We start from the raw sequence: 57,468 nt of genomic DNA, 5'->3' as shown, positions 1-57,468 counted from the left end.
TTCCGCCGGCAGGTCAAACAGCAGGGTCAAATCCGGCGTCAGGCCGTCCAGAATCCGGGCGTGGAGTTGGTTGATAAAATCCAGGGAAAGCTCCCGGGCGTATCCCTGATAAGCGGTCGTGGCGTCGCAAAACCGGTCGCAAACCACGCATTTGCCGGCTTCCAGAGCAGGCTTGATCAAACGGGCCAGATGCTGGGCCCTGTCCGCCTCGTACAACAAGAGCTCAGCCAGGGGGGCCAGGGTGACATGCTCCGAATTAAGCAAAATGGCCCTGATCTTTGCGCCGATGCCTGTGCCGCCGGGCTCCCGGGTGGAAATGCATTCGTAGCCCTGGGATTCCATGAATTCCAGAATGCGCCCGACCTGGGTGGTTTTTCCGGCGCCTTCAATTCCTTCCAACGTGATGAAAACGCCCGGCCTACTCATTGCCGCCCGCCTTTCTTCCCCGATAGAAATGGCGCTCCATCAAGCGATGGTATCCGGTCCAGGCTTCTCCGTTATCCTCCTGGTCCATGAAAGTGCGGACCCCGTTTACCTTGGCGTCCAGGTCGTCAATGTTATTCAATATAATCGCCTCCAGGGTCTTGGGCGTCTCTATGGCGCCGAACTCCCTTTCTCCATGGTGGCTGACTATCATATGCCTGATCATCATGGCTGTTTCGTTAGGAAAATCCGGGATGGCGGCAATTTTCTCGTCCAGCATTCTGACGCCCAGGACCGCGTGGCCCATCAACCGGCCGGCGTCCGAGTAGTCTATGGCCGCTTTCCACTGGAATTCCTGCACCTTGCCCACATCGTGAAGCACGGCGCCCACCAGGAGCAGATCCCGGTTAACGCCTTTGTTTTTTATGTAATGCCCGGCCAGGGGATCCACAAGCAGAGCCACGGACAAGGTGTGCTCGGCCAGGCCGCCAATGTATGCATGATGCATTTTCTTTCCGGCCGGCGCCGCGGTAAAGGCTTTGACAAAGGCCTCGTCCTCCCAGAACGCATTCATGAGCTTGTTCAGGAAAGGATCTTGGATGCTTTCCGTCAACTCCTTGAGCTTGGCGAAAAGCTTTTGAGGGTCCGTGGGGCACGCGGGCAGAAAATCGCTGGGATCCACCTCATCGTCGGGCGTTCTGGCCAGGGCCTTGATGGTAAGCTGCAACTGGTCCCGGTAGGTTCCGGCCTGAGCCATGACAGCCACGTAGTCGCCGTTATCAAAAGAGGCCAGGGTGTCGGGCAGAAGATCCCACATGATGGCCCTGACCGAGCCGGTGCGGTCCACCAGGGTGAGGTTCAAAAACGGAGCGCCGTCCTTGCGATGGGAGACGGATTTGTCGGTCACGGCGAAAACAGCCTGAACTTTCTCGCCGGGCTGTATGTTTTCCACAAAAGTCGTTTTGGTCATGGGTCCCCATGAGGTTAAGGGTTAAAGGAATTAGGGCTTCTCCACTTTCCATTCTTTGAGCCGGCTCAAGAACCCGTAGTCCGTCATGTCGCACTGGACCGGGGTCACGGCGATGCAGTTTTCCCGCAGGGCCACGCCGTCTTCGTCCGGCGATTCGCCGAACAATTGGGTTTCGCTGCCCTGCCAGTAATAGGGCTGATCCCTGGGGTCCCTGCGGACATGAAAAGCCTCTTCCAGCCTGGCGATTCCCTGGCGGCAAATGCGTACGCCCGCGATTTCCTCCATGGGAGCGTCGGGCAGGTTGACGTTCAGAAAGACGCCTTTGGGCAGGCCCCGCTCGGCCACGTCGGCCACCAGATCCTGCATAAAGCGGGCGGCGTCCGAAAAGTGGGTTCCGTAGGGATTGCTGACGGACACGGCAATGGCTGGAATCCCCAACAGGGCGGCTTCTCTGGCGGCGGACACCGTGCCGGAATAATTGAGGTTGACGCCCACATTAGGGCCGGGGTTGATGCCCGACACCACCAGGTCCGGCTTTTCGCCCAGCAACTCCAGAACCCCCAGCTTGACGCAATCCGCAGGGGTGCCGTTGACGGCCCAGGAGGGAATGCCGTTTCCGTTGGTCTGGGAAAAGGCCCTGAGCGGCGTAAGCAGGGTTATGGCGTGCGCAATGGCGCTTCGCTCCCTGTCCGGGGCGACCACCTGGACCCTGTGGTCCCTGGCCAACCCGTCCCGCAAGGCGGCCAGCCCGGGGTGATGAATGCCGTCGTCGTTAGTGACTAGTATGTGCATGCTCATGTCCTCGTTAATGTTCAAAATATCAAATTCGCATCATACACCAACCGGTTCTTTTATTAAACAGTAAAGCCCTGATCCTTGACTTTTTTCTCCGGTTGTCACAAAACCCTGTTATGAGACAAATTTTCCTTAAAACCGGTTTTCTTAGGCTAGGGGCGGCATGGTGGGCGCTTACCATGCTTTTGTTCGCCCCGGCTTTTGGCCAGGGCCTGGATCTTTCCAATATGGACCCTTCGGAACCATGGAATATTACAGCCGATAAGCTGCAGTACGATAACATGACCAACACCTATCGGGGTTCCGGCAACGTGCTCATCTGGCGGTCGGGATATCGTATGGAAGCGGATGAGGCGGGCTTTGACCGGAATAATAACAGCCTGTGGGCCCACGGCAATGTCACGGTCAAGGGCGGCGGCGACGTGGTCACCGGAGACCGGGTTTATATGGATCTTGCCACGGAAACGGGTTTGGTGGAAAACGGCACCCTGTTCATCCAGGCGACCCATTTTTTCATCCGGGGCGGCCGCATCGAGAAGCTGGGCGCCCAATCCTACCGCGTGGACGACGCCAGCCTGACCACCTGCGACCCGGACGATCCGGACTGGGTTATCAAGGCCGCCAACGTCAAGGTTACGGTGGGCGGGTACGGAACCGCCAAAAATATTGTGGTGAAAGCGCGCAAGGCGCCGGTTTTCTACTCTCCGTATCTGGTCTTTCCGGCCAAAACGGAACGCCAGACCGGCTTGCTGCCGCCCCAGGTCAGCCAGTCCTCCCGGCAGGGCTGGGGGATCAACCAGCCCTTTTACATGATCATGGGCGAAAGCGCGGACATGACCCTGTACGCCCACCCCATGGAAAAGCGCGGAGTGCAGGCTGCAGCGGAAATGCGGTATGTGCTCAATCCCAAGTCCAAAGGCTACATCTTCGGCAGCTATCTCCAGGACAGGACCCGGGACGACGGCGTTGGAAACAACTCCCTGGACTGGGGCTACGATAATGACCTTTATCTTCGACCGAACCAGGATAGATACTGGGTTGCAGCCAAGCACGACCAGCAATGGAAAAACGGCTTGAAATTCAGGCTGGACGCCGATTTTGTGAGCGATCAGGATTACCTGCGGGATTTCAAGGACGGCTACACCGGATACAGCGCGGTCAACCGCGAATTCGCCCAGGAGTTTGGAAGGGATCTGGACGACTATGACGAGACGATCCGTAAAAACAGCCTGTACCTTCAAAAAGGATGGGACAGCTACAGCGCCAACGCAGAGGCCAAGTGGTTCGACAACGTGATCGCACGCCGGTTCGACGAACCGGACTCCACCTTGCAAACCCTGCCCTTTGCCGGCTTTTCCGGAACAAGGCAGTCTTTGTTCGGCTCGTTCCTTGCCTGGGAATTCGACTCGGGATACTCCCATTTTTACAGGGAGGAAGGAATCAGCGGCAACCGGTTTGACGTGAATCCGCGCTTTGTGGCGCCCATCGACTTCGGCCGTTACATGAGCATGGAAACCACGGTGGGGCTGCGGGAAACGCTATATAACGTCACCACGTGGGACCAGGAGCCCTCGCGGGACGACCGCACTTTTTCCCGGGAGATGTACGACCTGGAAACGGAATTCTCGTCCGAACTGGTCAAAGTCTTCAACCTAAAACCAGGCAAAGGGAAGATCGACAAAATCAGGCATGCTTTCACGCCCTCCCTCAGCTACAGATACCGGCCCGACGACGATCAGGAAAAATATCCTCTTTTCGACCATGTGGACCGGCTGGAAGCCCAAAATCATGTGACCCTGGCCTTGACCAACAGTTTTCTCGGAAGAAGCAGCGTCCGGCGGAAAGACAATTCCATATTCCCTTATGAATACAAAAAACTGTGCTGGTTCGAAATTTCCGCGTCCTACAACATCAACGAGGCGAACGAGGAGGACTCCTCGGAATGGACCGAGCCTCACAGGCGGCAGCCTTTTTCCCCGGTCAGCGCCCGCCTGGAGTTGAAGCCGGTTCAATGGGCGGCCCTGGAAAGCACGACCAAGTGGTCCCCCTATAGCGGAAATTTTGTATACAACGCCCATGGCCTGACGCTTTCAGGGCGCGGGAACGAGCTTTCCGCCGAGTATATCAAGGCGAGGGAATCCAGCGAAACCGTCTTGGGAAAAGCCCGGTTTCGGCTGGGAGAAAGCTGGTCCGCCTACGGAGGCCTGGAAAGAGACCTGGAAGCGGGCGAACGAGTCCGCAATTATACCGGGTTGATATACGAAGCCGCCTGCTGGGCTATTGATCTGGGGTACTCGGACGAACCCGGAGATCAAAGATACACGCTTCAATTTACTTTGACGGGGCTTGGCGCTTTGGGCCGTTCAGCAGCCGACTAATTTTTATTAGAGACCGCAAGCTTTCATGGCTTCCGTCACTTGTTCAAAGAGCTCACGGACTCTGAGAATGCCGGTGATGCGCTTCTTTTTCATGACCAGCAAGGACTGATGATGCCCCATGATCACCTGATGCAGAGCTTCAGGCAGCGTGGCGTCTTCATCCACGTATTCGCCTTCGGAAGAGGGGGAGTACATGATGTCCTTGACCTTGATGTCTGCTGCTTTTCGGCAGATTTGCTCCAAGGGATTGGCCCAAAGGTTGTAATCATCGGCTAAAAGTTTTAAAAAACGGTGGGAGAAGCCAAGACGCGCAAATCCCGGACGGGATTCCAATATTTTTTCGTAACTGGGCTCCAAGGCCTTGATTACATCCAAAAGGCTCAGTTTACCGACCACATGATTTTTTTTGTCCACAACCAGGACAGCCCGGGGATCCCGCACATCCTCCCTGGCCTGACATGCTTCCAGAGCCATAACGGCATCGTAAAGATTGGCGTTTTCCTCTACAGTTGCATATTGATCCAGAGGGATCATAATGTCTTTTACAAGTATGTCGCTCATACGTTCTCCTTTGCAGCAGAGCCTTATGTGAAATCATTAATGCCTTGTACCAGAAACCTGTTAGCCAATGCAAGGCAAACAATAGGCCCATGCTCTCCAAGCGGAAGGAAAAACAATATATTTCGGAGCGTTGCCACAGAGGAAAGCCCATGAAGCAACTATTGTCCTCCCTCCCTGGGACAGGCTGCATGTATTATACGGAAGGCCATTGCATGATAAAAATAAGCGCCGATCCCAGCTTTCATGAAGCGTGGTTGTGCACTGTATTGGCAAAATGGGAGACCGCCTTTGACGCTTATCTGGACCAGGTGGAATGCTTTGAAATCGATCAGGACACGGTCATGAAAATCTGGGCGCGAAGATTCGAATCCCTGAAAGCCGAGGCGGAGTGCCCCCACTTCGAGCCTGGCAATCTCACCATCCTCAGTTGCGTGCATTTGCACTTTGACCTATGCCGGCGAAAAATCCCCCTGTGTCCGGGGCGCTGCAAGCGCTACACACGGGAAGAGTAAGGCGTCACGCCCTGTACATTTCAACTAATGGTTAAAATCTCGATCCTGTTTCTTGCAGAATCGCCCCTATCTGTGTTAAGTCCTGGACTATCAAAAGAAACTGAAAAATTGACGGCTTCGCGCCCCATGATTTTTTGGGGAAAGGAGGCAACATGCCGAAACGGCTCAACCTGGTGACCGGGGCCTGCGGCTTTTCCGGCTCTCATTTGGTCAAGTTGCTGTTGGAGCAGGGCCAGGACGTCATAGCCGCCGACTTGCCCAAAGCCTTTGAGCACCCCAAGGTAAAGGCGGTATGCAAAGGGATCGGCCTGGATTTCAATCATCCGGCCTGCCGGGCGATTCCCTGCGATTTGCTGGATACGGCCGGGGTTAGCGCCCTGTTTCAAAATTCCATAACCCATGTGTTTCACACCGCCTCCTTGTACGACTATTCCGCGCCGTTGCATCTGCTCCGCAAAATCAACGTGGAGGGGTCGGTCAACCTGTTTGAAGCGGCGGCCGCGTGCAAAAGCCTGGAGCGGTTCGTACACTGGAGCACTTGCGGCGTGTTCGGCAAGCCCAGGCCCGCATCCCAGGGCGATCACAGCAACCTGCCGTTCACGGAGGACGACTCGTCGCCCAAAAACTCCACATTTGGGCAAAAGGAGCCGGAACACACCCACTTGGTGAACGACTATTCCATCTCCAAATGGGAGCAGGAGCAACTGGCCTGGAAATATTTTCGGGAAGGCCGCCTGCCCCTGACCGTGGTGCGTCCCGCGCCTTTGTACGGACCGGGCAGCGACTACGGCCATGGGGGGATTGTGCTGGCGATCAACAGAGGATTGCTGCCTTTTATCCCGGCGGATTCCATGAATTACTTGACGACCTCCCTGCATGTGGAGGACATGGCCGGACTGGCCGCTTTTGTCGCGGATAAGGATTTCGCTTTGGGGGAAGACTACAATGTGGTTGACGAAAGCGTCATTTCATATCATGAGTTTCTGCATTACCTGGCCTTGCTGCTGGGCAGGCGCATGTGGGACGTTCCCTTTGTGCGCCAGAAAAATTTGAGGGCCGTCGCCGTCGCCGCCGCCCATGGCTGGCTTTTTCTCGAGCAAAAGCTCCATGCGCCGCGAGTGCGGATTTTGGAAATAGGCTCGGCGACTTATATGGCGTCCAGTTATTGGATTTCGAACCGAAAAACCAAGGATGCCGGCTATGTGTACAAGCATCCGGACGTCAAAGAGGGCATGCGGTCCACCATTGAGTGGTTTCGGCGGATGGGATGGTTGAAATCCGGCTATAACCCAAAAGGAGTCTGGCAGGATAACTTAAGACATGATGACTGAGAATTCAAAAATGACGCATTCCAAAGGGGAGGCTCGGGGGGAAGCCACCCGGCAAAAAATTCTGGCGGCGGCGGACAAGGTTTTTTCCCAACATCCCTTCGGGGCGGCCAGCGTCCGGAAGATCGCCCAGAAAGGCGGATTCGAGCATCCCCTGATCCAATATCATTTCAAGACCAAAGCCCGATTGTTCGAGGAATATATCACCCGGCTTAACGAGGAGTTTATCTCCACCGTACTCAGCATGCTTCCGGGCCTGGAAAAAGTCAGCCCCGCGGAAGGCTTGTCCCTGTTCCTGGACCGCATTTTGGAGCATGGGTTCCAGTCCTCCTTCATGAAAGTGATGATGCTGAATGTGGGAGGCATGAACTTTCTGGATAAATCTTTGCCCGGCGCGGAAAACATGCGCAAAGCCCTGCAAAAGGTGGCGGGATTTTTTAAGGAGGCATACTCGCCCAAGGGCACGGGCCAGGAGCTTTACATGTGGATGTTCGCCTTCGCCCTGGTCTTGAACAACTTCCTTGGCGCCAGGCATTTCCACGCAAAGACGGAAGACCTGAACCCTGAATCGGACGAGTACCGCAAGTGGGTGAAAGAGGCCATGATGTTCTTGTTCCTGCCGCCCCTTCAAAGAGTCATGAAGGGAACCCAGGTGCAGGATTTCGGCCCCATCGCCCCCAGGGGCTACGGCCGGAAAAAGAAAAAGCCGTCAGGATTGCACAGCCATCTTCGCAAAGGCGAGGCCACTCGCCTGAAAATTCTGGATGCGGCCCGGGAGGTTTTTTCCACCAATCCATACAGCACGGCCAGCATCCGCATGATCGGCAAAAAAGGCGGGTTTGACTTCACCCTCATCCACCATTATTTTCCCACCAAAAAGGAATTGTTCGAAGCCGTGGGCGTGGACCTGCTGGAACGCTCCCTGGACGTCAACCAGGACATCATGGAAGGCCTGGAGACCATGCCCGCGCTGGCGGCGCTCACCGAAGCCTTTGGACGCATCCTGTCCAACAGCTTCGCAAACCCGGCCGCCGAAATGGTGCTTATGCAGAACATGGCCCAAATGGACCGGGGCGAGGAGATTCCCGGCTTTGAATTCGTCATGTTCTACCATAAGTGCGTCATGGACATGATCCAGGAGCGATTTTTCCCGGACGCCCCGCCCAAGGTGATCCAAATGTGGCTCCACTGCCTGGTGACCATCACCTACAGCTGCGTGGGCTCCCCCGCGTATCCGGCCAGGATTGCAGGCATGGACCCCCAATCCAAGGAATACCGCCAGTGGGTGAAAGACACCCTGGTCTTTTTGTTCTTCCCCACCTTGTACGACATGCTGTTCCCGGGGGAGGCGAAAAAGTAAAAACCGCGTCTCAATATTTTTTCGGAAAGCTCATATCCGCGGTCTGGTGCAGGTGCAAATAGAATTTGGTGGGCAAAAAGGCCGACGTAACGGAAATCGCCCCTTCCGGACAGGCCGCAGCGCAGCAGCCGCACCCGATGCAGCCGGTGATGTCCGGCACGATTTCCTCCAGGTAAGGCAGGGGCTTTTTCTTTCCTTTTGCGCCCCGATCCATGACAATGGATCGCCCCGGGCAGATGACGGTGCACAGCCGGCACCGGACGCATTTATCGTCGGAAAAGTCCAGGTTTGCGGTCACAAGCTGTTGAGGATCGAAATAATCCGGGATGTTAAACCGGTCCAGCGCGCTTAATTTATTCATCTCACCCTCCCTGCCTTTCCACCCTGGGAGGCTCGTCCATGCCCCCTTCGTACCAGGTCACCAATTGCATTTCCCGTTTGACCTCGCCGTCATAATCCCCCTTGGGCCAGCCAAGAGCAATGCACTCGTTGCACTCGTAAGGCCATTTGAGGTCGAAAAACTTTCGCCATTTGGGGTAATAGAACAGGAGTTTGACAAGCCCGATCCAGCAAGATCCCGCGCCCATGGAGTGGGCCGTCAGCACCATGTGCTCGCCGCAGACGCCCATGTCCAAAGGCGGGCAGGACACGCCCCGTTTATCCTGAAAAAGCAGCACCAGCGTAGGCGCTCCGTGGAATACGCCCGTCTTGCCGTCTGCAATGAGCTTGAGCAGGGAGAATGGAACGGGATGCAGTTCGTTGGGTTTGATGCGGATCATGAGCCGGGTGTACCACGACGTGTATTTTCTGCGGAACTCGCTCCGGGAGCTGTCCAGAAAGAACATCATGATTTTGGCCATCTTAATGGCGTCCGCCTCCATCTCGGCCAGGATTTCCGGATTCTTGACCACCGCGAACTTCCAGGGCTGCTGGTTGCCTGCGGACGGCGCGAATCTGCCCGCCTCCAGAATCCGGCGAATCATGGAGTCGGGCAAAGGCTCTTTTTTAAAAGCCCGGATGCTCCGGCGCTCGAATATGATTTTTTCCAGCGGGTTCCATTCCATCCCCTCCTTGTACACACCCAAGGGAGACAGATCCTCCATTTCCATCTTCCTGCGCGGCATGGTCCCTCCTTTTATTTCGGCCTTATGTTTTGTTGGGCGGTGATTCTTCCACTATGTGCGCTGAAAAAGATTGCATTAACAGCTTTTTCATCTCGTCAAATCCTGCGTGCATGCCCATCTCCCGATAGCTGGCGATTCGCATGTAGACAGCCATTAAAGCCAAGACGCCAGCCAGAGGCGCGATTGTCCAGACAGGCATGAAAAACAGAAATATATTGAAAAGCAGTAAAGCTCCCGCCGTTATGCCCGCCAGCATCAATATGAGATCTTTTTCACATCAAAAGAAGCATAGCGGTAAGGGGCTCTTACTGACAGGACCGCCGATAAAAGCGACCCATTTTCCGTTTCAAGCAGTTTTATTTTTCCTTGAGCGTACTTTTTGACGCGTTTCGGCCCGAGCCAAAGTACATATTCCCCGGCTGACGGTCGGTATTCGGTAGAGGTCTTTTCGTCCACCGATTCAATCGCCTGCCTCAGCAACATCGCGGCTTCATCCCTGGGCAGATCCAGGTTCCACTCCACGTTCCAGTCATTTTCCATGACGCCCCCATCAAACTTTGGCGGAGCCCGTCTTGTCCAAGGCGTCCTTGTACTCCTCCAGCATGGCTGCGGCGGCGCCGTTGCTGCTTCTGGTCTTCTTGATGGCCGCGCGATGCGCTTCCAAAACCTGGGCGTAATGGTCGGCCAGTTCCTCGGCGGTCATGGCGCCCGAAGCCCAGTCCTTAACCAAAGCCCGCTTGATCTCCACGTGCAGCCGCACGGTGTCGTCGTCCACCCTGTCGTAAAAGGCCTTGACCATGTTGCGGCGTATGGTCCGGGAGGCGTTGGAATAAAGCATGATCACCATATTGCCGGTGGCCCGGGCGATTCTCTCTTCGGCCAGCAGGTCCAGTTCCACAATTTTATCCCGGTCGTGCACATGCTCCAATTCCTCGTCCAGCAGGGTCATGAGATCCCGCATGTCCCGGGGAGACGCCTTTTTGGAGGACATCTTTAACAAGACCGGGAAATAGGCGCCCCAAAACTCCCACATTTCGTCCATCAGATAATCGTCCACCACCGAGCCCGGGGCGTTCAGATCGTCCGACTCCACCACCAGTTGCAAAAAATCCGGACCGGCGTGGTGGGTGTAATCCTTCACATAAATGCCGTCCCCCTGGCGAATGTCCAACACCCCCATGGATTCCAAATGCTTCAGGGCAATCCGCAGGGAGGTCCTGTCAATCTCCATATCCTGGGAAAGCTGCCGCTCGCTGGGCAGCTTGCCCCCTGCTTGCAAACGGCGCGTAAAAATGTCTTTTGCCAATTTATTCAAAGCTTTTTCATGCTTCTGCATCCTGATTTAGACCCCTCTTTACTTGATGCTGAAAATTTTTGCTTGACACACTTCGCCAAATTGGTTTAACCAATTAACCAGAATTGATCAGATGAGTCAAGCAAAATTCTAAAGCCAACCTCGGCGGTCATTCTTTGCCTTGGAAAAGACCGCGTTCCGGAAAGCGCTCAAGCCTACATAATCTTTCCGGGAAAATCAAAGCCATACCGGGGGGATCCGCCATGCGAGACGTTTATGTGGTGGGAGTGCACACCATACAATTCGGCAAGTATCTGGAGCACAGCGTAAAGGACCTGGCAGCCATGACCTTCAAGGGCTGCCTGGAGGACGCGGGGCTGGAAAAGGACGACATCCAGGCTTTGTGGTTCTCCAATTCAGGCTGGGGCGATAAAGGCCAGGCCTGCATCCGGGGCCAGGTGGCCTTGCGGCATATCGGGCTGGACAAAATTCCCATAACCAATGTGGAAAACGCGTGCGCCAGCGCGTCCACGGCCTTGCACAACGCCTGGATGGGCGTGGGCTCGGGCTTGTACGACGTCGCCATGGCCCTGGGCGCGGAAAAACTGTACCACTCGAACCGGGCGGCTGTTTTCGCCGGATTTCTGGGCGGCATCGACATTGAAAACTGCGCGGACATCGTGGAGGGGCTCACCGACTTTCAGTTGAACGCGGACGATCTGCGCCAGATGAAGGAGTTCCAGGAAAGATACGCCGGCCCCAACGGTTCCGACAAAAAGTCCAAACGCAAACCCAAATTGCCCGCCCGCTTAAAGGGCCGGGCCAAGGACCTTTGGGATAACCTGACCGTGGCCATCCGCCTTGGGGAGGCCATCGGGTACGACAAGGTCCGCAAATTGGCGGCGGTAAATTCCGGCGATCATTCCCCCTTTATGGACGTGTACGGATTTGCCGCCCGCCAACACATGAAGCAGTTCGGCAGCACGGTGGAGCAACTGGCCGTGATCGCCTCCAAGAACCATTTCAACTCCACATTAAACCCCAACGCGCAATACCGGTTTGAGGTTAGCGTGGATCAGGTTTTGGCCGACCGTTTGGTGACGTGGCCCCTGACCCGGTCCATGTGTGCGCCCATCGGCGACGGAGCGGCTTCCGCAATAGTTTGCTCCGGCCCCATGGTCCGCAAGTTGGGCCTGCAAAAGCAAGCGGTCAAGATTCGCGCTTCGGTGCTGGGTTCGGGCATGGATCGGCCTCACGGGTTTGACCAGCCGGAAATCGGAGAGCGGCTTTCCAAAATCGCCTACGAAAAAGCCGGAGTGGGGCCTGAGGAAATCAGCCTGGCCGAAGTTCACGACGCCACGGCTTACGGAGAAATGCGCCAGGCGGAAAACCTGGGCTTCTGCCCGATCGGGGAGGGCGGGATTTTCGCCGAGTCCGGCGCCACCAAACTGGACGGACAGATTCCCATTAACACAAGCGGCGGACTGACTTCACGCGGCCATCCCATCGGCGCATCCGGGCTTGCACAAATTCACGAACTGACGGTTCAGTTGCGCGGACAGGCCGGAGACCGGCAGATTAACAACCCCAAGCTGGGCCTTGCGGAAAACGGGGGCGGCGCTTTGGGCGCTGAAGAGGCGGCCATGTGCATCCATATATTGGAAGCGCCGTCAACCTAAGGAGCAGGATGATGAACGAACAATTGCAGGAATTGAAATTTCTGGCCCAAAAGCTTCGGCTCGCCCGCCGGGGCATAGGCTCTTTCGTCAGGTTCCTGGGGACGGAAGCCAAAAGGGGAACACTCGCCGCCAACCTGGCCGGGCTGCGCCAGGGAGGCATGGCGCACGACATGTCCTGGGCGGAGCTGCTGGAGGAAAAAGCCACAAAGCACCCGGACCGGATCATGCTTCGCTATAAGGAGGAATGTTACACCTACAGGCAAATGGACGAGAACGCCAACCGCACGGCCAATTTCCTGCTGCAGCTCGGCGCCGAGCAAAAGGCGGGGCTGGGGATTTTCATGCGCAACTCGCCCCGCTTCCTGGACCTGTTTTTTGCAGCCCAAAAACTGGGCATGTACGTGGTGCCCATCAATTGCGAATTGCGGGGCGACGGCCTGCAATATGTGATCAACCACAGCGACATCAAATTTCTGGCCTGCGACGCGGAGCTGGCCGAACCGGTCATGATGGTCCGCGATCAGTTGAAAAGCCTTAAAAGCATTATTGTGGACGACGTGGAGGAGGAGGCCGGGGATTTTGGCATCCCCGAGGGTGTGGATCTTCTTTCCAAGGCCTGGCATCCGGTGGCGTCCACCCGCGATCCCCGCATCGGATATGCGGATCGCTCGGACAAGTGCATGATTATGTACACTTCAGGCACCACCGGGCGGCCCAAAGGGGTGGTGTACAAAGTGAATACATCCCGGGTGAAGCTGCTTTCCCTCATGGCGGGGGTGCTGCTGAACAAAAACGACGTGTATTACACGTCATTCTCCCTGGCCCACGGCAACGCCATGCTTTTGACGGTCACCCTTTCCATGGCCATGGGCGGAACCATCGCCCTGGCGCGCCGGTTCTCGGCCAGCCGTTTCTGGCATGACATCCGAAGGTTCGACGTCACGGTGTTCAACACCATAGGCTCCATCATCCCCATCTTGATGAAGCAGCCCGAAAGGCCGGACGACCGGGTGAACAAGGTGCGTTTCGTCCTGTCCGCCGCCTGCCCCACGGACATGTGGAAGCCCTTTGAAAAGCGCTTTGGAGTGACCATTTACGAAGGCTACGGCGCCGTGGACAGCGGGGGAAAGGGCATCATGAATTTCGGCACCGCGCCCGTGGGCGCTTTGGGCAAGCTGTCCAAGCGCATGGGCGTCACCCGCATTATCGACGACCAGGGCCGGGACTGCCCGCCCGGCGAGCCCGGGGAATTGATTTTTCAGGTCAAGGGGGACGGCCAGGGCGTGCCCTATTACAAAAACGAAAAAGCCACCAACGAAAAGGTGCGGGACGGCTGGATGTACACGGGCGACAAGGTCCGCACGGACAAACGGGGCTACGTGTATTTTGTGGGCCGGAATACGGAGTCCATGCGCAAGGGCGGAGAGAACGTCTCCGCTTACGAAGTGGAGCACGTGATCATGAAGCATCCGGCCGTGGAAGACGTTGCCGTTTACGCCGTGCCGTCGGACCTGGCCGAGGACGAAATCATGGCGGCAGTCAAGCTGGTGAACGGCGCGCCTTTCGCCCCCGGAGATCTTCGGGATTTTCTTTCCAACAAAATCGCCAAATTCGCCGTGCCCCGGTACGTACGGGTTGTGGAGGATTTTCCCATGACCAACTCGCACCGGATCATCAAACGAGTCCTGGAACAGGAAGGCGTAACGCCCGACGCATTCGACGCACTCAATCCTTAACCAGCCGCCCGGCGGCCCGCGAGGTAAACCCATGACATACCAACCCTGTACGCCGGAATACGCGCAATGCGCGCCGGACCTGAACGACGTGGCGGCCAGCCTGGTTTCCACCCATGCCACGCCCAGGGCCTTGATAAAGGAAACCCGGGAGGTGGTGGATTTAGCCAGACGATTCAACAAGGAGGTCGTCAGGCCGTACGTCCTGGAGCTCGACCGCAAAGTGCACGAAGACCCGGATTTTCTCCCTTGGGATTTTGTAAAAAAGGCCAACGACTGGGGCTTTTACACCATGTGGGTTCCCCGCCTTTTCGGCGGCAAGGGGTACTTCATGCACTCCATGAGCGCCTTTGTGGAGGAAATCGGTTCCGCCTGCGTAGGCATGGCGAACCTTATCGGCGTGCATTACCTGGGCATGGCCACTCTGGCGGCCACCTGGAACGCGCCGTTGATGATGAAAATCTTCCGGGACGTGGCCGCCGGGGAAAAAGCGGGCGATCCCCGCATCATCTCCCTGGCTATCACCGAGCCCGGCGCCGGCACGGACGTGGAGGAGCCGGACCTGATCGACAAGGGCAATATTACCTGCCACGCTAAAAAGGTGGACGGCGGGTATGTGGTCAACGGAACCAAGATTTTTATTTCCAACGGCCATTTGTCCAAGTGGCACGTGGTCATCGCTTATTCCGACCTGGACCTTCCCTCGCAAAACACCGTGTGCATGTTGGTGCAGACCGGCCAGAAAGGCTTTTCGTTCGGACGTCATGAGAAAAAAATGGGGCAGCGGGCGTGCCCGGCCAGCGAGCTGGTTTTTAAGGACTGCTTTGTCCCGGACAACATGGTCGCCCTGGATCCTGAACAAATCAAGGACTTGAAGCGGGACGCCAAGCACACCTTTCAGCAGGTTCTGGATTATGTGCTGGGCGCCACCCGCGCGGGCGTGGCCGCGTTTGCCACGGGCGCGGCCCGGGGAGCATACGAAGAAGCCCTGGCTTTCGCCAACGAAACCGAGGTGGACGGCAAGCTGCTTGCCAACCATGAATGGGCGCAATGCATGCTGGCGGAAATGTATAAGAACGTCAACCTGGCCCGGCTGGCCTATATGGAAACCAACCATCATAACGCCAGCTCCGGCATTTACAAGTCCATGCTTTCCAAGGGCATGTTCCAGTTTTCAAAATACGCGCCCCAGTTTTTCCTGGATAAAATCGCGCCGGCGCTTGTGGGAAACGGCCTGACAACCAAATGGCTGCGCAAGCAGAGCTTCGACAGTCAGCCCGAAGAAGAGTTGCACCGCACATCGGGATGGGGCTCGTTGGCCAAGTTCTCGGGTACGGACCTGGGCATGAAAAACTGCCATATGGCCCTGGAGCTTATGGGGCAGGCGGGATTGCGCCACGACCAAAGGGCGGAGAAGCATTTTCGCGACGCCAAGCTCTTGCAGATTTACGAGGGAACCAATCAACTGAACCGGTTAAATCTTTTCAAATGTCTGATCAGCCGGGCGTGTCCGCAGTCCTGCGTTTTTCACGACGCCTAAAACCCGGACGATGTTTCGTCCGCGCGCATACAGCAAGGAGGTCCTATGCTCTGCAGGGGGGATAAAGAACTAAAACTGGTGGACGGCGCTGCCACGGATTTCGCAGCCAAGGAGCTTGCGCCCAATCGTGAGGAATACGACCAATATCCGTTCGGTCCTTTTTGGGACAAGGTGGTAAAAAAGGCTTTTGGCCTGGGCTTTTTCCACGCCTCCTTGCCGGTGGAGCTGGACGGCATGGGGCTGGGGCTTTCGGGATTAAGCGTGATTCTGAAAAGCCTGTGCAGCCAGGACGCCAGCCTGGGCGGCATGATTTTTACCAACGCCCTGGCCCAGGAAATCATGCTCATCGCCAAGGCGGAAAAATTGTTTGAGGATAAAATCGCCCAGCAAAAGGACGCATTCGGCTTTTTACTGGCCTTCCCCTCCTTCAACAATCCGTCGGAAGTCCGGCATCTGGCCCAAGTGAAAAAAACCAAGCAAAAGGCAACGCTATCCGGCGAGGTTCCCTATGTGGTTCTTGGCGGGCTTGGCTCCTACGCGCTGCTGCCCGCCTGCCAGGGAAATGAACAGGATTTTTCCTTTTATCTGGTGGACTTGAAAGGCAAGGGCGTTTCCGTGAGCGAGCCCATTTTCAGCCTGGGCCTCCACGCCTGTCCGGCCGTGGACATATCCCTGGATAAAGCCCCGGCCCTGCTTGTGGGCAAGGAGGGCAAGGGCAAGGAATATTTCGACAAAGCGGCGGACCGCATGCACGCGGCCCAGGCGGCCATGGCCTCGGGAATCATGGAAGGGTGCTTTGCTGAAGCCCTGGCTTACTGCAAAGAGCGGGAGCAGGGCGGCCGGGAGATTGTGGACTGGTCCGAGGTGAAAATGATGTTGGCCAATATCGCCATTCAGGCCAAGTCGGCGGAAATGATGCTCTCCCGGGCGTGCGAGGCTGCGGATAACAATCAGCCCAAGTGGCAGGCGGCGGCCAGGGTCGCCGCCATCCAGGCGAGCGCCTTCGCCTGCGAGGCGGCAACGGACGGCGTACAGGTTTTGGGAGGGGTGGGGTACATGAAAGATCACGGCCAGGAAAAAAGGCTCCGTGACGCCAAGCAAATCCAGGCCTTGATGGGCATAGCTCCCATGAAAAAGCTCAAATACATGGATTCCCTGCTTGGCAAAGGCTGAATTCAGCTCTTTCCAATAGGGGGAGGGCGGAGGGCCTTCCCCCTTTTTCCCTGCCAATTAACCCACGCGGAGCATTGTATATGATCGTCGCCGGTTGCGATGTGGGGTCCCTGACTGCGGAAGCCGTCATTCTCAAGGACTCGCAAGTATTGACGTCAAAAATCATGGGAGTCCGGGCCACTGCCGAAAAATCCGCCGTATGCGTCATGGATCTGGCCTTGGCCCAGGCGGGCCTGAAATACAGCGACATTGACGCCTGCTACAGCACCGGATACGGACGCCAGGCCATTCCGTTCTCCCAAAAGAACATCAGCGAGATTTCGTGCCACGGCATGGGCGCTTATTGGGCGGATAACTCCATACGCACCATTGTGGATATCGGCGGGCAGGACTGCAAAGTCATCTCCATTGACGAAAACGGCTTGGTGCAGGAGTTCATCATGAACGACAAATGCGCGGCCGGCACGGGACGATGCCTGGAGGTGCTGGCCAAGGCCCTGGACGTGGAATTGCACGAGCTTGGGCCGCTTTCCCAAAAAGCGCGCAAGCCAATCAACCTGACCAACAAATGCAGCATATTCATGGAACTGGAGGTGATGCAGCACGTTTATAAAAAGCGGAAGGCCAGGGACATCGCCGCCGGAATAAACAACGCTGTGGCAAAACGGGTTGCGTCCCTATCAAAGTCCGTTCCATTAAAGCCGAACTTCGCCATAACCGGGGGCGTTTCCAAAAACGTGGGAGTGGTAAGCCGCATGGAAAAGCTGCTGGACGTCAAGTTCACGCCGTTGACTGTGGACCCTCAAATCATCGGCGCATTGGGCGCCGCCATTTTCGCCCAAAAGGAAAACGGAAATCATGATTAGCGCGGGAATCGACGTGGGGACGAGGTTCGTTAAGGCATGCATCGTCAAGGACGGCGAAGTGATGGGATGGGCCGGCCAGGATGTTTCCCGGGACATAGACCGGGTGATCGCCGGAGTTTATAAAAAGGCCCTGGAACAGGCCGGAATCAAAAAACGGCAGGTGAAAAAGCTGGTTTCCACGGGTTACGGTGCAAAGCTGGTTAAAAAAACGTCCTTTACCATGTCGTCGGATCGTTGTGCAGCCAAAGGCGCTTTCGCCCTGGACCCGACCATACGCACCGTGCTGGATTGCGGCGGCCTGTTCCTCACAGTCACAGCCATTGACGAGAAGGGTGTTTTTGAGAGAGCATTATCCAATGACAAATGCGCGGCGGGCAGCGGTAAATTTCTGGAGATGTCGGCCCAGGCCATTGAAATTCCATTTTCATCCATATCCCAATATGCGGAGCTATCCAGAGAACCTTACGTAATATCCAGCAATTGTGCGGTTTTCGCGGAAAGCGAGGTGATCACCCAAGTCAATCACGGCCGGAACAACACGGATATCATCGCCGGAGTGCTTCATTCCATCGCAGGCCGGGCCGCCACCCTTTTTGAAAGGATTCAGGCCCAAGACAATGTGGCCTTGGGAGGAGGATTGGCGGCGGTTCCCGCTTTCGCCGACCGGTTTGAACAAATGACGGAAAGAAAAACGGTCTCATTGCCCATGCCGCCCCAGAATTTTGGGGCTTTCGGAGCCGCCTTAATGGCTCAGCAGGGCGATCCTTTCAAGGAGGGGTCTAGGCGTAAATGAAAGGGAGGACCTGTGAACAATCCATCTACGGAAAACTTTGCGATCAGCCGGGCTGCGCTTCGGGCCTCCCGGTTTGGCGCCATGCTGTCGCGCTATCCCAGGGCCCTTGGCTGGGTGCGGCGTTTGATGCTGCCTCTTGCCATTCAAGACGAGAACTCGTTTAATAAACATTTCAGATTTTTCATTCTGCTGGCCGGCTGCGCCATGTCCGATCCCAAGGATTTGAAGGCGCTGGGCATACTCTCCAGGGATCTCAACGCCTATATGGAAAATGTCATGGACGAAGCCAGCGACAAGCCCATGGTTTGGTCGGAATGGAATCTGTCCAATGAAATTCTACGGGCTTTTGACGTACGCCAGTACGTGCCGGAAACCTTTGCCATCGTCTCCCAGATGGCGGGCTCGGACGCGGCCGTGGAAATGATTGAACGGGCTGAAGAGGAAGGCATGGCGCCCGAACATTGTTCGGCCGCCAAGACGGCCGTGGGAGCGCTGCTGGCCAACGAGGCGCCCAAGCCGGACGTCATCATTTCCAGCTCCCATCCTTGTGATTCCGTGGCGTCCAGCTATCAGACCCTGCAGTACATGACCAAGGTTCCCATGTTTGTGCTTGATACGCCCTACTGGGACGATGACAAATCCTTCAAGCATTACGAAAACAATCTCTGGGACCTCATCGCCTTTCTGGAAAAACACCTGGATCAAAAACTGGATTGGGACAAGCTCCGGGAAATCTGCGCAAACGTCAACCAAACCAATCATTATCTCCAGGAACTATCCGAGATGTCCAGGGCCGTGCCCTCCCCCACCAGCGTGGAGCCCTTGCTGCTTAGCTGGCTGGGGCGGATGGCGGCGTTTGGGTCGCCCAACGGCATGGAATTCGCCGAACTGGTGCACGCCAACGCCAGGGAGCGGCTCCGGAAAAAGCGAAGTTTCATCGAAAAAGAAAAGATCAGGATGATCTGGTACGACGTGCCCCTGGTATTCGCTCCGTTGTTTCCCTGGCTGGAAAAAAAGTTTGGCGCCGTGGTGGTTTCCGACTTCATGGGCCGCATTCAGACCGTGCCCATTGATACGTCATCCCCGGAAACCATGGTCCGGGATCTGGCCAAAACCCACCTGTACTGCACCATGGTCCGCCACACACGAGGCCCTGCAGAGTTTTACCTGGAGGAGTTCAAGAAGATCATCGACGAGTATTCGGGCGACTGCTTTATCTTCATGGGCCACCAGGGATGCAAGGGAGGTTGGGCGTTGCGCAAGATGTTCAGGGACGTTTGCCGGGAGGCCGGGCTGCCCAGCTTGTTCGTCAGCTCGGATATTTTCGACAAACGGCATGTCACGGAAGAGGAAGTCAAAAGGCAATTTGAGGATTTTTTCAGGAGCAACGGACTGGCATGAGCGATACTCTGGACATCATCAAAAAACTGGCTGAAAAAGACGTCAACGAATACATAACCCAAGCCGCGGACGAAGGGAGGAAAATACTCGGCTATATGTGCTCCTTCGTCCCCGAAGAAATCATCCACGCGGCGGGCATGGTTCCTTATCGTTTGAGAGCGGTCGGAAGCAAGGAAACCCGGCTGGGGGATACGTACTATTCCGCCATCAACTGCAGCTTGGTGCGCCATATTTTCGACAAGGCCCTGAACAGCGAGTTTGCGTTTTTAAACGGCGTGGTTTTCATGAACGGTTGCGATCACGCCAGGCGAATGTATGACAACTGGCGCAACGCATTCCAAACCCAGGGCCTGGGGCCGGAATTCCTCCATATGTTCGTGGCGCCGCACACGACCTCAGAGACTTCCTTTCAGCGTTTTCTCGACGAATTAAGGGATTTTTCGGATGTCCTGGAAAAACATTTTAACGCGGCCCTGACAACGGAAGCTCTCCAAAATTCCATAGCGATCTACAACCAGCGCCGAGAACTGCTTCGAGGCTTAAACGAAATGCGCAAGCTGCCCGAGCCGCCGATTTTCGGGGCTGAAATGCTGGCGGTGCAGTCGGCCATGACTTCGATTCCCGTGGAAAACGCCGTGGATTTGCTGGAACAGTTGACAATAGAGCTTCAAAACCGAAGAATAGACGGCGAGGGTAAGCTCCGCATTGTCCTGGCCGGAGGGGCCATGGAGGAAATCGAGCACATTCAAATGATTGAAAGCTGCGGCGCCATAGCCGTTGCGGACAACTTGTGCACGGGTGGAAGGCGCGCGGACGTATCCGTGGAGGAGTACGGAGATCCCATCGCCGCCGTTGCCAAACGCTATCTTTACGAAGTCTCGTGCCCGCGCATGATCGACGAATTCGACAAACGCTCCGCTTCGCTGGAAAAAATCATGAAAGACTATCGCACCGACGCGCTTATCACGGAAAAGCTCATGTTCTGCGACCTTTGGGGAGGCGAAAACTTTCTGCTCAAGCAGGAGTCCAAACGGCTGGGTTTTCCCATGCTCTCGTTGGAGCGGGAAATGTACGGCGGCGGGGAAGGCCAGATGCGCACCAGAGTGCAGGCCTTTTTTGAAATGGTCCGGAACAGGCAATCATAGCTGGCCGAATCCAGGCCGGAGGGGGTAAATATGACTCAGGAATACGAATACATCATCGTGGGCACCGGGCCCGGGGGCGCGCCCGTGGCCAGGGATTTGGCCAGGGCCGGCAAAAAAGTTCTTATGGTGGAAAGAGGGCCGCGCCACGAAAAGGCTTTGGGTTTTCCATTCGGCCCCAGAATTCTGGAGGGCCACGGCCTGTTCTGCCGGTCCATGGAAGGAGTGTTTATCGCCCGGGGCATTACCGTGGGCGGCTCGTCCATGGTGTATAACGGCAATGTGTTCAACCCGCCCCAACGGGTTTTCGAGCAAATGGGGCTGGATTTTTCCCAGGAAGTGCACGAGGTGCGGGATGAAATCGGCATTAAAACCCTGCCTTCCCATTTTTACGACCACTGCATCGGCGGCAAACGCATACTCCGGGCCGCCGAAGACATGGGAATCCACTTTCGGGAGCAGGACAAGTTCATCGATCCCTCCAAATGCAAAGTAGGCTGCGATTCCTGCATGCTGGGCTGCCCCCGGGGCGCCAAGTGGACCACCCGGACCTGGGTGGATCAGGCCGTTTCCAGCGGGGCGGAATTGAAGGTTTCGGCGCCTGTGGAGAAAATCCTTACGGAAGGGGGCAAGGCAAAGGGGGTCATGATCAAAGGCGGAGAAATTTTTCGCGGGGAAAAAGTGATCGTAGCCGCCGGCGGCGTGGGAACCCCTCGCATCCTGCTGAAATCCGGCCTGAAAAACGTAGGCGGCAGTTTCTACATGGACCCCATGGATATTGTGGCGGCCCAGGCCAAGGATCCGGGCCAGGGCGCCTGGAAGGAAATGTCCTTTACCCACGCCATCGAGGAATTCAAGGAGAGCGACCATTTTATCATAGGCAACATCTCCGCCCTGGCCGCCATCATGACCGGCTTCATGGCCCTGAACGTCTTGGGCAAAAACGTATCCCGGCTGCCTTACGCCAAACGAGGCATGGGGCTTTTCGTCAAGCTGGGGGACGAGCATCAGGGAAGGGTGTACGAGGATGGAAGAATCAGCAAGCCCCTGACCGACCTGGACAATAAACGCATGAAACGGGGCGTGGATCTGTCCAAGGACATCCTGATCAAGGCGGGCGCCGCCCCCTCGTCCATCGCCGTGGGGCGGGGCATCGGCGGCCATCCCGGCGGCACCGCCGCCATGGGCGAGGTCGTGGACGAGAGTTTTATGACGGAAATTGAAAACCTATACGTCTGCGACGGGTCCGTGCTGCCCCAATCGCCCGGCGTGCCGCCCTCCCTGACCATCATGGGCATGGGCAGATTGTTCGCCAAAATGCTGTTGGGCGAGGTGAAAGGGGAGGATAGAAAACCCCAAAGAGATGCGGCGGCTTAATATTTTGATGTCACACTACAAGTTGCTTCACAGCCCTGGCAGGTTACTGTCCTGCCAGGGCTGCCCTATTTTGGGGCTCCGCGAACTGGAATACCGGCTTTGCAGAACAGTTCACATATCGCAAGGCCATGAATTCCTGTCCCAAACCGTTCAAAGCATCTATACTAATTCAACAGGATCAAGCTATCATATTAAATGATTATATTTATTTTAAGAAAGAGTCGCAAATTACTTTGACATAAAACCCGCGTCTTTTATACACTGTCGGCAACTTTCAGGATCATGTTTAAACGTTTATGCATGAAGTTGAAGCACAGCATAGTCTTACCGACTATTTGATAATAATAACCATTCAATAAGGAGAAAAGGCAATGAAAGTGACCATCACAGGCCAATGCATGGGAGACCGCAACTGCAATAATCTGTGCCCCGAAGTTTTTGAGTACGATGAAGACGAACTGAAATCCATCGTCAAGTTCGACGAAATTCCCGAACAATACAAGGCGGTTTGCCGTCAGGCGGCGGATGAATGCGGCGCCGACGCCATTATTATTGAAGAATAAAACTCACAGGGTGGGGCGCTATGGGAAAATTCAGGGAAAGCCAAACAGCCAAGAATCTTTTGATTTCTTATGCTTTTGAGTCGCAGGCGACGACCCGGTACATCTTTTTCGCCAACAAGGCGAGGGAGGACGGCTACATCCAGATCGCCGGCATTTTTCAGGAAACCGCCAATCAGGAATGCGAGCACGCCTTGCGTTTCTTCAAGTTTTTCAACGGCGGAGAACTGGAGGTGACGGCGACCTTTTTAACCGGCGTGGTGAAAACCACGGAGGAAAACCTGCTGGCCTCGGCCGACCTGGAGCGTCACGTCCATACGGAGCTGTATCCCGGCTTTGCAAAAGTCGCCCGGGAGGAAGGCTTTCTCAAAGCCGCCGACTTCTGGGACGCCATATCCGTGGCCGAAGCCCAGCACGAAAAAAACTTTTTGGCTCTGGCGGAAAACATCCGGAGCGACCAGGTGATTCACAAGCCCAACAAATGCGTATGGCGCTGCTCGAATTGCGGTTACATTCACGAAGGCGAAAGCGCTCCCGACAAATGCCCGGCCTGCGTCAAGCCGGCGGGGTATTTCGAGCTTTTTGTGCAGAACTGGTAAAAAATGGGGTCAAGTCTACGTTTGACGTTTGGCATGAAAATAAGCGTTTCAAACGTCAAACGTAGACTTGACCCCTTATGTTCTTATGTTTTGAGGGAAGGCCAAGCGGCCCTCCCCTTTTTTTGCTTAGGCCGAGGCGTCTTTGTAGGTGTCTCGCAACTCGAACTTAAGCACCTTGCCCGAGACGTTTCTGGGCAGCATGTCCACAATTTCCAAAAGGCGGGGCCGTTTGTAGTCGGCCAGACGGGTTTCCAGGAATTCCCGCAATTCCTCGATGGTCAGGCTGGCGCCCGGGGTCAGGACCACCACGGCCATGACCGTTTCCCCCCATTGCTCATTGGGCACGCCGATAATCACGTTGTCCGCGATGGAGGGATGCTCGGCGATGGCGTCTTCCACTTCCTTGGAGTAGACGTTTTCGCCGCCGGTGATGATCATGTCTTTGGCCCGGTCCACCAGAGTGATGTATCCCTCGTCGTCCATGACGGCCAGATCGCCGGAGTGGACCCAGCCGTCAATGATGGTTGCGGCCGTGGCTTCCGGATTTTTGTAATATTCCCGCATGCAGGTTTCGCCCTTGATGCACAGCTCGCCCACCACGCCGGGTTCGGTGACGTCATTGTCATTCTCGTCAGCCAGGCGGCATTCCATGTTCACGATGTATTTTCCGCCGGCGCCTGCTTTGCGGACCTGTTCGCTGGGCTTGAGAGCCACGCCGCCGGGGCCTGCCTCGGTCTGGCCGCACATGCAGAAAAAATTCTCGCATTGGAATTTTTTGATCATCTGCTTGACCGCTTCCGCCGTCATGGGCGCGGCGCCGTATCCGTAAAAACGCATGGTGGAGAGGTCGAATTTTTCAAAGTCCGGGACTCCCATCATCATCATGTACATAATAGGGGCGCCGAAAAACTGGGTGACCTTTTCCTTTTCAATAAGCTGCAATATGCGGGTGGGTTCAAAATCCCGGTTGATGATATGAGTGGCCCCCATATAGGTGCCGGGGTTCAGGAACAGATTCAACTGGGCTGCGTGGAAAAGCGGAGCGGCGTTCATGATGATGTCGTCGGGGTTGATGCCCACCATGCTTGCCATGGAGCAGGTCAGCACCATCTGGTTATGATGGGTCAGCACCGCGCCCTTGGGCTTGCCGGTGGTTCCCGAAGTATACAGAATCATGGAGTCGTCATACTCATCCACGGCCACGCCGGGCTCGCTTACGTCGCCTTCTGCCATAAGGTCCTCCAGGGCCGGACAGGAGTCGTATCGCTCCTCGCCCATGGAGTAGATTCCCTTGATCTTGGGCAGCCGGGGCTTCATTTCCACCACGGCGGGCTCAAAAAAATCATTGAACAATATAAAGGTGGAGTCTGAATTGTCCAGAATCCATTCCGCCTCCCGGGGGGCCAGCCGGTAATTCACCGGAACCGCCACGGCGCCCGCCTTGACGGCGCCGTAAAAGGCAAATACGAAATTATCCGTATTGAGCTCCCACAGGGCGACCTTATCGCCTTTTTGAACGCCTTGCTTAATCAACTCGTTGGCCACCGCATTGACGCGCTGGTTCACCTGCGCCCAGGTGTAGCGCCGGTCATTATAAACCACTGCTTCCTTGGCGCCCACCATACGCGCATTTCTTGCAACCAAACCGCCTAAATCCATGTCACTTCCTCCTTCAAGACCAAATTGGGGTGTATAAAAGGACGTCTATCCATAACGCCCGTGGGGAAACGGAATAATTTGAATCCTGCCAGGTTATTCCGTTGTTTAAATTGACGGGTGTAAAACTGAATAATTAACCCTCAAATTCAGCATAGGGCTTTTTAGAATAATTGCCAAGCAAATTCCACACTGTCGTTGAATTTTTCGAAAACCCGCTAAAACAAAGGGCTAAAGCTCGTCGAGCGGTAAAAAAATTCTCCAAGGGCTTGAAGAAAAACCGCGCGTTATGTTAGTTTGTCTAAGCCTGTTTGTTTTATGAAAAATCAGGTGAAGACGCACCCTGAGGGAGGCTTGCCTGAACCTGAAAGGCGCGTTGCGGCTTGGCGTGGAGAAAGTATAGAGGGGGGAAGTCCGTTTTGTTTTATGCAGGTTGCGACGTCGGTTCTCTGACCGCCGAGGCCGTTATCATGGAGGACGGCCGTCTGCGTTCCTGGGCCATTCTGCCTGTTGGGGCGAGGACGGAAGATTCGGCGTATTCGGTAATGCGGCAGGCCTTGAAAGAGGCCGGTCTGACCATGGAGGGCCTGGCCTCGGTTTGCGCTACGGGCTACGGCCGTAAAAACATTCCTTTTGCACAATTCAACGTGAGCGAAATTTCCTGTCACGGCATGGGCGCGCATTGGTGCGATCCAAGCATTCGCGCGGTCATTGACGTGGGCGGCCAGGATTGCAAGGCCATTTGCCTGGATAGCCAGGGCCGGGCCGTGGATTTTGTCATGAACGACAAATGCGCGGCGGGCACGGGCCGCAGCCTGGAAATCCTCGCCCGGGCCATCAACCTGGGGCTGGAAGATCTGGGGCCGGTGTCGTTGAAATCGCGCCATCCGGTGAGGATCACCAATCGTTGCAGCATTTTCATGGAGTTGGAGGTTCTGCAGCATTATTACGGAGGACGAAAAATCCGGGACATCGCTCTGGGGATCAACCATGCCGTGGCCAAACGGGTGGCGTTTTTGGCGCAAGGCCTGGACATGACGCCGGGGTTCGCTCTGACCGGCGGGGTTTCCAAAAACGCCGGGGTGGCCAAAAGCCTGGAAAAAGCCCTGGGGGTTCGTTTTAGGCCCTTAAAGGTCGATCCTCAGTTGATGGGCGCCCTGGGCGCCGCGGTCCATGCAGGCGTCAAAGCAGGGGTGAAAGACTCATGATCACGGCGGGTGTTGATATAGGAACCCGGTTTGCAAAAATCTGCATCGTGGACGAAGGAAAAATCGTCAGCTTTGCAGAGAGCGGCGTGGATCGGAAGATAAGCCTTTTGATGCGCGATTTGTTTTCCCAGGCCTTGAAGGAAGCCGGAATCTCCAAGCGGGAGGTTGCCAAAACCAGCCTGACCGGCTATGGAGCAGGATTAGTGAAGATCCGCGGCAGGATTTTTTCCGAACCCCGTTGCATTGCGGCCGCAATCAAGGGAGAAGCCTGCCAAACCCGAACCGTAGCCGACGTGGGCGGGATATTCATCCATGCCGCGGTTGTGGAAAACAGGGGGCGCATTAAAAATTTCGCCTCCAACGAAAAATGTGCGGCCGGCGGAGGCAAATTTCTGGAAATGGTTTGCAAGGCCCTTGGGAAGGGCATCGCGGACTTGTCCCCCTGCGCGGCAAAGGCCAAAGCGCCCTATTCCATTACCAGCAACTGCGCGGTGTTTGCGGAAAGCGAAATAGTCAGCCAGGTCAATGCGGGCGCCCACCCCAACGATATTCTGGCGGGGGCGGTCAATCTCATCGCCTCCCGGGCGGCGACGCTCATAGAAAGAGTCGGCCTCGGCGGCGACGTCGTTCTGACCGGAGGCGTGCCGCGCATTCCGGCTTTTCAAAAGGCCCTGGAATCGCGTCTGGAAAAGCAAACCATTTTACCGGATTTCGCCCCTCAACTGGCCGCTGCTTATGGGGCCGCATTGTTGGCTTCGGAGTGAAGCCCCTCTAGTCAACCATGGGGCGTAAAAAAAATTGCAGCAAGCTGCCGGGAATTTTATCACTATAGAATAACAAATGGATATTTTTGAAGAAATACGCTCCTTGGGGCGAAAAACGCAAAACCCGTATCTTAAGGAGGCGCGCGCCAGCGGCCAGAAGATCATGGGGTATTTGTGCTCCTACGTTCCGGAGGAAATCCTCCATGCCGCGGGCTTCATCCCCTATCGCCTGAGAACCGTGGAAAGCCTGGGCACGGAAAAGGGGGATCTTTATTATTCGGCCCTGAATTGCTCGTTCGTGCGCCATTGCTTTGACAAGGCCGTGCGCGGGGACTTCGACTTTCTGGACGGAGTGATTTTTTTCAACGGATGCGACCATTCCCGGCGCATGTACGATAATTGGCGCGACCTGTACGCAGAGCGAAAGGCGGGCCCTGGCTTCTTGCACATGTTGATTGCGCCGCATAAAATCTCCCAAACCGCCCTCAACCGGTACACGGACGAACTGGCCAAGCTGGTCCGCGCCCTGGAAGAGTCGTTCGGCCTGAAAATTACCGATCAAAAGCTGCATAACTCCATCTGCTTGTATAACGAAAAACGCAGCCTGCTTGCCCAGATTTTAGCCATGCGCAAAGGGGACCAGGTTCCCCTCACCGGCGCGGAAAGCATTCGGCTTGTTTTGGCTTTGAACGCCGTTCCCGTGGAAAAAGCCGTCAGTCTTTTGGAAAAGATGATCGAGGCCTGCCAGGACAGGAACGTCGCCAAACCAGGCGACCTGCGCTTGTTCATGGCCGGAGGATGCATGGAGGAGGCGGACCACATGCAGTTGATCGAGGATCAGGGCGGGATCGTCGTGGCCGACAACCTGTGCCTGGGCGCCAGGTCCGTGCACACGCCCATAGAGGAGGACCTGCCTCCCATCCCGGCCATCGCACGGCGCTACCTCACCCACCTGTCCTGCCCGCGCATGGTCAACGACTTTTATTCCCGCAGCCAGTATTTTGAGGAAACCATCCGGGATTTTTCCGTGGATGCGGTCATCACGGACAAGCTCATGTTTTGCGATCTCTGGGGCGGGGAAGCCTTTTTGCTCAAGTCCGAAGCCAAGCGCCTGGGCATTCCCATCCTGACCCTGGAGCGGGAAATGCACGGGGGCGCCGCCGGCCAGGTTCAAACCCGGGTCCAGGCCTTTTTTGAAAAAATCGCCAACCTCACCCAGGACGACGCCTGACTCAAGGCAGCAAACCCTGCGCCCAATCGGGCAGGGGATCGGTTTTGATTTCAAAGCGGCTGGATTTCATGGTGAAGACTTGCGCAAATCGGTTGCCTGCCGAAGAATTGTCCAGAATCCAGGCTTCGTCCACCAACGGCAGGGAGGCCTTTACGTTCTCCAAGGTTCTGGGGATGCGGGCGCGGATTTTGTCCGCAGGCACATCATGGCCGCCTTCCAGGACGCGCTGATGCACGCGGGCCTCGTTCAGGCTTGGATCGAACAAATGGATGTAAACCAGGATGACCGTGTATCCCCTGGCTTTGGCCATGGCGATGAAGTCTATTTTGGATGGGTGGGAGAAGACGGTTTCAAAGCAAAAGGAAACGCCTTGGGCGATCAGATCCTCTCGGATATCGCCTGCAATGGTTGCCGCCTCGTAGCTCAACTTTTCCGGGGCGTCCGGGTCGATTGTTTTGGCTATCAAGTCTGCGTTGACAAAGGCCAGGCCGCGCTTGGCCAAATACTGACTATAGAAAGTGGATTTGCCCGCGCCGTTTCCCCCTGTCAAAATCCATAGCTGCTTTGCGGCGGTCATCAGAGGGCCTCGAACTTGCCGTTTTCAAACTTGCCTGTCTGCCGTTCACCTGTCTTGGCGTCCACCTTATCCAGATAGCCGGGATGGCTGACGCTGGCTTCAAAGTAAAAGGGCGCCGAGGAGACGGGCTTGTCCAAAAAGCCGCCAGCCCTGTCAGCCTCAAGCTCTGCAAACACCTCGCCGGAGTCGATTGGTCGGCTTGGCGTTGTTTCCAAACGGATTCCCTTCACCCCCTGGACCACGGCATAGGCGTCAGAGGCGCTGATCTTTGAGGCGATGGCCTTGCCCAGTTTCGCCCAATATTCCATCTGGCCGTTTATGGAGCGATGCTCCACCTTGGCGTGGCGCTGAGCTTGATTCACCAGGTTTTCGTCGAGTCTCAGGGATTTTGTGGCCATGGCCGCCTCCTAATGGTCATGATGTAATAAGCATCATTTTGATGCATTATACATCAAAATGATAGTCTCTCAGGGCCCTATTGTCAACCCCTCATCAGTACGGGGCGTTACTTGAGCAGCGGAATCAAAGATGCGAGCGCCTTCATTACCAAAGAATTCGGCGGCCCAGACCTGGGTTCCACCTTGCATTGGCGAAAAAGGGATAGCCGGAGACGGAAAATTGTTCCGGCAAATATGCCTATTCTCTCTCAAGAGCCTGATACTTGGCGGAATAAATGCCCTTAAAAGGGGAGGAAAGCGCCTCAAGTAAGAATATTTCCTTTCACAAAACAAAGGGTTTTGGCATAGTTACGGGTTGAGAGGACGGTTTCAGAGGGGCGGAGACCGCGTAATTTCTTTCAAAAGCCAAGCGTCTTTGTGGGCCGCCGGGCAAGGCGCCCCGGCTAATTGGCGGTTTAGAACAGATGGCTTGAGGTTGCACTACAATGGCTATTAGCAGACGCGCCGGCGTTAAAACCGGCGTGACCTTGTTGAATGACGAAAACGAGGCTGCCGCGGATCTTTTTGATCAGATTGCGCAGCCGGGCATGCATACGGTTCTGTTTTTTTGCTCGCCAAAGTACGACGCGGAAAGCCTTGGGTCCGAGCTTAAGAAGCATTTCTCGTGCAAGCTGCTGGGGTGCACCACAGCCGGCGAAGTTTCCTCTCAGGGTTATGTTGAAGGGGGAATAGTCGCCGTCAGTTTCTCCGGCGCTCATTTAAAAATCCACTCTTGCGGAATTCATCCTCTTAGCGGCTTTACTCTTCAGGACGCTCGAGAGATCGCCGATTCCATGAGAAATGAACTTGTCCTTTCCGATGAGTTTGACTCAAAGAACCTGTTTGGAATGCTTTTGGTCGACGGGCTGTCTTTTTTGGAAGAGCAGGTGATTTCGTATATCCACTCTGCTTTTCAGCCTGTCTCCATCATTGGAGGCTCCGCCGCCGACGGCTTTTGCCTTCAGGAAACCAAGGTTTGCATTGACGGCGAATTCATGACGGATGCGGCCGTATTGATCCTTGTCGAGACCACGGCGCCCTTTGCGGTTTTCAAGACCCAGCATTTGGAGCCCACGGACCAAAAAATGGTCGTCACCCGGACCGATCCCGCCAAACGAATTGTCTGTGAGATCAATGCGGAGCCCGCGGCCGAGGAATACGCCAGGATCTTGGGAATTCCCGCCTCCGAATTGGGCCCCGCCGTGTTTTCCAAAAATCCGGTTATGATACGCATAGCCGACAGCTGGCAGGTCCGGTCCATTAAATCGGTGAATCCGGATAAAAGCCTGTCCTTTCATTGCGCCATAGACGCAGGACTGGTTTTGACCTTGGCCAAAGGCTTTGACATTATTGCCAATTTAAAAGATGAGATCCGGCGATTGCTGAAAACCATCCCCGAGCCTCAATTGGTCATCGCCTTTGATTGCGCCTTCAGACGGCTTGAAATCATTGATAATGGGCTGAGCGGGCAATTTGCCGGGCTGGTGAAAGATATCCGCCTTGTCGGCTTTAACACCTACGGCGAGCAATTCAATTCGGTCCATGTCAACCAGACCTTGGTAGGCGTAGTCATCGGGGGTGAAGATGAGTAGGGTCGAAGAGTTGGAAAAACAAATCAAGGAAATGCAGCGCACGCTGGAAAAAAAGGAAATCATCCAAAAAGTGCTCATGGACCGGGTTGAACAAAGCATCAACTCATCGGGCAGCGCCTACACCTTGTTTGAAAACAACCTTGTCCTGCAGGAACAGGTCGATAAAAGGACGAAGGAGCTCCAAGAGGCGAACAGGGAGTTGCGAATAGAGATTGAAAACCGGCGGAAGGTGGAGAAGGAAAAGGAGCGTTTGATTTCCGAATTGCAGCAGGCATTGGCGGAAGTCAAGGTGTTAAGCGGCCTGCTGCCCATCTGCTCGTATTGCAAGGATATCCGCAATGACAAGGGATATTGGCAGAAAATTGAAACCTATATTGGGGATCACTCTTCCGCTCAATTCAGCCATAGCATATGCAACAAATGCATGAAAAAGCACTTGCCTGAATTGTATGAAAAAATGATGGAAGAGCAGAAAAAACCCTGATTTCAGATGCGCCCCGCAGGCAAGGCCCCGTCAACAAAGCGGCGCCGATAATTAAGACCGGTAATCAAACCTTTTCCGCCAGGGCTGCGGAGCACTCCCGAGCCTGGGAGACGATGCGCTCCATCAACTGCGCAACGGCGGGAGTGTCTTCGATCAGGCCGGTCACCTGGCCGAGCATCAACACGCCGTTTTCCGTATCGCCGTATTCCATGCCCTGTTGCATGGGGCCCCAGGCGTTGGCCAATCGGGCCAGGGCCACGGCTTTGCCGATTCCCTTGGCAACGGCCAAAAGCAGAATGCCGGCAGCCAGCTTGAGCCAGGGGAGGCCGTAGGACTTGGCCGCCGCGCGGGAAGTCCACAAAGCCCGGATAAGGATAAACCGGCCTTTGATCAAGCGCGTCGCCCCTTTGGATTGCATGACCCGGCATGGGATGCCGTCCACCTTGTCGGAGTACAGGGTGTCGTGTACGGTTTTAACGCAGGAAACCTCTTTGACCGCGCTATGCACCGGGCTTTCCAGGGTGTTCATGAACCGGGTGCCCATGGCGATGGCGTCGGCGCCTAGGGCCAGGGCGGCTGCAAGGCCTCTTCCGTCTCCAAATCCCCCGGCCGCAATGACCGGAATGCCTACCGAGTCGGCGATGCTGGGAACCAATACCAGAGAGGCGGCTTCGCCCCCGTGGGCGGCGGCCTCGTGGCCGGTGACAATCAACGCGTCGGCGCCGTCCCGCTCCGCCGCCTGGGCGTGCCGGAGGTTCACCACCGTGGCAATGGCTTTGCCGCCGTATTCATGGACCTTTTGGCAAATCCAGTCCCCCTTTCCCAGGGAGTAATTCACCGCCGGGACCTTTTCCTCAAACAGCACATGCGCCTTTTCGTCCGCCCCCGGTATGAGCAGGGGCACGTTTGCCCCAAAGGGTTTGTCTGTAAGTTCCCGGATTTTGCGGATCGATTCACGCAGGCTGTCCGGGCTCAAGTCTCCCGTGGCCAGGATGCCTAAGCCTCCGGCGTTGCATACGGCGGCGACAAGCTCCGGGGTGCTGATTCCGGTCATGCCGGATAGAACGATGGGATATTGGATTCCCAGCATCCGGGTAATCTTGGTGTTCATAGCGGATTTTCTTGGAAATATGGTTGAGTAAAACTTAAGGCCTTAAAAAAGCAAAAGCGTCAGGATTGGAACTCCGTAATCCATTTACGCACTTTCAATAACTCTTCGCGCCACCCTTCGGAAATGCGTATTATTATAAAATGCTTAAAAATATTATGGATTACAGTTATGGGCTTTTCCAAGAGCGCGGCTTTTTCGATGATCGCCCCTTCCATTTCGTCCACCACGCGCACCGGCGCGGTGGGCGGGGTCTTGAGCGTGCTGAAGGCCATGGTCTCGCCGTTTAGATTAAAGGTCCATTTCTGCTCCCCGATTTCCATGACCAGGTTGACGTCTTTCACCTGGGCGCCTTTTTTCAGGGCCAGCACGCCTTCGTCCATTTGGGCTGCGTCGCCCTTGATGGTCACACGCTCCACGTCTTCGCGCTGGCGCTTTTCCAGCACGATCCGATTGCCGACGTACAGGACGGCGGGCTCGCCCGCGGCTTTGGCGATCTGGTCGGGATCTTCTTCCGTGGCCCACCAAAGCCAGGTCAGGAACTCCAGCCCCAAAAAGGAATATCTTTTAAATGAAACAGTTACGTCTATCATAGATCACTCCACAAATAATGCAGGGGATACGGTGGAAAGCCGGTCCAGGTCCGATTCGCCGAGGCCGCAGGTCAACTCCGCTTCGGTGAACGGGAACAGGGGGATGAGGGAGACTCCGAAGCTCTCGAAGAAGAGGGCTTCCAACTCCTCCTTGACCGCGCCTTGGGTGGAAAAGAGCCAAAGCATGTTCTCCTCCACGTTCCACAAAATGTCGTAGACGTTGGGCGTGGCCGGTATGCGGGAGTAAAGCACCAGCTCCACGTGCTCGCGGATCTGCTTTTTTTCCTCCTTGGACAAAAAATCCCGGCCGGTTTCCGCCTTGCGCTTTTCCATGTCAATGGTGCACTGCATTTTGACCACCTTGGAAGGCAGGGTCTTTTTGTCAATGCGCAGGCTGAACACGATGTGCGGCCCCACCACAAAGGAAGATCCCGACAAATCGGGCAGATACGGCCGCTCCAGGCTGGTCCAGCCCACGTTTTTCTCCTGGGCTTCGGAGCCGGCCTCCATGATTGTACGCTTTTCCAACCCGTTCCTGATGGTTTCCAAAACCGGGTCTTCTAACTTGCCGTTGACCAGGTATCTGGTCACTGCTGCGGAAGATGATAACAGGCCCATTTTTTCTCTCCTGATGTGTGGATTTTAACCCGGCCGAACTATACCGTTTCCCTGGTTCTTGCACAAGACCCATTTTTTTTCAGGCTCCTCTCTCAGGCTTCGGGCAAGTTGCAATTCGCCCCCTGGTATAGTATTTATTCAGTCCAGCTAATATCAGTTTCTAACAATTCCGTCTGCCTGCAGACGGGGAAAGCCGCTATGGGAGCGACAGAAGGAGGTGGCATCATGAGCACGAAAAGGGTGGAACGCATTCTCGACATATCGCCGGAACTTAAAACCATACTCCTTTCTACAGAATCGCTTGAAAACAAAAAAGACGCCATCCGAAGCTACTTGAGCAGAATGCTCATTTCCGCCTTTGAAGACGATCGCCAACTCCCTCCCTTGGAGTGGATTTTAGTCACGGACGCGGTAAAAACCTTTAAGTCGCTTATTTCAGCCCGCAGCGAACGCCTTTCCGGGTTCAGTTTTTTAGGATGCCTGGACGATTTGATCCACAGGCCGGAACAAGTCAAGCCGAAACCCCAAAAGGGCTTTTACGCGGAAGTGGAGGCCCTTTTCAGAGGCGTGGCCGGAAAAGCGGGAATCTATAAGGAGAAAGCCCCGAGCTTCATAAAATACTCCGGAGAACGCGCCGCCAGACTGCGCTCCGCCGACCTTTCCCGCATGGCCGCCAAGGCCGAGGAGTTCATGGAGCGTTATCCCTGCGGCCTGGATGAAGACGCCGTTCGCAGGCGATACCGCAACAAGCAGCGCATCCTGGACTATTTCAACGCCACCGGTTTGGAATGGGACGATTGGAAGTGGCACGTCAAGCATATCATTCGGGACGAAAAAGTCCTGGGCGACCTGATCCGGTTGACCGACAGGGAAAAACGGGCTATCGCCCTGGCCAGGGAGCGGCGGATTCCCTTTGGCGTTACGCCCTATTACGCCTCCCTCATGGATGAAAAGGAAGACAGGAAGCGGGATTACGCCGTGCGCGCCCAGGTCATACCGCCTTTGAATTACATCGAAAAACTGTGGGAAGCCAGGCAGCGCTCCGAGGCCTCCATGGATTTCATGCTGGAAAACGACACCTCGCCCATCGAGGGAATCACGCGGCGCTACCCCATGATCGTGATTTTAAAACCCATCCTCACATGCCCGCAGATTTGCGTGTATTGCCAACGCAACTGGGAGATTGAGGACGTCTATTCCCAGACCGCAGCCCTGTCCCAGAAAAAATTGGAACGGGCCATCCAGTGGATCGCAGACACGCCGGAAATCCGAGAGGTTCTGGTGACCGGCGGAGATCCCTTTTTGTTGTCCAATTCCCGGATCGAAAACCTGCTGTTCCGATTATCCAGCATCAAGCATATCGAAAGAATCCGCATAGGAACCCGCACTCCCGTGACCCTGCCCCAGCGAATCACCGAATCCCTGGCCCGGGATATCGGGCACTTTCATGAGCCGGGCAAGCGGGAAATCACGGTGATCACCCATTTTGAGCATCCTTACGAAATCACGCCCAACGCCATGGAGGCCGTGCAAAAAATCCGCCGTTTAGGCATGTCCGTGAAAAATCAAATGGTGTTCACCACCTTCAATTCCCGTAAATTCGAGGCGGCCGTCCTGCGCCACAAGCTGTCGCTCATCGGCGTATCCCCCTATTACACCTTCAATACCAAGGGCAAGGAAGAAACCAAGGATTATCGCGTGCCCCTGGCCCGGCTCCTCCAGGAGCGCGCCGAGGAAGCCCGCCTCATGCCCGGAACCGTGCGCACCGACGGTGTGGTTTTCAACGTGCCCGGCCTGGGCAAAAACGACATCACGGCCATGCAGCACCACAGCGTGTTGTCCATCCTCCCCAACGGCCGCAGAGTCTACGAATTCCACCCATGGGAGAAGAAGCTCTCCCTGGCGGACACCTACGTGTACACGGACGTTTCCATCCACGACTACCTGCAGAAGCTAAAAGCCTGGGGGGAGAATCTGAACGACTACAAGACTATTTGGTATTATTACTAATTTTTAGTTTTGATGGATTTCAAACGGGTTCGGGAATCAAAACAGACTCGCGAGAATATGATCAACATTGGACCGGGCGCTGGTTATTCCAACGCTGAGGGAATCCTGCGTCATCACGGCAAAAAAAGTGCGCTATCGCGCCCCGGCAGAATACTGCCCTGCTGCGGCTGGCCCAAGAAAGCTGCTATAAGGCATGAATTCAGAACGATGGATCCCCGTTTCCAGGGGGTCTGAGTTAGATGGGACACGATTCTTATTTCAGCAGTTATGGAGACGGTATGCATCCTTACGGAAGAGATAGGGTCATGTCCCCCTAACTCTTCCTAATCAGATCGTCATTCCCGCAAGGGCGATCCGCTTTTCAAAATCGTCCGCAAGCCTGAACCCGGCGTCGTTTCTGCATTTGTATTAATGGTCTGCTACTGCCACACGCCCAGGACTTCGTACCCGGCGTTTTCCAGGGCCTGGCGGATGGCGTCCTGGCCGTTGGCTGACAGGCGGAAATAATAGATGTTTTCGTGCGTGCGGTGCGGGGCCAGGCCCACGCTGATAACATGCCCGCCGGTCTGCTGGATGATGGTGGAAACCTTGGCGAAGGCGTCGGGCTCGTCCCCGACTCTGACGTCCAGGCGCACGCTGTGGGTGAGGATGCCCATCATCTCCACGAACGCCCGCAGGATGTCCGTGACGGTGATGATGCCCAGGAGGCGATTGTTGTCGTCCACCACGGGCAGGCCGCCGATCTTCTTGCGATAGATAATTTGCGCTGCATCTTCCACGTCTTCGTCCGGCTTGACCGTGACGGGATTTTTAATCATGAGATCGGTCAGGGAGAGATCCCCGAGCATGGAGGGTATCAAGCCTTGTTTGAGGTCGGAAAGGGTGACGAACCCGCGCAGGACGCCCCCCTTTTCCACGACGGGCAGATGCCGGATGGAATTCCCCTGCATCAGTTTGATGGCCTCTGAAATGGAGGCGTTGACGTCCACGCACAAAGGGTTCTTGACCATCAGGGATTCAATCCGCATCTGTTTTTTCTCCTTAGCTGATTATCCGGCGCCGGTCGGATCGTAACTGCACAAAGGTTCGGGCGCCATATAGTCGCCGGTGGCCTCGTAGGCCCTGGCCCGGCAGCCGCCGCAAACCTTGCGGTAATGGCACTCACCGCACTTGCCCTTTAACTTGTCAAAGTCGCGCAAATCGTTAAAAACCTTGGAATTTTTCCAAACCTCGGCGAAACTCGCCTTGGTGATGTCCCCGCATTCCACAGCCAGAAAGCCGCAGGGCTGGACAATGCCCGTGTGGGAAATGAAGCAAAAGCCGGTTCCGGCCAGGCATCCGCGGGTGACGGCGTCCAGGCCGTGGGTCTGGAAGGTGACCGTCTCCCCGTCCTCCTTGGCGCGCTGGCGCAAAATCCGGTAATAATGGGGCGCGCAGGTGGCCTTTAGCTGAAGCGGGGTTTTATTGCGTTGATCGTAAAACCAGTTCAGGGTGGTTTCGTATTCTTCGGCGTTGATCTCCTGATCCAGGATGTATTTGCCCCGGCCCGTTGGCACGAGCAAGAATATGTGATGCGCCACGGCGCCCAGGTCCACGGCCAGTTGCTGGATTTCCTGAATCTGATCCAGGTTCTGCTGAGTAATGGTGGTGTTGATCTGAAAGTCGATGCCCGCGCGTTTGGCGCATTCAATGCCTTTGAGGGCGGCGTCAAAAGCGCCGTCCACGCCCCGGAACTTGTCATGGATTTCCTTGGTCGCGCCGTCCAGGCTGATGCTGATGCGGCTGATGCCGGCCTCAGCCATTTTTTGGGCGTTCTCGTCGTTGACCAGGGTTCCGTTGGGGGCCATGACCATTTTCAGGCCTTTTTCCGTGCCGTACTTGGCCACTTCAAAGATGTCGGGCCTAAGCAAAGGCTCGCCGCCAGTAAGGATTACGATGGGCTGGCCCACTTCGGCGATGCCGTCCAGCAGGTTAAAACAGGCCTGGGTGTCCAATTCTCCGGGGTAGGGGCCTTTTTCGGCAGCCGCCCGGCAATGGACGCAGGAAAGGTTGCAATTCCGGGTGATTTCCCAGGCCACCAAACGCGGGGGGCCGGGCATGCCGTCCTTGGCGGGTTGTCCGTGGCCGTGGGGATGGCCTTTTCCGTGGGGATGGTTCATCCTTTATTCAAAACCTCCGCTGCTTCCATGGCGAAATAAGTCAAAATCATATCGGCCCCGGCCCTTCTGATGGATGTAAGAGCCTCCATCATGGCCTTGGTTCCGTCCAGCCAGCCCATTTTTGCGGCGGCCTTGATCATGGAATACTCGCCGCTCACGTTGTACGCCGCGATGGGCAGATCTATCTCGCCGGCCACCTGGGAGATGACGTCCAGGTAAGGCAGGGCGGGCTTGACCATAATGATGTCCGCGCCTTCCTCCACGTCCATGGTCACTTCGCGAATGGCTTCCCGGATGTTGGCCGGGTCCATCTGATAGGTGCGGCGGTCTCCGAACTTGGGCGCGGAATGGGCGGCTTCGCGGAAAGGCCCGTAAAAGGAGGAGCAATACTTGGCCGCATAGCTCATGATGGGCGTTTCGTAAAAGCCTTCCTCGTCCAAAAGGCCGCGGATTTCCGCCACCCTGCCGTCCATCATGTCGGACGGGGCGACCATGTCGGCGCCGGCCTTCACATGGGAAAGGGCGGTCCGGGCCAGCAGGTCCAGGGAGGAGTCGTTGTCGATCACTCCTTTTTCCACCACGCCGCAATGGCCGTGGTCCGTGTACTGGCACAGGCAGACGTCCGTAATGACAACCAGTTCCGGAACCTTGTTCTTGATTTCCGACACGGCCTTTTGCACGATGCCGTTTTTGGCGTAGGCCTGGGTTCCCAGGGGGTCTTTTTTATCGGGAATGCCGAACACGATCACCGCCGGAATGCCCGCTTCAAAAGCCTGTTTGGAGGCTTTGACCATGTTGTCCACGGAGTAATGATACACCCCTGGCAGGGCGTCGATGGGCTCGGCCACGTTCTTGCCGGAAACGGCGAACAAAGGATAAATTAGGTTATCGGTTGTCAGGCGCGTTTCGCGCACCATGCGTCTGAGGCCTTCGCTGGCCCGCACCCTGCGTCCCCTGTAGTCGGGAAAAAGCATGATTTCTCCTTATGTTGTTTACGCAACTTCAATGCTGTTTGACGGCTTAAAGCCCGCCGGAGCAAATCAGGCGATGCCGATTTCCTCGTCCGTCAGGTAGCAGGCCGGGTCCGGCGCCCACACGTCGTCATGCACGGCTTCGGCGCGAACGCGGAAATTGCCTGCGCAGATGTTCAGCCACTTGCATTTTGCGCAACGTCCCGTAACGTATTCTTTTTTCTTTTTCAGCTTTTGTAGGAACTCATCCTCGGGATCGGTCCAGATTTGGGAGAACGGCTTTTCCAGCACGTTGCCGAAAGTATGATGCCGCCAGAATTGATCGGCGTGCACCTGGCCGTCCCAGCTTACGCAGCCGATGCCCCGGCCCGAGTTGTTGCCTTCGTTCATCTCAAGCAGTTCCAGAACCTCGGCGGCCCGCTTTTCGTCTTCCTTGAGCATACGCAGATACACGTAAGGCCCGTCCGCATGGTTGTCCACGGTCAGGACTTCGGTAGGCTTGCCCCTGTCGTGCAGGCTTTTGGTGCGATCCATGATGAGGTCCACCACCTGGCGGGTTTGATCCAGGGTCAGGTCTTCCTCCACCATTTTGGAGCCCCGGCCCGAATAGACCAGATGATAAAAGCATATCCTGGGAATTTGCCGTTCTTCCAGAAGGTCGAAAATTGCCGGGATTTCCAGGGCGTTGGCTTTGTTGATGGTAAACCTGAGCCCCACCTTGATGCCTGCGTTCCGGGCGTTTTCAATGCCTTCCAGGGCTTGTTTGAAAGCGCCTTTGACGCCCCGGAACTTATCGTGCACCGCTTCCATGCCGTCCAGGCTGACGCCCACATAGGAAAGGCCCACCGCTTTCAGGGTTTGGGCCATTTCCTTGGTAATCAGGGTGCCGTTGGTGGAGATGACCGCGCGCATGCCGTTTTGAACGGCAAAATCGGCCAGCTCGGGCAGGTCCTCCCGCATCAGGGGTTCGCCGCCGGAAAACAGCATCACCGGGCTGCCGAATTCGGCCAGGTCCTTAATAAGCTCCTTACCCTGTTCGGTGGTCATTTCCACGGGCGCCTTGCCGGCGGTTGCGTGGGCGTAACAGTGCACGCACTTCAAATTGCAACGGCGGGTGGCGTTCCAGACGACCACGGGTTTTTTATCAATGGAAAACTGAAGCAGATGGGAAGGCAGTTGGCCGCTGTGCCTTGCGTAGCGCAAAGTGTCCGAAGGCTCTACGGTCCCGCAATATAATTTGGAAATTCCTATCATGACGTATTGATTCTCCGCAAATTTATTGGCCGGCCGGAGCGGCCTGCGCCGTCCCGGCCGGTAAAATTATACAATAACTCACGAAAGGGTGACTTGCCAAGGGCAAAGATTGCCTTGCGCGGGGCTGTCAAACCGTTACCGCATTAGGAGGCGGGATCGGCTTCCCCAGGCTCCCCTGGCAGGGAGGGAGTTAGAGACCGCCTGATCAAATCAGCCAGGAAAGGCTCGGGATTGGCGATGGCGTCCCGGCCCAGCAGAAAATGGTCTCTGCCCGTCTTTTCCCTGGCCAGCTTAAGGCCGTGTTCAAAATCGGAAACCAGCCGCGGGAAGACCCCGTCCACCCCGTTTTTCCCCTGGCTGTAGTGATAAATCACATAATCCACGGCGTCCTCGTCCAGGGTGATGTTTATTCCCTGCTCCTGGAAAAAACGCAATTCCAGTTTTCTGGTGCGGTTATAATCCCTGGAAATCTGCTCCAAAACGCTCTTGATGTCCGTGGGGGAATGGCAATAAAAAGCCGCTATCAGATCAATCCGCGAGGGAGTCAGCTTCAGGCTGTACCGCTCCGACAGACTGGATTTGTTATTGCTGATATATTCGAAAACAGCGTTCTTTTCTTCGTTGGCCACCCGCCTGAAAAGCTCGGCCCATTTGGGATCGCCCCGCAGGGCAAGCCGTTCCTCCAGGGCTTTTTCCGGGTTCCGGACCACTTCTTCGGTCACGGAGAACTCCTTGATATCCGTGGAGGGCAGGCGCTTTTCAAAGACAAGCAGGGCGTTTTCAATGGCGCTGACCAAACCGCGGGCGCCCGTCCGCTGCTCGTATGCTTTTTGAGCCAGGGCTTTCAGGGCGTTGTCCGTAAACCGGATGTCTATGCCGTAAGCGCCGAAATCCAGCTTTTTGCCGATGATCAACGGATTGTTGGGGTTGCGTAAAATCGTATAAAGATCCTCGGCCGCCAGGGTTTCCAGGACCGTAATGACAGGAAGGCGGCCCACGAATTCGGACTCAAACCCATATTTAATAAGGTCTTCGGACTTCACGTGGCGGAGGTACTTGAAATCCTCCTTCTGGCTGGAGATCTTGGCCGAGAATCCCAGGCCTTTTTCGTTCATCCTTTTTTTGATGATCTCGCCCAGGTCTCCAAACGCGCCGCTCATGATGAACAGAATGTTCTTGGTGTTAATGCGGGACGCATCGCGCTGCCCGGTCCTGCGGAAGCGCTCCAATTCCTGAATCATGGAAACCGGATCGTGGGGGACTTTCAGTTCCACCTCGGTTTCCTCCATGGGCTTGAGCAAAGCCCTTTGCACGCCCGTGCGTGAGACGTCCGCGCCCATCATGTTGTGTGCAGCGGCGATTTTGTCGATCTCGTCTATATAAATGATGCCGTACTGGGCCAGTTCCACGTCGTCGTCGGCTTCCCGGACCAGGTCGCGGACCAGGTCCTCCACGTCGCCGCCCACGTATCCGGTCTCGGAAAACTTGGTGGCGTCGCCTTTGACGAAAGGCACCCCGATTTTTTTGGCGATGAGCTTGATCAAGTAAGTCTTGCCCACGCCGGTGGGGCCAAGCAGCAGCACGTTATTCTTTATGCTGCCAATAAGATCCGGGCCTTTTCTGTCCGATTCCATGGCCCGCCGCACCCTGTTGTAATGGGTGCAAATTTTGGTGGAGAGGACGGCCTTGGCCCTGTCCTGTTTGACAATATACTGATCCAGATAAGAGATTAATTCTTCAGGTTTGAGGTTGAAATTGAGCTTGGAGCCTTCCTTGGGGGGATCGTCCACGTCCTCGCCTTCGGTCTCCGGCAAGGCCAGGGGGGAAATTATTTTTACCTTATCCCCGAAACGCTGCGACAAAAAATCCGACAATTCGCGCTCCACATCTTCGGGTTGGGGTTGCTTTTCATTTTTGGTGCTCATGACGTCTCCGTTACTGCGGTGGTTGTAGACTTTTTTGCGGCGTCGCCGCTGTATTGAGTAAAACATAAGGGCTCTTGCGCCGGGCGCAAGGGGGAGGAGGCAAATCAAACATATTAACAATGGATTAGAACCCTTTTTAGCCTGATGCGCGCCGTGTATTTTCTTGCCGGATGAAAACAGGCGCCCTGCCTGATCAAGCGGCAATGACAGGCAAGTCCCCATATTTCCTCATGAGAAGCGCCCTTTCGTCAACAGGATCATTGCATGCCATGCTTTTTTCGGGTAATCTGCCCCGCACGGATAAAGGCCTTTATTTATGACGATCTTCAACAAATGGTATACAGGGCTGGCCTTGGCGCTGATAGGCGTCGCCGGCGTGCTTGCGGGAACCGCCGATTACGGCCCGGGCATGAGCCCGGACTCCACTTCGTATGTGGAGTGCGCCAGGCATTTGCTCGACGGCGAGGGATTTCAAACAGGCTGGGGCTTGTATGTCAGGTGGCCTCCTCTGTTCCCAATTTTTCTCGCAGGATTGGGGTTGTTGGGCTTGGACGTAATGGACGTCTCCCGCTTTTTTAACGCCGCCTGCTTTGGCCTGATTGTTTTCTTCGCCCATCGCCTGCTCGCCAGAGAGTTGAAGTTTCCGTACCTGGTTTTTACAGGGGCGGTGACGGTCCTCCTTTTTGAGCCTCTGCTAAAAAGCTCCATGATGGTCCTTTCCGAGCCCTTATACACCTTGTTAACCGTCTTTTTTGTCATGAGCATTCATGCTTATACAAAAACGCAGACATACAACCGGGCCGCCTGGGCGGGATTTGTTACAGGCATGGCCGCTCTGACCCGTTATTACGGGGTGTCGCTCATCCTGTGCGGCGGATTGATTATCTTTTTAAGGTCCCACGAACTGCGCTGGAAATCCGTGATGGGACGCGGCGGAGCATTCGGGCTGATCGCCTCGCTTCCTCTGGGGGCCTGGCTTCTTCGCAACTTTTTGCAGACCGGCAGCCTTGCGGGGCCGCGGGGAACCAACCCGTATGGCTTTGTGGAAATTATTGAATTTTTGTCCGGATCCCTTACCGGATTCATTATGCCCCAGGCTGTTCCGCCAACGCTTCGTTTGGTGATTTGCGCAGCGGCTTTGCTTGCGTTCCTGTTCTTTTTCAAACGGTTTTCCAACCCTGGGGAAATAGAATGGCCCCTGGCTAAAACCATGGCCATTACGATCCTGGTTTGCACAGGATTTTTGCTGTACAGCTACCTGACCACCTGGCTGGACCCCACTGCGGACCGATACTTGACGCCTGTGCAGTTTGCCGTGGTCTTTCTGGCCGTTTATTTCGTGGACAGCCTGACAGGCGCGGCGCCGCAAATCCATCAGGCGGGGAAGCTGGCCGCCCCGGTAGTATTGATTTTGTGCACCTTATGGATGGGAGGGCTGTCTTTGCATGTCATCTCCCGCTCCGGCGAGGTGATAGACAATCCGGAAAAAAACCTGGCATGGATGGAGGTTACGTCCAACATGCACCCCACGGCCTCCCTTTTAACGACCAAAGGCAACGCCTTGCTGGACCTGGGCGAATTTGCAAAGGCCGCAGAGTCTTTTGGGCAAGCTGCAAAGCTGAGCCGGGAGCCCGGCCCGGCCTGGATTAGGGCGGGCAAAGCCGCTATAAGAGCTGAAGACTACCTTATGGCGGCCCGCATGCTGAAAAACGCCAAAAGATTCGACCCGGTCGCCGGGGAAGCCGAAAAATTGCTTTCCCAGTTGCCTCCCGAGGTCCGTGAAAGGTTACAAGACCCTGTTTCCGGCCATGATAACCCTTGATTTTGCTCCGCATCTTTGAATACTATGATAAGTTCTTAATCCTATTGGCTGCACACTGAAAACAAAGAGGAACTATGTCCGGCTTAACTGCTTCAAGCGACGCCCCCGATTCCGCCCCCCAACTTTCGGCTTTAGGCCGTTTTTGCGCAGGGGCCATGGAAGCCCTTGTCCTTGTGATGGCGATGGCGGTCCCCCTTCATTTTAACGTGCTGTCCCAGCATATTTTTGAAAACCACAAATACGCCATGTTCAGGGCCGGAGCTTTCGTTCTGGCCGGCCTGTGGATGGTCTATATGGCGGACAGGGGAAAAGCCCGAAAGAGGACCCTGGGGGCTCCGAAAGGGCTGATGCGACCGGTCTTCTTGTACACCCTGGCTCTGATTCTTTCCTGCGTGTTTTCCATTGGCCACACCCTTAGTTTCTGGGGGGAAATTTTCAGGCATGAAGGCCTGATTTCACAATTATCCCTTATCGGCGTCTTTTTGGTCATCATCGCCTTTTTCAGGTCGCACCTTCAGGTGGAAAGGGTGGTCACGGTGCTGATCTTCACCAGCCTGCCCATTTCATTATACGCCCTGGCCCAGCACTACGGCCCGGACCCCATGCCCTGGAAAGGAAACGTGGGCGTCCGATGCGTGTCGACCCTTGGCAACGCGGTCTTCCTGGGGGCCTTTGAGGTGATGGTCTTTTTCCCGACCCTGGCGCGGATTTTCGCCAGCCTCCGGGAGGAGGAGGAATCCAACGCTGGTTTGTGGAAGGCTTCCATATACTCCATGATCGCCTCCCTGCAACTGCTTTCCACGTTTCACTCAAAAAGCCGCGGTCCGATTCTGGGCCTTATGGCCGGGTTGATCTTTTTCGCCGTTATCTGGGCGCGGACCTTAAGGGGGCCGGGAATCAAAGTCTGGGCGAACAACGTCTTAAAGCTGGCGTCCTGCCTTTTGGTGGGCGTGGGCGTGGGCATGTTTATAGCCCTTATGATGAAATTTCTGGCCGACAAAAGCGCTGTGTTCGCGGCAACGTACATGATCTGGCCGGTTGCGGCGGTCATAGGCTGCGCAGGGTTGTTTTTCAGCGCCGGAAAAAGTAAGTCGTCCTTAATCAATCCGGCCATTCTCTGTATTTTATTGGCCTTGGGAGTCGGCTTTTGCTCCCATGGCATTCACTTTGTCACTCTGGAGCACCCTCAGATTGCGCGGGACAACGAAGAGCCGGAGCCGGAGGAAAGCAACGTCTGGCAAACGGTGCGCCGGCAAGGCTCCATGGAAACCCGTGTGGCCGTCTGGGAAGGCTACATCGACATTTTCTTTTCGTTCCAACCCCTGTTAGAGGTTTCCTCCATAGAAAACCGGGAGGCGAAAAAAATTCCTTTCGGCTATTTGCGGCCTGTTTTCGGGTTTGGGCAGGAAACTGTGGGAACCGCCTTTCGCCAACGCTACCCGTTGCGTCTGCTTAAAAAGCTGCCGCCCTCCGAAACCGCGGACAGAGCGCATAACGATATGATGAGCCGCCTGGCCGCCACGGGCCTATTCGGCCTGGCCGCTTATTTATGGCTGCTGGGCGCGATTATGGTTCACGGGTTGTCCGCCGCCGGATATTCCATGGTGAAAAAACAGCGGCGGAAGTTCGCCTTGTTTTTTGTTTCAGGCGGCGTGCTCGGGACCACGATTTTTCTGTTTTTCGGGTACGATCTGCTTGTTTTGCTCGCCAAAATGCTTGGAATGGTAGGCGGCCACATCGCCAGGCTGGAATCGGAGACCGCTTACGCCTGCGTAGGCGCCCACGTGGGGGTCCTGGCCGGGGTGTTGGCGTATTGCGCTTTTACCAAAGGGCGCGCAAGTAAAAAACCGGACATGGCCAACCCTGTGGCCTGGACCGCCGTCGGCCTGTTTTGCGCCCTGGTTTCCCACATTACGGAAATCGCCGTGTCCTTCCCCTTTTCCTCCACGGCCATGTTGTTCTGGACTTTTTCCGGACTGATGGTCGCTATCGCGGTGCACCGGCTAAGCGTGCGGAAGCCGTTGGCGTCTGCGGAGGAGCCGGCGCCTCAGTTGAAAAGCGGCAAAGGGCGGCAAAGCAGCCAGGAGCCCAAGCCCGCCGCCGCGCCCAGAAATATGCTGGTGCTTGCCATTTTATGCGGGGTGGTCATCTCGCTCATAGCCTATTCGTTTTTGGGGCACCAATGGTCCATCGTCCAGCAAACCCGTTCAGGCCCCGTGCTTAAAATGCCGGAATTCGACGCAGTGCCCGGCATGGGCCTGCTGCGTTCGGTCAAGACCAATCCCATTGAGTACAACGAACAAAAAAGCATGGTATTCGGCGGGCTGATGATTTTGCCGCTGATCGTGTTTTTCGTTCTGATTTTTTGCGGGAGCCGGGAGAATCCCGAAAAGCTCAAGTGGGGCGAATGGCCGCCCTTGCTCATTGGAGCGGGCGGGCTAACGGCGTTTTCCGCCATTCTGGTCATCATACTCCATTCTTCCAGCCTGATGAAGGGCGTCATTCCCCTGACTGAAGATCCCGGCCGGGTTCTCCAGGAAGTGGTCAACCAAACCCACTGGGTGGCGTCGCGCATCTGGATTCAGTATTTGTGGATGCTGGGCGTCGCCTTTATTCTGGGCTGGCTGTTGATGCAGAAAAGGGATGAGGACGCCCCCAAGGTCCTGGTTCCGCCTCGCGCCATTGTCGCCGCCTTGGCCGTCACTATCATTACATCGGCGGCTGTCGTGTACGTTTGCGTAAGGCCCGTCATCGCCGACGTATATACCGCCCGCGCCCAGCAATGGGGGTCCGGCGGCGCATCTCCGCCCCTGAACACGAAAATGGGCTCGGAGCGATTTCTGCGTTTAATCGGCGTGGCGCACTCCCTTGGCGCCGTCAAGGAGGCCTCATTCCTGACATCCAACCACACGGATCTGGCCTCCGACGCAGCGATGCTGGCGCAGCACACCCCAACCACGGGGTCTTTTTTCAAGGACAGCGAGCCTGATTTCGATTCCTTGAAGATCTGGGAGTTGCCCGAACTCAATCGGGAGGAGGTCCGGGAAATGGGCAAATGGGCGCTGACCAATTGCTTTTCCATTAATCCCAGCGACCCGCAAAACGCCATGAACCTTGCAAGGCTTTACGCTCAATGGGCGCATCCGGATAAAACCAGAAAGCTGGACCCGGATAAAGCGGCATTGGCGGCGGATTGGTACAATTTGGCCAGAAGCATGGCCTCCACCAATTCCTATTATGAAACGGAAATCGCTCGTTTTTATTATCAAACCATGCGCGACCTGGACAGCGCCAGGGAATACCTGGAACACTCGCTGGAACTGGATGACAGAAAACTGCCCACGTATCTGCTTATGGCCGACGTCCGCATGAACCAATTGGCGAAAACGTGCGGCCCCGCCCTAAGAAGCGCCATGACGCTCCATCAGGGCAGAGACATCCAGCCCTCGCCCGAGTGCCAAAAGGGGTTGGACGAGGTGGCGGCCCTCATGGAAAAGGCGTTGACGGTCCGCCCGGACAGCGCCGAGGGATTAATCAAGCTGGCCGGGGTTTTCATCAACGCCCGCAAGCCCAAAAAAGCCGTGGAGGCCCTGGAAAAAGGCTTTTTGGTCGAGCCCATGAACGCGGACTTTATGAAGCAGCTCGTCTTTATTTGCAAAAAGGAAAATGACATTTCCCTGGGTCAGGACCTTTTTGATAAGATAGAAAAGGAGCATCCCAGGAAAAAGGCTGCGATCCTGGCCTCCGCGGCGTTTTATCTGCAAACGGATCAGCGGGAAAAGGTTGTTCCGACCATTGAAAGGGCCTTGGACGCAGGAGACCCCGGCCCCAATATGTGGCGCGAGGCAGCCAAGCTGTACGGCATTATGGGGGATTTTGAAAAAGCCGCCGAATGCATTGAAGAGGCCTTGAAAAAGCAACGGCGCAAGGCCATGAACTGGATGGTGGCAGCCGGGGTTTACGAACAACTGAAAGATTACAAGAAAGCGGCCTATGCTCTGGAAAGAAGCGCCCACCTGACGCGCAACAAGCAATACGCCATTTCGCTTTTCATGCGTTCCGCGGAAATGTGGAAGCAGGCCGGCGTACCGGCCCGGGCAAGGGACGTTGAAAGACTTGTGGAAAACATCAAAAAGCGGCCTGACGATTCCTGATCTTCAAGAGCGCGCCCCTGGAGAACCAACATGCGGATATTATATCTAAGCCAGTATTTCCCGCCTGAAAACGGGGCCACCCAGGTCAGGTCCTTTGAAATGGCCCGCCGCCTGGTCCAGCAAGGGCACGAAGTAACGGTCATCGCTAATGTACCCAATCATCCGGAGGGAATCATCCACCCGGAGTTCAAAAACGTCTGGTACAAAAAGGACGAATTGGAAGGCATTGACGTCCGGTACGTAAAGGTCGCCGCTTTTCGGGAAAAGAGCTTTAAAAAACGCATCATCTTTTACCTGAGCTATATGTTCACGGCCGCCCTGGCCGGGCTTTTAATGCGCCGGAAAAAGTACGATTGCATATACGCCACTTCGCCGCCTTTGTTCGTGGGCGGAGCCGCCATATTTCTCAAATGGGTCAAAAAAATTCCCATGTATTTTGAGGTGCGCGATCCATGGCCCCAGGCTGCGGTGGAGTTGGGCCTTGTCCAGTCAGGCATGGCGATCAAAATGGCCACCTTGCTGGAGGAGGCCTGCTACCGCAACGCGGAAAAAATCGTGGTGGTCACGGAGACGGTCCGGGACATGCTTCTCCAACGCAATGTGCCGCCGGAAAAGATGATCGTCATTCCCAACGGGGCCACGGTGGAAAGTTTTTACTGGACCCGGGAGGGTAGGGACGAGGTCCGGAAAAATCTTGGCATGGAGGACAGCTTTATTGTGCTGCACGCCGGCAATATGGGCGTCGCCCAGGATCTGCACACCATTTTGAACGCCGCCAAATTGATGGAGGACGAACCCCGGTATCAATTCCTCATGGTAGGGACCGGACCGGTCGAGAAGGAATTGCGGGACCGGGCCAGGGAGCTTAAATTAAAAAACCTGCATTTTCTGGGATATAAGCCCAGGCGAGAAATGCCTCCCATCTTCTCAGCGTGCGATGCCGCTGCAGTGACATCAAAGGCCCTGGATGTGTTCAAAAGTATGAAACCGGTAAAAATGTACGACTCCTGGGCTTGCCAAGTCCCCGTTTTACTGGGTATGGAAGGGGAGTCCAAGGACCTTGTGCAGGCCGTCAACGGCGGAGTGTGCTATACGCCGGAAAACCCGGAAGACATGGTCCGGGCAATCAGGGAAATGGACGCCCTGGGCTTCGAAACCCGCAGAGACATGGGTGAAAAACTCAGGCAGTATGTGATAGACAACTATTCCCGGGCGTCTCAGGCCCGGGTATTGGAGCAGGTGCTTTTAGGCCGCCTGCCATAGGAAAAAGCCCTTCCGGCCGAAGCTTATCCGGTTGGAATTCAAATTCATCATTGGGAGACTACTCATGAAAAAAGCAGTCATCGTAAGTACAGCGCGCACCCCGTTGGGCGGATTCAACGGAAGCCTCGCCAATATCGGCGCTACGGACCTGGGCGCAATCGTTATAGAAGAAGCCGTCAAAAGAGCCAAGATCGACAAGGAAGCGGTCAACGAAGTCATTATGGGCCAGGTGCTTCCTTTGGGATACGGCCAGAACCCGGCCAAGCAAGCGGCCGTCAAAGCCGGCCTGCCGTGGGCCGCCGAGTGCTTTACCATTAATAAGGTTTGCGGCTCCGCACTCAAGGCGGTCATGCTGGCCGCTCAGGCCATCGTTCTGGGCGACGCCGACGTGGTGGTTGCGGGCGGCATGGAAAACATGAGCGCCGCCCCCTACTACCTGCCCAAAGCCCGGTTCGGATACCGCATGGGCCCCGGCAAGCTGGAAGACAGCATGATCCACGACGGTTTATGGGACATCGTAAACGACTTCCACATGGGCGTTTCCAACGAATTGTGCTCGGAAAAATACAAAGTCACCCGCGAGGATCAGGACAAATACGCCGCGGAAACCTACCGCAGGGCCATGGAAAGCATCAAGTCCGGCCGATTCAAGGACGAAATCGTTCCCGTGTCCATTCCCCAGCGCAAAGGCGATCCCAAAATTTTCGATACGGACGAATGCCCGCAGGAAACGTCTTTTGAAATCCTGTCAAAAATGAAGCCCGCCTTTCAAAAGGACGGAGTGGGCACCGCGGGCAACGCCTCCATCATCAGCGACGGCGCCGCGGCCGTGGTGGTTATGTCCGAAGAAAAAGCCAAGGAGCTTGGCTGCGAAATCATGGCGGAAATCGGCGCCCAGGCTTCTTACGGAATCGACATGAAGTACGTGCTGGTGGCCCCCATCTGGGCCGTGCCCAAGGCTTTGGACAAGGAAGGCATCAAGATGGAGGACGTGGACCTGTTCGAGATTAACGAAGCATTCTCCGGCTCCACGGTCTGCGTCATGAAGGAACTGGGCCTGGACCCGGAAAAAACCAACGTGAACGGCGGCAGCGTGGCTCTGGGCCATCCCATCGGCGCCAGCGGCTGCCGGGTTTTGATCACTCTGATTCACGAAATGATCAAACGCGACAGCAAAACCGGCTGCGCCTCCCTGTGCCTGGGCGGCGGCGAAGCTGTTGCCCTGGTGGTCAAAAGATAGCCTTTGTTGCTGAGTTATTTTTTGGGCGGGAGCTTTCTCCCGCCCTTTTTTTGATCCCGCCATTGATGCTGCGGCTAAGATTGGAATCCGCCCAGCATCAATGCGCAACTTCAGTTAGTCAAATAGTCAAAGACGTCCCCAGAAATCACACAGCATCAATGCGCAACTTCAGTTAGTCAAATAGTCAAAGACGTCCCCAGAAATCAAGACGTCCCCAGAAACAAAGACGTCCCCAGAAACACAAATAGTCAAAGACGTCCCCAGAAACACACTTTTTTTGATCCCGCCATTGATGCTGCGGCTAAGATTGGAATCCGCCCAGCATCAATGCGCAACTTCAGTTAGTCAAATAGTCAAAGACGTCCCCAGAAATCACACAGCATCAATGCGCAACTTCAGTTAGTCAAATAGTCAAAGACGTCCCCAGAAATCAAGACGTCCCCAGAAATCAAGAAGAAGAAGCTGGGCTGACAATTACCACTTAGCCTGAAAAAATATCCGCCCGGAAAGGGCGCCTGTCAGATTAGATGCTAGCTACTACAGTTTATTTCTATCCCTGTTTGGGGGACATCCCAAGAATTATCCACCTATTTGCCGCGGGACAAGTATGCTTTTATCCGGCGTTCCAGGTTGACCTTCAGGTTTTGATAAAACAGCGCGTAATCATAGTTGTGATAGACGCCCGGGCCAAAGGGCATGCTGGTTAGTTTGGCGGCGTCCCTGGGGTTTACCACCAGCCCGCCCTCAACGGCCTGAGCGCCAGTGAAACCGGGCTCCATGCTCGTTTTGCCATTGTCGGCGAAGATGGCCGCGCCCAGGTTTTGATCAGCCGCTATGGCCGCGCCGCCCAAATTCCAACTGAGCGGGTTGACCACCACCGCGCCTGGAAGAATTGTGGGGGCTGCTTTCTGCTTTCCGGCGGCCACGCAGTTATAGGTGATAATGCAGCCTGTGTCTCGGTCTGAAGCGCATAACTGCAAATAAGGGTGACTTTCAAGGTCTTGCCTGGTGATGGACCAGCCGATTATATAGGCCGCCACCAGCTTGCTTTTCAGATCGGGGTCATTGAGCCGTTTTTTTATGAGCTTTGACAATTGATCCGACCCCTGGCTATGCCCGGCCAGAATAAAAGGCCTGCCCTGGTTGAGGTCTTTCAGATAATAGTCAAAAGCCTTCTCAATGTCCTTATAACCTATGTCCAGATATTTCTCCTGATCCTGCACGGACATTTTCAGCACCGCCATTTGAACCTGGCGGTACATGGGGGCGAAAATATTGGCCGACTCCGCGAAAACCGAGGCTTGGGTTGTGAGGGTGCGCATGGCCGCTTGACGCATTTGGGGGTCGTCAATGGCCGCCACTAAGGGCTTGCCCTGATAGACCGTAGGGTAGACCCAAAAAACGTCCACCTCTTTATCGGGGGCGCCGGCTAACGCCAGCCAGTTCTGCTTTTGGGAATAATCAGGAGAGGGATCTTCCGCCAGGGCGGGCGGCGCAAAGAACGGGCCCAGCAAAAGGAAGACGGTAAGAATAAGGAAGAATTTGTTTTTTCTGGAACTTTTCATAGTGATGGAAAATACCTCGCTTTCAGTAGATTGAAAATGTATTGTTTAAAAATCAATTAGCTCAAATTATGCGTCATTCGCTGCGATTCTCCAGTTTTCAATGCATCGGAAAGATGCTGGTGAATCTTGAGTTTCATTTCGGCGGCGCCCGGAAGCCTTGCAATCAGGTAGGAGACCATATACACCTCGGCAGCAAACTGCGCTGCCTGGGCCGCCCAAAGACAAGGCCAGGGACGTTGGATTCCCGACAGTGACATTCGGGTATGACATACCTATCTACGCCCTAGGCGAAGCGCATTTGATAGGTTTTTGCCCTCTTTTTTCAAGAAGAGGGCCACCGGAGGCAATTTTTTAAGTAGTGCGCGGAGCGCCATTCAAAAGTTTTTTGCGGAGCTTTTTTACAAAAAAGCGACTCGCCGAAGGCATGCAGTTTAGTAGTTCGCGCCGGAGGCATTTTTTTAAAAAAATATTCTCCCGCCCCTTTTTTTTATTCAATCAGGGGCTTGAGCATATAGACGACGTCGCTCTCCCGGGAAGGATAGGGGGTCATGAGGCTTTCGGCATGCAAATCCTCGGCGGAAACGCCGTGCATCATGGCCGTTCTCAGCAGGTTCAGCAGCCCGGAGGCGTTATCCGACAGAATGTGAGCGCCAAGGATCATATTGTTTTCGTCCACCAAAATCTTGTAAGCGGCGTGCTTCATGCCCACGCGTCTGTAGGTTGGCCAGGCGATATTCTTGCCGAAGCTCTTGTAATATTTTAGGCCCTCCTTTTTGAGGGCGTCTTCGGTCTTGCCCACCATGCCGTATTGGGGATAGGTGAACAACAAAAAAGGTACGGTGTCGTAAACCATGGCCTGGGCTTTGCCGGCGCCCTGCTCGGCCGCAATGTTGTTTGCGCAGACGGCGGCTTCCTTGTCCGCCACCCTGGCCAGTTGGATGCTTGCGGCGCAATCGCCCACGGCGAAGATCCTGGGGTTGGAAGTCCGCATGGATGGGTTCACCTTGATTCCCCTGCGTTCGTATTCCACCCCGGCTATTTCCAGGTCCAGCCCCGATATATCGGGGCTGCGGCCCGCGCCGTGAACCACCAGGTCGGCTTCAAAATCCCCCTGGTTTTCCGTAATCACCTTAAATCCGCCGCCCTGCTTGACGATGGAGGTAATTTTCACGCCGGTCCGGATGTCAATGCCAGCGTCCCGGGAGGCTTCCGTCAGAAGTTCCACCATTTCCGAATCAAAGGGGCCCAAAGGCCTTGGCCCGGCTTCCAAAATTGTAACCGTTCCGTCTTTCGGCCCCAGGCTGGCGCAAAAGTGGGCGCATTCAAAGGATATAAAGCCGCCGCCCACAAAGAGGATTTTCTCAGGCAGTTCTTTCAGATCCAGAAAATCCGTGCTGGTGATCATGTTCTCCGCCCCGTCAATGGGCAGGGGCATGGGCTCGGCGCCCGAGGCTATAATGAACCACTTGGCGTGGACGGTTCCTCCGTTCACCACCAGGGTTTCCTTGTCCTGAAACCTGGCTTCTCCGGGGATGAAGTCGATGTCCACCCCTTGCAGGCTGTTCACGGCGCCTTCCGGAATTTTGGATGTAAAGGCGTTTTTTTGGGTGAGGACGTCCTTCCACGACCATTCGGGAGGCTGCGTGATTCCCAGGCCTTGCAGATGTTTTGCTTTGGAAACCGCCTCGGCGGTCTCGTAGAACCATTTTTTCGCCTGACAGCCGAACAGGGCGCAGGTTCCTCCGGGCGTGGGACTTTTTTCAATCACAGCGACTTTAAAGCCTTGTTCTTCCAACGCATAGGCCGCCGTTTGTCCTGCCGTCCCCGATCCTATGACCACCACATCGTATGATTTCATAACTTCCTCCCGCCCTAATGAATCCTAAGCCCGCTGACAGTTTGGGAATTGCTGGAATTTCGCCCGTCTCAAAGACTTGCGCAAGGCCTAAAAAAGTAGTAGGTTCCCAAATGTTTTTCACGAGCCAACTTACCTAATCAGTGTAACAGGAGGAGAATATGGACGTCAAAACTTTCGGTGTTGTAGGATCGGGCCAGATGGGCAACGGCATCGCCCAGGTAGCCGCAACAAGCGGCCTGAATGTAATCATGAGCGATATCTCCCTGGATTTCGCCAAGAAAGGCCTTGCAAATATTGAAAAAATCCTTTCCAAGAACGTGGAAAAGGGCAAAATTTCCGCTGAAGACAAGGACGCCATCCTGGGCAGGGTCGCCATTACGGAAGATCTTAAGGACATGGCCAAAGCTGACTTTGTGGTGGAAGCCGCCACGGAGCGTGAAGATCTCAAGTTTAAGATCTTCCAGGATCTGGACGAAATCTGCGGCCCGGACGCCATCCTATCCACCAACACGTCTTCCATTCCCATAGGCCGGATAGCCGCTCAGACCAAAAGGCCGGAAAAAGTCATCGGCATGCATTTCATGAATCCCGTGCCGGTCATGAAGCTGGTGGAAGTCATCCGCGGCATCGCCACTTCGGACGAAACCTTTAAGCTGACCTGGGATTTGAGCGAAAAGTTCGGCAAGACTCCCGCCGAAGCCGCCGACTACCCCGGATTCATCGCCAACCGCATTCTGCTGCCCATGATCAACGAAGCAGTGTACTGCCTGTATCACGGCGTCGGAACCCGCGAGGACATCGACACGGTCATGAAGCTCGGCATGAACCATCCCATGGGTCCTCTGGCCCTGGCCGACCTTATCGGCCTGGACACCTGCCTGGCCATCATGGAAACTCTGTACGAAGGGTTTAAGGACTCCAAGTACCGCCCCTGCCCGCTTCTGAGAAAATACGTGGAAGCCGGCTGGCTTGGCAGAAAAACCAAAAAAGGCTTCTACGACTATTAAACGTCTTTCCAGGGAGAGCCTGCCGGCCTTAAGCAGGCTCTCCTTTTTGCTCTCCCTTCCGCCTTGCCTAAAAATTTACTCGTTATAATGTTCGCAAAGGAGGCTTTTATGAAAAAGATGCTCCATATCAGCGATCTACACATCGGGCACAAAACTTCAAAATGGACGAATAGGGCGAGATGCAACAGTTTAGCCGACTGGATGGTCATGCATTTCGACGAAGGCGATGATTATGTTGTTATCATCACCGGCGACCTGGTTGATTCCGCGCACAAATTGGACAAGCACGGAGTTCCAATCCATTATGGCAAAGTGGAGCCTATCCTTGAAAAATTGAGAGACCACTTTCATAAGGTCCTGGTCGTTCCCGGCAACCATGATTACCGGTCAAAAACGCCCGATGGCGAAACGTATCCTTCAGGAAGGCTTCATGCCCTCTTTCAGAAATCTTTCATGGAAGGCCGGGATGGGCCGCTTTGGGTGGAGGCCTGCGTTGACGGCATGACTTTCATAGGCGTCAATTCCATGCAGGCGAGGTTGGATGTCCTGGAGGGAGGCGCAGCCGAGGGTGAAATCGGAACAGGCCAGTTGGAAAACTTAAAGGCTGAACTGGACGCAGCGGCAGACCGCAACGAAAAGGTTGCCGTGTATTTGCATCATCATCCCATGGGGCCGGACGGCACGCCTCTGGAATTAAGGGATGCAAAGGAATTCAAGGAGTGCATCAGGGCGTATAATAACGTCCAGGCGGTTCTTTTTGGGCACAACCATTTGATCACGCCTGATCTGTCATTTGACAGATGGGCGGGGAGCAAGGAGTTAGGCGTTCCCTTTGTGTTTGACGCCGGATCGGCCTCATTAAAAAACAAATGGATCTTCGCCAAAGGGTATTGCATTGAAATGGATCCGGAAACCAACAAGTACAGAGGCTTCAGGATCAAATATCAAAAGGAGCAAGCGGTTCTTACCCAAGGCAAATGGATGACTGTTTCCATGAGTTGATAGCCATACAGCCCTAAGCGGGTTAGAAATTATTCAGCCCTTAAAATGCACAAGGGGAAAGCCTCCCCCCACGGCGGCTTTCCCCCTGTCTTTCCCCCTACTTACACCCTCCATTTTCCGGGTTTCCCCGAAAAACCTGTTTAGCCTTTTTTCTTTCCCTGGCCCCAATCCACGTAGGATTCCACGCGATCTTCCATGGCGTCCTTGTAATGGGCGTTTTCAATGCTCAGGGTGACGGCCCCGTTGGGGCAGTAGCGCGTACACCTGCCGCAGGCCCTGCAGGCGTCGCTGTGAACCGCTATGCCGTCTTTAATGCTGATGGCGTCGAAGATGCATGTTTCCACGCATGTTCCGCATCCCTGGCACACCTCGGGATTGACCGTAATCTTCACTCCTTCCAGAGGAACCATCATTTCGTTGATCTGCTCTCCTGCATGGCGGTAATAGCCCATCATGCAGCAGCAATGGCAGCAGAAGCATACGGAAAGAAGTTCATCCCGGTCGGGAATTAAAAAGGCGAAATTATCCACACGCACCTTGCCGGCCATGGGCACCAAGCCATCGGCCACGGCCTTTTCAACGTGCTCGTGAGCTTCTTCCTTGCTGATTTCCTTGCTGATCTGGGGCGGCATGCCAAGCGCGCTTCTGCCCATGAACATGCAGCCGATATCGTGGGTATGGTTTTCGCAATCCTGGGCGTTTCGGCACAGGCACTTGTTCATGCGAACGATGTGGCTGGCTTTGTCGATGAAATCATGCACCACCTGGGGCGGATATATTTCATTCACCGCCTGACCCATCTCCTGGTTGATGTCCACCTTGATGGGCAGGTAGGTGCAGCTGTTCTTTTTTCCGCTGGTCCAGGGATGAAGTTTTTTAAGCAGGGGAACCCGCCCCACGTAATAAGAAAACTCAAGGCCTTTCATCCCCGGCCTCATAAGCCAACGGCGCGTTACTATGCTGGAAACCACGCCGGTTCTTATATTATTCAGGATGCCCATATTTCCTCCGGTATTTCGCCTTGCTTGCAAATCGATGCGTTGGGGCGCTTCCATGCGCCTTTTAGTCCAATGAGTATTGCCGCAGCCGGCTATGAAGCGCGCGCTCCCTTGCCGGGTTTGTTTCGATTATCCAGGTAATCAAGGAACGCGGCCTCGGAGCTGTATTTCGGCTCCCACCCCGTGGCCTTGCGGAATTTGTCCGTGTTCATGTGGATGGAATATTCCGAAAGGCTGACCCAGCCCTGGCTCACCGTCTCCAGGTGCAGGGTGAAAGCCACGTTGGCCAAAACCTTCATCACCGGAGTAGGCAGGTCGAACAGGCGGACGCCCGCCTGCTTGAAAGCCCAGCGCGCCGGAATGC

At 55.4% G+C, this 57,468-nt stretch carries 51 protein-coding genes (2 of these 51 running past the window's edge); 27 read left to right on the top strand and 24 right to left on the bottom strand.

Annotated elements, in window-relative coordinates; all coding sequences use genetic code 11:
- The 3 genes in view from tmk to surE are tightly spaced (at most 30 nt apart) and all read right to left on the bottom strand, a layout consistent with a single transcriptional unit that may run on beyond the window.
- Positions 1-426 carry the 5' portion of a dTMP kinase gene (tmk, locus tag BUE18_RS04185; RefSeq protein ID WP_073473169.1) on the bottom strand. 237 nt of this gene lie to the left of the window's left edge, so only the first 426 of its 663 coding nucleotides appear in the window; the start codon lies at positions 424-426; the stop codon falls past the left edge of the window.
- Positions 419-1,393: a 3'-5' exoribonuclease YhaM family protein gene (locus BUE18_RS04180; RefSeq protein WP_073473166.1), complete on the bottom strand. Its 975-nt coding sequence runs from the start codon at positions 1,391-1,393 to the stop codon at positions 419-421. Before BUE18_RS04180 ends, tmk begins: the two co-directional genes overlap by 8 nt.
- Before the next feature lie 30 nt (positions 1,394-1,423).
- Positions 1,424-2,185, bottom strand: coding sequence for a 5'/3'-nucleotidase SurE (gene surE / locus BUE18_RS04175; RefSeq protein WP_073473163.1), 762 nt, complete (start codon positions 2,183-2,185; stop codon positions 1,424-1,426).
- Positions 2,186-2,367: 182 nt separating this feature from the next.
- On the opposite strand from surE, the gene BUE18_RS04170 reads away from it, so the two are divergent.
- The gene (locus BUE18_RS04170) at positions 2,368-4,566 is read left to right on the top strand and encodes an LPS-assembly protein LptD (protein WP_073473160.1); all 2,199 of its coding nucleotides are present in this window, start codon (positions 2,368-2,370) and stop codon (positions 4,564-4,566) included.
- Positions 4,567-4,572: 6 nt separating this feature from the next.
- Here BUE18_RS04170 and BUE18_RS04165 read toward each other — a convergent pair whose 3' ends face one another.
- Positions 4,573-5,127: a CBS domain-containing protein gene (locus tag BUE18_RS04165; protein WP_073473157.1), complete on the bottom strand. Its 555-nt coding sequence runs from the start codon at positions 5,125-5,127 to the stop codon at positions 4,573-4,575.
- A 149-nt stretch (positions 5,128-5,276) separates the two neighbouring features.
- Between BUE18_RS04165 and BUE18_RS04160 the strand changes: the two genes are divergently transcribed.
- The 3 genes from BUE18_RS04160 to BUE18_RS04150 all read left to right on the top strand — a co-directional run bounded on the left by BUE18_RS04160 (position 5,277) and on the right by BUE18_RS04150 (position 8,327).
- Positions 5,277-5,639 carry a hypothetical protein gene (locus tag BUE18_RS04160; RefSeq protein ID WP_139264602.1) on the top strand — a complete coding sequence of 121 codons (363 nt, stop codon included), beginning with the start codon at positions 5,277-5,279 and terminating at the stop codon, positions 5,637-5,639.
- 152 nt (positions 5,640-5,791) lie between these two features.
- The gene (locus BUE18_RS04155; RefSeq protein ID WP_073473151.1) at positions 5,792-6,970 is read left to right on the top strand and encodes an NAD-dependent epimerase/dehydratase family protein; all 1,179 of its coding nucleotides are present in this window, start codon (positions 5,792-5,794) and stop codon (positions 6,968-6,970) included.
- A gap of 10 nt (positions 6,971-6,980) precedes the next feature.
- Positions 6,981-8,327, top strand: a complete 1,347-nt coding sequence (locus BUE18_RS04150; protein ID WP_170868260.1) for a TetR/AcrR family transcriptional regulator — start codon at positions 6,981-6,983, stop codon at positions 8,325-8,327.
- A 10-nt stretch (positions 8,328-8,337) separates the two neighbouring features.
- Here BUE18_RS04150 and BUE18_RS04145 read toward each other — a convergent pair whose 3' ends face one another.
- From BUE18_RS04145 to BUE18_RS04125, 5 genes are read right to left on the bottom strand one after another with little or no spacing between them, the layout of a single operon-like run.
- The gene (locus BUE18_RS04145; protein WP_073473145.1) at positions 8,338-8,688 is read right to left on the bottom strand and encodes a 4Fe-4S dicluster domain-containing protein; all 351 of its coding nucleotides are present in this window, start codon (positions 8,686-8,688) and stop codon (positions 8,338-8,340) included.
- Position 8,689: 1 nt separating this feature from the next.
- Positions 8,690-9,451: a nitroreductase family protein gene (locus tag BUE18_RS04140; RefSeq protein WP_073473142.1), complete on the bottom strand. Its 762-nt coding sequence runs from the start codon at positions 9,449-9,451 to the stop codon at positions 8,690-8,692.
- Positions 9,452-9,473: 22 nt separating this feature from the next.
- On the bottom strand, positions 9,474-9,710 hold the full coding sequence (locus BUE18_RS04135) for a hypothetical protein (protein WP_139264601.1): 237 nt from the start codon (positions 9,708-9,710) through the stop codon (positions 9,474-9,476).
- Positions 9,707-9,991: a hypothetical protein gene (locus BUE18_RS04130; protein WP_073473137.1), complete on the bottom strand. Its 285-nt coding sequence runs from the start codon at positions 9,989-9,991 to the stop codon at positions 9,707-9,709. Before BUE18_RS04130 ends, BUE18_RS04135 begins: the two co-directional genes overlap by 4 nt.
- 10 nt (positions 9,992-10,001) lie before the next feature.
- Positions 10,002-10,766, bottom strand: a complete 765-nt coding sequence (locus BUE18_RS04125) for a FadR/GntR family transcriptional regulator (protein WP_170868259.1) — start codon at positions 10,764-10,766, stop codon at positions 10,002-10,004.
- Between the two features lie 242 nt (positions 10,767-11,008).
- On the opposite strand from BUE18_RS04125, the gene BUE18_RS04120 reads away from it, so the two are divergent.
- The 11 genes from BUE18_RS04120 to rbr all read left to right on the top strand — a co-directional run bounded on the left by BUE18_RS04120 (position 11,009) and on the right by rbr (position 23,608).
- Positions 11,009-12,424 carry a thiolase family protein gene (locus tag BUE18_RS04120; protein ID WP_073473131.1) on the top strand — a complete coding sequence of 472 codons (1,416 nt, stop codon included), beginning with the start codon at positions 11,009-11,011 and terminating at the stop codon, positions 12,422-12,424.
- Positions 12,391-14,160: an AMP-binding protein gene (locus tag BUE18_RS04115; RefSeq protein WP_244549278.1), complete on the top strand. Its 1,770-nt coding sequence runs from the start codon at positions 12,391-12,393 to the stop codon at positions 14,158-14,160. Before BUE18_RS04120 ends, BUE18_RS04115 begins: the two co-directional genes overlap by 34 nt.
- A gap of 31 nt (positions 14,161-14,191) precedes the next feature.
- Positions 14,192-15,697 (top strand): acyl-CoA dehydrogenase family protein, encoded by a 1,506-nt coding sequence (locus BUE18_RS04110; RefSeq protein ID WP_073473128.1) that lies wholly within the window; start codon positions 14,192-14,194, stop codon positions 15,695-15,697.
- A gap of 45 nt (positions 15,698-15,742) precedes the next feature.
- Complete coding sequence (locus tag BUE18_RS04105; RefSeq protein ID WP_073473125.1) at positions 15,743-16,870, top strand: acyl-CoA dehydrogenase family protein; 1,128 nt, start codon at positions 15,743-15,745, stop codon at positions 16,868-16,870.
- 80 nt (positions 16,871-16,950) lie between these two features.
- A complete protein-coding gene (locus tag BUE18_RS04100; protein WP_073473123.1) occupies positions 16,951-17,736 on the top strand; it encodes an acyl-CoA dehydratase activase in 786 nt (261 codons plus the stop codon).
- Positions 17,729-18,529: an acyl-CoA dehydratase activase gene (locus tag BUE18_RS04095; RefSeq protein ID WP_073473120.1), complete on the top strand. Its 801-nt coding sequence runs from the start codon at positions 17,729-17,731 to the stop codon at positions 18,527-18,529. The genes BUE18_RS04100 and BUE18_RS04095 overlap by 8 nt, the downstream gene beginning before the upstream one ends.
- Before the next feature lie 12 nt (positions 18,530-18,541).
- Positions 18,542-19,930, top strand: coding sequence for a 2-hydroxyacyl-CoA dehydratase subunit D (locus tag BUE18_RS04090; RefSeq protein ID WP_073473117.1), 1,389 nt, complete (start codon positions 18,542-18,544; stop codon positions 19,928-19,930).
- Positions 19,927-21,075, top strand: coding sequence for a 2-hydroxyacyl-CoA dehydratase subunit D (locus tag BUE18_RS04085; RefSeq protein ID WP_073473114.1), 1,149 nt, complete (start codon positions 19,927-19,929; stop codon positions 21,073-21,075). Before BUE18_RS04090 ends, BUE18_RS04085 begins: the two co-directional genes overlap by 4 nt.
- Before the next feature lie 30 nt (positions 21,076-21,105).
- A complete protein-coding gene (locus BUE18_RS04080; RefSeq protein WP_073473112.1) occupies positions 21,106-22,449 on the top strand; it encodes a GMC family oxidoreductase N-terminal domain-containing protein in 1,344 nt (447 codons plus the stop codon).
- A gap of 371 nt (positions 22,450-22,820) precedes the next feature.
- The gene (locus tag BUE18_RS04075; RefSeq protein WP_015948578.1) at positions 22,821-23,012 is read left to right on the top strand and encodes a ferredoxin; all 192 of its coding nucleotides are present in this window, start codon (positions 22,821-22,823) and stop codon (positions 23,010-23,012) included.
- Positions 23,013-23,032: 20 nt separating this feature from the next.
- Positions 23,033-23,608 (top strand): rubrerythrin, encoded by a 576-nt coding sequence (gene rbr / locus BUE18_RS04070; protein WP_073473109.1) that lies wholly within the window; start codon positions 23,033-23,035, stop codon positions 23,606-23,608.
- Between the two features lie 126 nt (positions 23,609-23,734).
- On the opposite strand, the gene BUE18_RS04065 is transcribed toward rbr, so the two are convergent.
- Positions 23,735-25,267, bottom strand: a complete 1,533-nt coding sequence (locus BUE18_RS04065) for a class I adenylate-forming enzyme family protein (RefSeq protein WP_073473106.1) — start codon at positions 25,265-25,267, stop codon at positions 23,735-23,737.
- Positions 25,268-25,683: 416 nt separating this feature from the next.
- On the opposite strand from BUE18_RS04065, the gene BUE18_RS04060 reads away from it, so the two are divergent.
- From BUE18_RS04060 to BUE18_RS04050, 3 genes are all read left to right on the top strand, one after another.
- Positions 25,684-26,472, top strand: a complete 789-nt coding sequence (locus BUE18_RS04060) for an acyl-CoA dehydratase activase (RefSeq protein ID WP_073473104.1) — start codon at positions 25,684-25,686, stop codon at positions 26,470-26,472.
- On the top strand, positions 26,469-27,236 hold the full coding sequence (locus BUE18_RS04055; RefSeq protein WP_073473101.1) for an acyl-CoA dehydratase activase: 768 nt from the start codon (positions 26,469-26,471) through the stop codon (positions 27,234-27,236). Before BUE18_RS04060 ends, BUE18_RS04055 begins: the two co-directional genes overlap by 4 nt.
- Before the next feature lie 76 nt (positions 27,237-27,312).
- On the top strand, positions 27,313-28,467 hold the full coding sequence (locus tag BUE18_RS04050) for a 2-hydroxyacyl-CoA dehydratase subunit D (RefSeq protein WP_073473099.1): 1,155 nt from the start codon (positions 27,313-27,315) through the stop codon (positions 28,465-28,467).
- 1 nt (position 28,468) lies between these two features.
- On the opposite strand, the gene BUE18_RS04045 is transcribed toward BUE18_RS04050, so the two are convergent.
- Both BUE18_RS04045 and BUE18_RS04040 read right to left on the bottom strand, forming a co-directional pair.
- A complete protein-coding gene (locus tag BUE18_RS04045; protein ID WP_073473096.1) occupies positions 28,469-29,044 on the bottom strand; it encodes an ATPase in 576 nt (191 codons plus the stop codon).
- Positions 29,044-29,442: a TA system antitoxin ParD family protein gene (locus tag BUE18_RS04040; RefSeq protein ID WP_073473094.1), complete on the bottom strand. Its 399-nt coding sequence runs from the start codon at positions 29,440-29,442 to the stop codon at positions 29,044-29,046. Before BUE18_RS04040 ends, BUE18_RS04045 begins: the two co-directional genes overlap by 1 nt.
- A 485-nt stretch (positions 29,443-29,927) precedes the next feature.
- On the opposite strand from BUE18_RS04040, the gene BUE18_RS04035 reads away from it, so the two are divergent.
- Positions 29,928-31,073: an FIST N-terminal domain-containing protein gene (locus BUE18_RS04035; RefSeq protein ID WP_073473091.1), complete on the top strand. Its 1,146-nt coding sequence runs from the start codon at positions 29,928-29,930 to the stop codon at positions 31,071-31,073.
- A complete protein-coding gene (locus tag BUE18_RS04030) occupies positions 31,066-31,557 on the top strand; it encodes a mediator of RNA polymerase II transcription subunit 21 (protein WP_073473089.1) in 492 nt (163 codons plus the stop codon). Before BUE18_RS04035 ends, BUE18_RS04030 begins: the two co-directional genes overlap by 8 nt.
- Before the next feature lie 64 nt (positions 31,558-31,621).
- Here the strand turns inward: BUE18_RS04030 and BUE18_RS04025 are convergent, their stop codons facing one another.
- Genes BUE18_RS04025 through rdgC form a run of 3 tightly spaced genes read right to left on the bottom strand, consistent with a single transcriptional unit; the run spans position 31,622 to position 33,876 of the window.
- Positions 31,622-32,689 (bottom strand): NAD(P)H-dependent flavin oxidoreductase, encoded by a 1,068-nt coding sequence (locus tag BUE18_RS04025; protein ID WP_280173691.1) that lies wholly within the window; start codon positions 32,687-32,689, stop codon positions 31,622-31,624.
- 38 nt (positions 32,690-32,727) lie between these two features.
- Entirely contained in the window at positions 32,728-33,258 is a 531-nt protein-coding gene (locus BUE18_RS04020) for a hypothetical protein (RefSeq protein ID WP_073473083.1), read from the bottom strand.
- Between the two features lie 3 nt (positions 33,259-33,261).
- Entirely contained in the window at positions 33,262-33,876 is a 615-nt protein-coding gene (gene rdgC / locus BUE18_RS04015) for a recombination-associated protein RdgC (protein WP_073473080.1), read from the bottom strand.
- Between the two features lie 225 nt (positions 33,877-34,101).
- On the opposite strand from rdgC, the gene BUE18_RS04010 reads away from it, so the two are divergent.
- The gene (locus BUE18_RS04010; protein WP_073473078.1) at positions 34,102-35,886 is read left to right on the top strand and encodes a KamA family radical SAM protein; all 1,785 of its coding nucleotides are present in this window, start codon (positions 34,102-34,104) and stop codon (positions 35,884-35,886) included.
- Positions 35,887-36,305: 419 nt separating this feature from the next.
- Here the strand turns inward: BUE18_RS04010 and BUE18_RS04005 are convergent, their stop codons facing one another.
- The 5 genes from BUE18_RS04005 to BUE18_RS03985 all read right to left on the bottom strand — a co-directional run bounded on the left by BUE18_RS04005 (position 36,306) and on the right by BUE18_RS03985 (position 42,195).
- On the bottom strand, positions 36,306-36,914 hold the full coding sequence (locus tag BUE18_RS04005; protein ID WP_073473075.1) for a CBS and ACT domain-containing protein: 609 nt from the start codon (positions 36,912-36,914) through the stop codon (positions 36,306-36,308).
- Positions 36,915-36,935: 21 nt separating this feature from the next.
- Positions 36,936-38,045 (bottom strand): heme b synthase, encoded by a 1,110-nt coding sequence (gene ahbD, locus BUE18_RS04000; protein WP_073473072.1) that lies wholly within the window; start codon positions 38,043-38,045, stop codon positions 36,936-36,938.
- The gene (hemB, locus tag BUE18_RS03995) at positions 38,042-39,019 is read right to left on the bottom strand and encodes a porphobilinogen synthase (protein ID WP_073473070.1); all 978 of its coding nucleotides are present in this window, start codon (positions 39,017-39,019) and stop codon (positions 38,042-38,044) included. The genes ahbD and hemB overlap by 4 nt, the downstream gene beginning before the upstream one ends.
- Positions 39,020-39,085: 66 nt before the next feature.
- Complete coding sequence (gene ahbC, locus BUE18_RS03990) at positions 39,086-40,270, bottom strand: 12,18-didecarboxysiroheme deacetylase (protein WP_073473068.1); 1,185 nt, start codon at positions 40,268-40,270, stop codon at positions 39,086-39,088.
- 143 nt (positions 40,271-40,413) lie between these two features.
- Positions 40,414-42,195: an AAA family ATPase gene (locus BUE18_RS03985; RefSeq protein WP_073473066.1), complete on the bottom strand. Its 1,782-nt coding sequence runs from the start codon at positions 42,193-42,195 to the stop codon at positions 40,414-40,416.
- Positions 42,196-42,511: 316 nt separating this feature from the next.
- Between BUE18_RS03985 and BUE18_RS03980 the strand changes: the two genes are divergently transcribed.
- From BUE18_RS03980 to BUE18_RS03965, 4 genes are all read left to right on the top strand, one after another.
- On the top strand, positions 42,512-44,017 hold the full coding sequence (locus BUE18_RS03980; RefSeq protein WP_073473064.1) for a hypothetical protein: 1,506 nt from the start codon (positions 42,512-42,514) through the stop codon (positions 44,015-44,017).
- Positions 44,018-44,091: 74 nt separating this feature from the next.
- Positions 44,092-48,171 (top strand): O-antigen ligase family protein, encoded by a 4,080-nt coding sequence (locus tag BUE18_RS03975; protein WP_073473063.1) that lies wholly within the window; start codon positions 44,092-44,094, stop codon positions 48,169-48,171.
- Positions 48,172-48,201: 30 nt separating this feature from the next.
- Complete coding sequence (locus BUE18_RS03970; RefSeq protein ID WP_073473061.1) at positions 48,202-49,434, top strand: glycosyltransferase family 4 protein; 1,233 nt, start codon at positions 48,202-48,204, stop codon at positions 49,432-49,434.
- Between the two features lie 64 nt (positions 49,435-49,498).
- Positions 49,499-50,674 (top strand): acetyl-CoA C-acetyltransferase, encoded by a 1,176-nt coding sequence (locus BUE18_RS03965; RefSeq protein ID WP_073473059.1) that lies wholly within the window; start codon positions 49,499-49,501, stop codon positions 50,672-50,674.
- A gap of 587 nt (positions 50,675-51,261) precedes the next feature.
- Here BUE18_RS03965 and BUE18_RS03960 read toward each other — a convergent pair.
- Together BUE18_RS03960 and BUE18_RS03955 are read right to left on the bottom strand one after the other, a co-directional pair.
- Positions 51,262-52,239 carry a DUF3089 domain-containing protein gene (locus tag BUE18_RS03960; RefSeq protein ID WP_073473057.1) on the bottom strand — a complete coding sequence of 326 codons (978 nt, stop codon included), beginning with the start codon at positions 52,237-52,239 and terminating at the stop codon, positions 51,262-51,264.
- Between the two features lie 487 nt (positions 52,240-52,726).
- Positions 52,727-54,097, bottom strand: coding sequence for a dihydrolipoyl dehydrogenase family protein (locus BUE18_RS03955; RefSeq protein WP_073473055.1), 1,371 nt, complete (start codon positions 54,095-54,097; stop codon positions 52,727-52,729).
- A 158-nt stretch (positions 54,098-54,255) separates the two neighbouring features.
- Between BUE18_RS03955 and BUE18_RS03950 the strand changes: the two genes are divergently transcribed.
- Together BUE18_RS03950 and BUE18_RS03945 are read left to right on the top strand one after the other, a co-directional pair.
- Positions 54,256-55,104 carry a 3-hydroxybutyryl-CoA dehydrogenase gene (locus BUE18_RS03950; RefSeq protein ID WP_073473054.1) on the top strand — a complete coding sequence of 283 codons (849 nt, stop codon included), beginning with the start codon at positions 54,256-54,258 and terminating at the stop codon, positions 55,102-55,104.
- A 108-nt stretch (positions 55,105-55,212) separates the two neighbouring features.
- A complete protein-coding gene (locus BUE18_RS03945; RefSeq protein ID WP_073473052.1) occupies positions 55,213-56,106 on the top strand; it encodes a metallophosphoesterase family protein in 894 nt (297 codons plus the stop codon).
- 140 nt (positions 56,107-56,246) lie between these two features.
- Here BUE18_RS03945 and BUE18_RS03940 read toward each other — a convergent pair whose 3' ends face one another.
- Both BUE18_RS03940 and BUE18_RS03935 read right to left on the bottom strand, forming a co-directional pair.
- Positions 56,247-57,107: a 4Fe-4S binding protein gene (locus BUE18_RS03940; protein WP_073473051.1), complete on the bottom strand. Its 861-nt coding sequence runs from the start codon at positions 57,105-57,107 to the stop codon at positions 56,247-56,249.
- 89 nt (positions 57,108-57,196) lie between these two features.
- Positions 57,197-57,468: the end of an NAD-dependent epimerase/dehydratase family protein gene (locus BUE18_RS03935; RefSeq protein WP_073473049.1), read on the bottom strand. The gene runs 688 nt beyond the window's last position; only the last 272 of its 960 coding nucleotides appear in the window; its start codon lies beyond the right edge, outside the window; its stop codon occupies positions 57,197-57,199.

Source organism: Desulfatibacillum alkenivorans DSM 16219 (genome assembly GCF_900142135.1).
GTDB lineage: Bacteria > Desulfobacterota > Desulfobacteria > Desulfobacterales > Desulfatibacillaceae > Desulfatibacillum > Desulfatibacillum alkenivorans.
This window is presented reverse-complemented; position numbering and strand designations above follow the sequence as displayed.

Excerpts from the sequence above, each read along its gene's own strand:
- BUE18_RS04165 (WP_073473157.1), bottom strand. The coding sequence starts at position 5,127 with ATGAGCGACATACTTGTAAAAGACATTATGATCCCTCTGGATCAATAT.
- BUE18_RS04145 (WP_073473145.1), bottom strand. The coding sequence starts at position 8,688 with ATGAATAAATTAAGCGCGCTGGACCGGTTTAACATCCCGGATTATTTC.
- rbr (WP_073473109.1), top strand. The coding sequence starts at position 23,033 with ATGGGAAAATTCAGGGAAAGCCAAACAGCCAAGAATCTTTTGATTTCT.
- BUE18_RS04020 (WP_073473083.1), bottom strand. The coding sequence starts at position 33,258 with ATGATAGACGTAACTGTTTCATTTAAAAGATATTCCTTTTTGGGGCTG.
- BUE18_RS04120 (WP_073473131.1), top strand. The coding sequence starts at position 11,009 with ATGCGAGACGTTTATGTGGTGGGAGTGCACACCATACAATTCGGCAAG.
- BUE18_RS04130 (WP_073473137.1), bottom strand. The coding sequence starts at position 9,991 with ATGGAAAATGACTGGAACGTGGAGTGGAACCTGGATCTGCCCAGGGAT.
- BUE18_RS03965 (WP_073473059.1), top strand. The coding sequence starts at position 49,499 with ATGAAAAAAGCAGTCATCGTAAGTACAGCGCGCACCCCGTTGGGCGGA.
- BUE18_RS04030 (WP_073473089.1), top strand. The coding sequence starts at position 31,066 with ATGAGTAGGGTCGAAGAGTTGGAAAAACAAATCAAGGAAATGCAGCGC.
- BUE18_RS04035 (WP_073473091.1), top strand. The coding sequence starts at position 29,928 with ATGGCTATTAGCAGACGCGCCGGCGTTAAAACCGGCGTGACCTTGTTG.
- BUE18_RS04050 (WP_073473099.1), top strand. The coding sequence starts at position 27,313 with ATGGATATTTTTGAAGAAATACGCTCCTTGGGGCGAAAAACGCAAAAC.
- BUE18_RS04170 (WP_073473160.1), top strand. The coding sequence starts at position 2,368 with ATGCTTTTGTTCGCCCCGGCTTTTGGCCAGGGCCTGGATCTTTCCAAT.
- ahbD (WP_073473072.1), bottom strand. The coding sequence starts at position 38,045 with ATGAACCATCCCCACGGAAAAGGCCATCCCCACGGCCACGGACAACCC.
- BUE18_RS04055 (WP_073473101.1), top strand. The coding sequence starts at position 26,469 with ATGATCACGGCGGGTGTTGATATAGGAACCCGGTTTGCAAAAATCTGC.
- BUE18_RS03985 (WP_073473066.1), bottom strand. The coding sequence starts at position 42,195 with ATGAGCACCAAAAATGAAAAGCAACCCCAACCCGAAGATGTGGAGCGC.
- ahbC (WP_073473068.1), bottom strand. The coding sequence starts at position 40,270 with ATGATAGGAATTTCCAAATTATATTGCGGGACCGTAGAGCCTTCGGAC.
- BUE18_RS04095 (WP_073473120.1), top strand. The coding sequence starts at position 17,729 with ATGATTAGCGCGGGAATCGACGTGGGGACGAGGTTCGTTAAGGCATGC.
- BUE18_RS03945 (WP_073473052.1), top strand. The coding sequence starts at position 55,213 with ATGAAAAAGATGCTCCATATCAGCGATCTACACATCGGGCACAAAACT.
- BUE18_RS04105 (WP_073473125.1), top strand. The coding sequence starts at position 15,743 with ATGCTCTGCAGGGGGGATAAAGAACTAAAACTGGTGGACGGCGCTGCC.
- BUE18_RS04140 (WP_073473142.1), bottom strand. The coding sequence starts at position 9,451 with ATGCCGCGCAGGAAGATGGAAATGGAGGATCTGTCTCCCTTGGGTGTG.
- BUE18_RS04080 (WP_073473112.1), top strand. The coding sequence starts at position 21,106 with ATGACTCAGGAATACGAATACATCATCGTGGGCACCGGGCCCGGGGGC.
- BUE18_RS04010 (WP_073473078.1), top strand. The coding sequence starts at position 34,102 with ATGAGCACGAAAAGGGTGGAACGCATTCTCGACATATCGCCGGAACTT.
- BUE18_RS04075 (WP_015948578.1), top strand. The coding sequence starts at position 22,821 with ATGAAAGTGACCATCACAGGCCAATGCATGGGAGACCGCAACTGCAAT.
- surE (WP_073473163.1), bottom strand. The coding sequence starts at position 2,185 with ATGCACATACTAGTCACTAACGACGACGGCATTCATCACCCCGGGCTG.
- BUE18_RS04110 (WP_073473128.1), top strand. The coding sequence starts at position 14,192 with ATGACATACCAACCCTGTACGCCGGAATACGCGCAATGCGCGCCGGAC.
- BUE18_RS04045 (WP_073473096.1), bottom strand. The coding sequence starts at position 29,044 with ATGACCGCCGCAAAGCAGCTATGGATTTTGACAGGGGGAAACGGCGCG.
- BUE18_RS04150 (WP_170868260.1), top strand. The coding sequence starts at position 6,981 with ATGACGCATTCCAAAGGGGAGGCTCGGGGGGAAGCCACCCGGCAAAAA.
- BUE18_RS03980 (WP_073473064.1), top strand. The coding sequence starts at position 42,512 with ATGACGATCTTCAACAAATGGTATACAGGGCTGGCCTTGGCGCTGATA.
- BUE18_RS04040 (WP_073473094.1), bottom strand. The coding sequence starts at position 29,442 with ATGGCCACAAAATCCCTGAGACTCGACGAAAACCTGGTGAATCAAGCT.
- BUE18_RS04065 (WP_073473106.1), bottom strand. The coding sequence starts at position 25,267 with ATGGATTTAGGCGGTTTGGTTGCAAGAAATGCGCGTATGGTGGGCGCC.
- BUE18_RS04155 (WP_073473151.1), top strand. The coding sequence starts at position 5,792 with ATGCCGAAACGGCTCAACCTGGTGACCGGGGCCTGCGGCTTTTCCGGC.
- rdgC (WP_073473080.1), bottom strand. The coding sequence starts at position 33,876 with ATGGGCCTGTTATCATCTTCCGCAGCAGTGACCAGATACCTGGTCAAC.
- BUE18_RS04005 (WP_073473075.1), bottom strand. The coding sequence starts at position 36,914 with ATGCGGATTGAATCCCTGATGGTCAAGAACCCTTTGTGCGTGGACGTC.
- BUE18_RS04180 (WP_073473166.1), bottom strand. The coding sequence starts at position 1,393 with ATGACCAAAACGACTTTTGTGGAAAACATACAGCCCGGCGAGAAAGTT.
- BUE18_RS03955 (WP_073473055.1), bottom strand. The coding sequence starts at position 54,097 with ATGAAATCATACGATGTGGTGGTCATAGGATCGGGGACGGCAGGACAA.
- hemB (WP_073473070.1), bottom strand. The coding sequence starts at position 39,019 with ATGCTTTTTCCCGACTACAGGGGACGCAGGGTGCGGGCCAGCGAAGGC.
- BUE18_RS03960 (WP_073473057.1), bottom strand. The coding sequence starts at position 52,239 with ATGAAAAGTTCCAGAAAAAACAAATTCTTCCTTATTCTTACCGTCTTC.
- BUE18_RS03940 (WP_073473051.1), bottom strand. The coding sequence starts at position 57,107 with ATGGGCATCCTGAATAATATAAGAACCGGCGTGGTTTCCAGCATAGTA.
- BUE18_RS04100 (WP_073473123.1), top strand. The coding sequence starts at position 16,951 with ATGATCGTCGCCGGTTGCGATGTGGGGTCCCTGACTGCGGAAGCCGTC.
- BUE18_RS03970 (WP_073473061.1), top strand. The coding sequence starts at position 48,202 with ATGCGGATATTATATCTAAGCCAGTATTTCCCGCCTGAAAACGGGGCC.
- BUE18_RS03950 (WP_073473054.1), top strand. The coding sequence starts at position 54,256 with ATGGACGTCAAAACTTTCGGTGTTGTAGGATCGGGCCAGATGGGCAAC.
- BUE18_RS03975 (WP_073473063.1), top strand. The coding sequence starts at position 44,092 with ATGTCCGGCTTAACTGCTTCAAGCGACGCCCCCGATTCCGCCCCCCAA.
- BUE18_RS04085 (WP_073473114.1), top strand. The coding sequence starts at position 19,927 with ATGAGCGATACTCTGGACATCATCAAAAAACTGGCTGAAAAAGACGTC.
- BUE18_RS04160 (WP_139264602.1), top strand. The coding sequence starts at position 5,277 with ATGAAGCAACTATTGTCCTCCCTCCCTGGGACAGGCTGCATGTATTAT.